This window comes from Pseudoalteromonas sp. JB197 (genome assembly GCF_002332205.1).
Lineage (GTDB): Bacteria > Pseudomonadota > Gammaproteobacteria > Enterobacterales > Alteromonadaceae > Pseudoalteromonas > Pseudoalteromonas nigrifaciens.
Genome location: NZ_NRGZ01000001.1, coordinates 692,060 through 749,730, shown reverse-complemented (window position 1 = coordinate 749,730; position 57,671 = coordinate 692,060). Strand labels below are relative to the sequence as shown.

Here is a 57,671-nt window from a genome sequence, read left to right as displayed (position 1 = left end):
AACTCAGCGGCAACCGACGCTTCGGCTTGGCTAATTGTGCCACTGCTATCTACATCAAGTGTTTCAAAGTCGGTGCCTGCAAATACTGCAGATGAAGACGCTAATGCCATTAAAACCAGTGTTGATTGTAACTTTTTCATAATTTAATCCTTCAAGTCTATGTAATATAAATGTATTAACTTTCCCGTGAACACTTGAATTTCCTTATTATTCTTTATCAAAGGCTCCCTTGCCTATTTAGGTTGTCTTTGGCAACTCAGAATATTAATTGTGTTGTAGGGCTTGAGGCTTATGCCTTAGAAAATTCTTCTTTAGATAACTCACCATTTTGGTCAGTATCAAGCTCAGTAAATTTACTCATAAGCTCTGCATCTACCGACGCTTCTGCTTGGCTAATTGCACCATTACCATCTACATCGAGTGTGTCAAAATCTGTTGCTGCAAAAGCCGCTGATGAAGAAGCTAAAGCCATTAGTACCAGTGTTGATTTAAATGTTTTCATAATGTAATTCCTTCATTGGGTTATGATTTAAGCTGTTTAACTTTAATCTTGTTTTGCTCAATACAGCTTAGGTATTACAACTTCGGTGCCATGTTTTTAAATCACAATAAAAACAGTTACTTATACTTATTTAAGCCGTTTGAGGGTGTTTTATAATGATTTTTTGTTGCTTTTTAGCAACAGCTGTTTGATGTTAAATAATTAAAGCATAAAAATCATAAGGTTAACTTTAATAAAAAAGACACAACACAGCGCAAATAAGCCACTACTGGCTGCTTTAAGTTGATTTTGTAATAAACCCACCATGAACAATTTACTTTTTATAAATTATTAAATAAAAAACAAACAATAAGGCATTGAAATTTAATAGCTTTTTATAATTGATTTTATTAATTCAGCATTTATGAAGTGTTTTAAAGTAAATGATACTTTTTGTCGCCATTTGGCGAATGCAGTGCACATTAGGATGTGATTAACAGTGAATTGAAACAAAAAACCGCTACATAATCTTAATGCAGCGGCTTTATTATTTTTACGAGAAGTGGAATTAGTTGTTATTTCCAGCCTTGTAACCAATTTTGTGCGTTTTTTAAATCTCGCCAACTAATTGGGTATTGGCTTTTTGAAATTATTGCCTCAGTAACGCACGCAATCACGTTGCTATCCTCATCGTACTCAACCTCTATAATAATAAAGTGTTTTTCTTTATTGATTGCAGGTACTGCAGTCCACTTACTATTAAGTAGCTTTTTAGGGTTTAGTTTATTCATAAAATTGCAAAGTCCAACCAAGCTGTAAATATGATAAGCCAATACGCGCTAACAATACGTTTAGCTCAACTATTACTGCACTATTAGCTTACCTTTATACATTTGCATTTGGCAGTGAAAGTCGTACTCACCTACTTTAAGCTCGGGTATTTTTAAGGTATTAGCATCGCCCATTACGAGGGTTTTACTTATATCAAGCTGTGGAAATATGACTGTTTCGCTACATGGTGCACTATCTTGGCGATCGAAGTTAAGTGTTAACTCTTTACCTGCAACAACTTTAATTTGCGCCGGTTGGTATACACCGTTATCAACCACTATAACTACCTTATTGTCGTTACTTTGCACTTGCTTTGGCTTAAAAAGCCAAAACCAGTACACAATCGCAATTATGAGTAATGCGCCTAATATATTAATCATCAACATAATTATTACTCCTAAATTAAAGGCTTTGGCTTATGATTTTGCTGGTTTAAAAAAGCGTAATCTATTGGCGTTACTAACAACCGTTAGCGATGATAGTGCCATAGCAGCCCCTGCTACTACTGGGTTAAGCAATAATCCAAAAAATGGATATAACAACCCAGCAGCAATTGGAATACCCGCCACATTATAAATAAAGGCACCAAATAGATTTTGCTTAATATTTAAAATGGTCGCGCTACTTACTGCAATTGCATCTGCAAGGCCGTGTAACGATCCGCGCATTAGGGTTATGTCGCCACTTTCTATGGCTATATCAGTGCCTGTGCCAATCGCAAAGCCAACATCGGCTTGTGCTAGTGCCGGTGCATCGTTAATGCCATCGCCCGTCATACCCACTATTTCGCCCTTTGCTTGGCGTTTTATAACTTCATTTACTTTGTCGTCAGGGAGTACTTCTGCAATAAAGTCCTTTATTCCTACTTTTTTAGCAACTGCTTGCGCTGTTGCTTGGTTATCACCTGTGAGCATGACTAAGTGAATGCCTTTATTTTGCAACCGCTTAATTGCTGCAGCTGAGTCTGCTTTAATAGGATCTGCTACAGCAATAATAGCCTGTAGCTGTTGATTAACTGCAAAATACATTGGGGTTTTTGCTTCACTTGCCAATGTTTGTGCCTGCTCGTACGCATCGTCAATTGCAACATGGTATTTATCCATTAAGGCCTTATTACCAAACAACAGCGTTTGTCCATCAAGTGTCCCTATTACTCCTTTACCGGTAAGTGCATCAAAGTCAGTTACTTTACTCAGCGTTAAGTTTAGCGCTTTAGCATAACTTATTATGGCCTCGGCTAATGGATGCTCTGAACTACTCTCTAGGCTAGCAACGTGCTGCATTACTGTGTTTTCATCGCTGTTATTAAAGGTAATAACATCGGTTACCGTTGGCGATCCTTGGGTAATGGTGCCAGTTTTATCTAAAATCATGGTGGTAATTTTAGAAGTTACTTGTAGTGCCTCACCGTTGCGGATCAGTATTCCCGACTCAGCAGCTTTACCTATGCCCACCATTACCGACATTGGCGTTGCTAAACCAAGCGCACACGGACAAGCAATAATAAGCACTGTAGTGACAGCAACTACCGCATAAGCAATTGCTGGCTCAGGGCCAAAGTTTAACCAGGCAAGCCCAGCAAGTATTGCTATTATCATTACCGTGGGAACAAAAATACCCGAAATAACATCTGCTAAACGACCAATTGACGGCTTTGAGTTTTGTGCCCGCTTTACCATATTAATAATATTGGCGAGTGTTGTTTCGCTGCCTATATGGGTCGCTTTGAATAATAATGTTCCGGTTTTATTAATACTACCAGCGACTACCGTATCGCCTATTTGTTTAGTAACCGGCATAGGTTCACCCGTTAGCATTGATTCGTCAACACTACTACTGCCTTCAAGCACTTCGCCATCTACTGATATTTTTTCGCCCGGGCGCACTCGTACCTGATCACTTTTTACTACGTCGCTAATATCAATATCGCGCTCTTGCCCGTCGCGAATAACACGTGCTGTTTTTGGTTGCAGCCCTATTAAACGCTTTATAGCCTCAGAGGTGCGCCCGCGTGCTTTTACTTCTAATGCTAGGCCTAAGCTTATTAAACCAATGATCATTGCTGAGGCTTCAAAGTACACATGCCTTGCCACCTCTGGTAGTAGGTTAGGGGTAATAACGACTACCATAGAATATAACCAAGCAGTACCGGTTCCCAGCGCTATAAGCGTATCCATATTGGCGGCATGGTTTTTAAATGCTTGCCATGCGCCATTGTAAAATTGCTTACCGGCTACGGCCATCACTGCCAACGTGGCTAAACCCACAATAAACCAAGCTATACGTTGAGTCGTGGTTATTACGTTCATATCGAAAATAAGCCCATAAAGCATTAATGGCGCACCTACGCCTAACGCTAATATCATATTACGCATTAATTTTTTATAATGCGCGTCATCGGCTTTGGCTTTTTCATCGAGCGCATCTTGCTCTGAGTCATTACTCATGGGCTTTGCTTTATAGCCAATGTTTTCTACCGCTGCAATAAGCGCCGCTTCATCCGCTTGCCCTTCCACTTGTACGGTGCGTTGTGCAAAGTTCATTTCTACTCGCTGTGCACCCGATACTGTTTTTAGCGCTTTTTCTATTTTTGCTACGCAGCTGCCACAATTAGCCCCTTCAATAATAAAGTTTTGTGAGCTGCTGTTAATATTATTACTCATTACGCCTCCAGGTTATTTTTTTCAGTGCTAATGGGGTCAACAAATGACTCTATTAAACTACATATATCAGCGCTAGTTGCGCCATCGGGAGAACTTTGCCACTGCTTAACTGCCGCTTGCATTCGTGTGCGCAGCTTAAGTGTTTCTTGAAAAAGAGCTTCGGTTTCGGCTAAGCGTTTAACTATTAGTTTTCGTGTTAATGGGCATGGGCAGTTTCCTTGCTCCGACTCAGTAATAATGTGCTGAATATCTTTAACAGAAAAGCCCAACTGACGAGCATTGATTATAAACTTTAAACGCTGTTGATCAGTTTTTGTATATTCTTGATAACCGTTACTTACACTACGGACTGGTTTGAGCAACTGCATTCGCGTGTAATGGCGAATAGTGTCGGGTGTAACGCTCATTTTATTGGCAAGTTGTTTAACGTACATAGCTCCTCCGTGATAATTCATAGTTTAAAGCTAAATTCATACCTGTAGTGTAAACCTATGTGTCACACATAGGTCAACTTAAATACTTTAAAAACAACAAAGCCGAATAAATTAACTTTATCCGGCTTTATTGTAGTTAAATATATCTAGGGTAGTTACACGCTAAATGCATTTATAAATAATATTAATCTTCAATATTATCAAGCCCTTTGGTGCCATCTTTTGGTTTGAGCTTATGATGAATGGCTGCTTTAATTAACATATACCCACTAATCGGTGCGGTAATTAATAAAAATATAGTAATAAGTACTTCTTTAACACTCACGCCATGTTCGGTATTTGCAAAGTACACCATAGCGGCAGTTAAAATGTTCGCCATACCTAGGGTAGTTGCTTTAGTTGGGCCATGTAAGCGCATAAAAAAATCAGGCAGTTTAACTAAGCCTATTGAGCCAATTAAAATAAACACGCCACCTAGTAATAATAATATTGATACTATCCATTCACTGATCATTGCTATACCTTATTCGATTATATCGCCGCGAAGTAAATACTTACATAATGCTACTGTGCTTATAAAACCAAGCATTGCAATTAATAAAGCCGCTTCAAAGTACAGCCCCGTGCTCATACTTATACTGTATAAAATAATCAGCGCAATCACGTTTATATACATAGTATCGAGCGCTAAAATACGATCGGGAACCGATGGACCAATTACCAAACGCCATAAATTTAATAGTAGCGCTAATCCAATCATGCTAAATACAATTAATAATACGGTTTCTAACATTGAAATATCTCCTTTAAGGGAGTCTCATAACGCTCTTTTATTTGTTTAATAAGTGCTTGCTCGTCTTTAAGATCAAGTACATGAATAAGCAAATAACGCTGTTTTGGTTGCTCACCTTTATTAAGTGATTCTAAAATAGGATATACCTCAGCGCTCACAGTGCCAGGTGTGAGTGACACGCAGCTTGCCAAAATAGTAATCGGCATTTCATGGGTTAAATCTACGGGTACTTTAACAAATGCTGGGCGCATGTTTTTACTTGGCCCAAGTATTAATACAGCCACTTGTAAGTTGGCCACTATTATATCGTACAGTACAATAAAAACTTGTTTAAAGGCTAATCCGGGCCTTAAAATTAATGGCTGAGGATCGCGAAACGATATAGTAAATAACGGAATAACAATCGCAAATATAGCCGCTAATACCAAGTGCCCTGCAGACACACTATTATTTAATAACAGCCATACTATAAATAAAAATACACTACGAAATGGCGTAGGTAACAATCTAAAACGTGCTTTTAGTCGCATTAAACACCTCCTTTAAGCACGGCATTAATACCACCACTTATGTCGTGTAATTGGGTTGCGGCCTTTATGGTGTACTCACTAATAGCACCACCAAAAACAACTAGCATTACTGAGCAAATAAGTAACCCCACAATAGCAATTACTTGCAATGGATGCGCGTTTGGTGCGTCATTAGGCTCACTACCTGTGTACTTGCCTTCCCAAAACAAACTGGTTCCGGCGCGTGCTAGTGCAATAATTAACACTAAACTGGTAATTAAGTAAGCAGGCCAAAACACCAATGCATTTTCACTATTAAGTGTTGTTTTTAAAATCCAAATTTTGCCCACAAAGCCTGAAAATGGCGGCATGCCTATTACAGTTAATGCTGCAATAATAAATAACGTACCTAACAAAAACGGCTGTTTTACCACTCTACCCGCTACCAATCTGTCGCCAACTTTACCGCGTTGAATAGAGATTATATCGGCGAGTAAAAATAATGCCGCACATACCAACGTTGAGTGTACTAAATAATATAACAGCGCAGCCGTAGCGTTTATGTTTTGTAACGACACTAAAGCCACTAAAGTACCCACCGACACCAGTACTAAATTAGCTGTAATTTTACGTAAGTCCTGAGCAGCTAACACCCCAATGGCCCCTACAACTATCGTTGCAATTGCTAAGCCCCACAACCAAGTTTGCGCCATATGTTCAAGTTCGCCAGCTTGCTCACCAAACATAACGGTATAAACGCGTAGCATGGCGTACACACCTACTTTGGTCATAATCGCAAATAGCGCAGCAACAACTGGGGCGGCACTTGAATAGGTATTTGGTAACCATAAGTGCAGTGGCAATAAAGCACTTTTTAAAGCAAATACTACTAATAATAATAATCCACCGGCTTTAGCTAAATAAACATCGTCGCCAGTAAGTAAAGATATTTTTTGCGCCATATCAGCAATATTTAGCGTGCCTAGTACACCGTATAAAATACCTAAACCAATTAAAAACGCACTCGAACCTACTAAGTTTAAAATAACATAGTGCAATGCAGCTTTAGTTTTTTGCTTGCCACCACCGTGCATAAGCAAGGCATAAGAGGCAATAAGCAGCACTTCAAAAAATACAAATACGTTAAATAAATCGCCAGTTAAAAATGCACCATTAACACCTAAAATTAAAAAGTGAATTAGTGGATGAAAAAAACTGCCGTGTTCATCATCGCCTGCACATCCGTACAGCACAACCATTACGCCTAAAAATGAAGTAAGTGTTACCAACAAGCTAGAGAGCATATCTGCAACAAGTACAATACCAAATGGTGCTGACCAGTTACCTATTGCGTATACGTTAATACCTTCGTTGTGTACGGTTATCAGTAATAAAACACTCACTACAAATGTAATAATGGCCATTACGCCTGAAGCCAAACGACGGGCAAATAAGTTTTTACCACACGGTGGTAATAGTAAAATAATAGCTGCTAGCATAGGCAGCAATACAGGAAGCGATGTTAAATGCTGAATCATTTTTTCACCTTGTACTTACTTTTAACAAGGTGACCATCAACATGGTCATTACCTAAATCTGCACGGCCACGTATTGCTAATATAACCACAAAGGCGGTCATTGCAAAACCAATTACAATGGCTGTTAACACTAAAGCTTGCGGCAGTGGATCGGCGTAATCTGCGCCTGTACCTAATACAACAGCTTTATTTGTGGTTAGTCGACCCGATGAAAATAAAAACAAGTTAACTGCGTAAGAAATCATAGTTAGCCCAAGCACAACCGGAAAAGTACGTGCTCTTAGCAGTAAAAACACACCGCAACTAATTAATACACCCACGCACGACGCGTATAATAACTCCATTAAACATCACCTTCTTTTTGCTCTGCACTTGTGGTCATATCACCTAAGCTTGCTAATATCATCAATGTGGCACCCACTACGGTTAAGTACACACCAAGGTCAAATACAATGGCACTTGCTAACTCTGTTTTACCAATAAATGGAATGTCAAAATAGTCAAACCACGTGGTTAAAAATGGCTTATCAAAAAACCAGCTACCCACACCCGTGAACATAGCAATAGCGATACCCGAGGCAATAATTTTTCGGTAATTAACATCAAAGCGCTCACTGATCCAAGTAGAGCCATGTGCCATATACTGCAAAATAAAGGCAATAGAAGTAACAAGCCCGGCAATGAAGCCGCCCCCCGGTAAATTATGACCACGTAAGAAAATATAAGCCGACACTAACAGTGCAAGCGGGAGTAAGCTTTGCGAAATACTGGCTAATAAAATAGGGTGGCGCTCGCGTGCCCATGAACGGCCATCACTGTCGGTTGCCGGCATAAACAATGGAATTCGCGATAAAAGCTTAAAAATCCCTAGTGCTGCAATACCTAATACAGTAATTTCGCCAAGCGTATCAAAGCCCCTAAAATCAACTAAAATAACGTTAACTACATTGGTACCGCCACCACCGGTTTTGGCATTGGCAATAAAAAAGTCAGAAATAGAATCAAGCGGACGAGTAAGCAAAGCGTAACAAATACTGGCTATAACCACGCCCACCGTCGAAGCAATACTTAAATCACGTAATATACGCAAAGAGCTTGATTCTCTTGGGGTGCTTTGCGGTAAGAAAAACAATGCCAACATAAGTAGTATTATTGTTGCCACTTCTACCGTTAATTGCGTTAAGGCTAAGTCTGGTGCCGAAAAGCGGGTAAACACCACAGCTACCATTAATCCCACAATAGATACCATTAACAAAGCGACCATACGCGATCTATGGCTTATCACTGTGGCAATGGCACCTACAATTAACAAGCTAGCACCTATGCCGTTGTGTAAATCAACCGGTGTATTTGGCACACTTCCCGCTAATTTTTGCATTTCGAATAACGGCCAACCAGCAGCTAATAAAATAACGCCCAACATAATAAATACATAACGTTGCAGTGAGCCATTTTCTGTTTTGTTTATTTTATCTTGGCTCCAATCAATAACGCATTGTACTAAATGATCAAACATTTTTTTAGCGTTTAGCGGCGGTAAAGACGCTTGAAATTGAAACAGGTGTTTACGGTTAACATAAATAAATAAGCCGCCAGCAACTGCCATGGCACTCATTAATAACGGTAAATTAAAGCCATGCCAAATGCTCAGCTGATACTCTGGCATTGCTTTGCCCAGTACTGCTAATGAAGCTGCCGATAAAATACCATCAACTACAAAGTGCGGAAACATGCCAACAAGTAAACACAACACCACTAATATTTCGATGGGTACGCGCATATAACGAGGCGGCTCGTGTGGCGTACGCGGTAAATCTATTGGGTCGCCATTAAAAAACACATCGTGGATAAAGCGCGCCGAATAAGCCACGGCAAATGCCCCCGCAATGGTTGCTAAAACCGGGATTAACCACGACATAGAGCCAAGTACTTGCTGATGCAGTGTTTCGGCAAAAAACATTTCTTTTGAAATAAAGCCATTAAGCAAAGGGACACCCGCCATTGCCGCAGCGGCAACCATAGCAAGTGTTGCTGTGTAGGGCATAAAGCGCCACATACCATTGAGTTTACGCATATCGCGCGTACCTGTTTCATGGTCAATAATACCAGTGGCCATAAACAGTGACGCTTTAAAGGTGGCGTGATTAATAATATGAAAAATAGCGGCAACAGTCGCAAGTTCGGTATCTAGGCCTAGCAATAGCGTAATTAAACCTAAATGACTTATCGTTGAATACGCTAATAAACCTTTTAAATCATGCTTAAATAAAGCCACGTATGCGCCAAATAACAAAGTAATTAAACCTGTTAAGGCAACTAATATAAACCACATTTCGGTGCCCGCTAAGGCCGGATAAAAACGCGCTAACAAAAAGATACCCGCTTTAACCATGGTCGCCGAATGTAAATAGGCGCTCACAGGTGTTGGCGCTGCCATGGCATGAGGTAGCCAAAAATGAAACGGAAATTGGGCCGATTTAGTAAATGCACCTAATAACACTAAAACCAGTGCAAGCTCATATAGATCGTGCGATTGAATAATTGCTCTGCTGGCTAAAATTATGTCTAGGTTATAACTGCCAACAATGTCGCCAATTATCAATAACCCACCAAGCAGCGCTAAACCACCGGCTCCGGTAACTGTAAGCGCCATACGTGCGCCCTTGCGCGCCTCTGACTTATGCCACCAATAACTAATTAATAAAAACGAACTTATACTGGTTAATTCCCAAAACACCCATAGCTGAATAACATTATTAGACATAACAATGCCAAGCATTGCTGTCATAAATAACATTAAGTAGCTATATAGCTTTGCCATTGAGTCGTTATTACTTAAATAATAACGAGAATATAAAATAACCAATAAGCCTATGCCCAAAATCATAAATATAAACAGTAAACTTAGACCGTCTAAGCGCAGGGAGAAATCGAGCCCTAAACTTGGGATCCAAGCAGCACTAAAACGAATAGTTTCACCGGCAAGTACCGCAGGCGCATGATATAGAGTTATGCAAAGTGCGATTAATGGTGCAAGCATAGTTAAGCTTGTCGCTTGGTTTCGCGTTAGTTTGCCTGTAAATGCAGAAATAACACTGCCAATTAAGGATAGCAGGGGTATCCAGAGCAAAGTCATAGTAAAGGACCTTTTAAAATCATAAATTTATCAATACGCTATTCGTTATAGTTAATTACCAAAGTGACTTGGGCATTAGCTTTTGTGGTCTGCTTTTTTAACAGCATTAATACGTATAGTTATACTGATAAACGCCGTTTTTGTCTATAGAAAGCGCCTCTAGCTGCATAATTATCAAGCAAATTTATATATAAATTAATGCAACAATATCAACTATGTTCACTTTTCATACGCCTTAGAGTAAAGACTTTAAAATTTAGCGTGGCGTTATTGAACGTTCCATGAAGGAGTTAAAACGAGGAAACACTGTAAAATGGGTATTTATGTGTGCTTGCCACAACGCTCTGTATTGCGCTGAGAGAGCTAACTGCTGATATTGCATGATAGACCAAGCTTCACTGGGCTTATAAGCCACGGCCCCTTGCTGGCAGCTCTGGCTTTTATACCAACCTACTGGTGGGGTAGCTTCGCTATTTGCTAAAAACAAATTAGGTGCCACAAAACCACTTTGTGCACACAGCCAAGCTTGCTTCGTTTTTGGTAGCGCGTATTCATCCTCAAAACCATTAAAGTGCATTAATTCATGTAAAAACACTTGGTAACCTGCTTTTGAATTTAATTGCATAATGCCACTGCGCACATTTGCACTTCCCTGCTTGGGCATCATTACTATAAAGTCAAAATCAGTAGGAAGCTGTTTTTTTAGCCTAGCGGTTTGCCAATCGCACTGCGCCATTTTATTTGCTGCACTACTACAATTAATAGCACCGCCAACATAAATCGGTTGTGATAAACAAAAAACCCCAGCACTGGGCTCAGGGCGCTTATTGTATTGCTTTATAAGTTTAGCGAGCTTATATAACCCGCTACGGTGATCGCTCATCATTAACACGTTAAACAAACATTGTTCATCCGCTTTAACCTCTGAACTCAATGATAAAAAACCAAGGCGCTGCATAAACGCTGTGGGCAGGCTGCTATAAGGCTGAGTTGTTTGCAGTTTAAGATGATTTAATGCATCTCCCTCAGGCAATAACCCCTGCTTTGCCAATAATTTAAGATCGCCCCATTGAGATTGAGCTAATAACTCCATCGCTAATGCTTGGCGTTTTGACTCACTCATAGTATGGGTGTTTTTTTGCCAAAATAACTTTGCAGTATCGGTATGGTTATTTTTTAATAATTTAAGTGAATATCTATATTGCGCGGCAGGTATTTTATTTCGCGCTAATGAAGCGAGCGCAATATCAGGGAGTTGCTGTAAATGCAGAGAAAAATAATCAGGAAATAGCCAATAACTTTGTATTATATTGGCCTTGGCATTTAAAACCTGCCAAAAGCCAATACTGTTAGCATGATTACTCGAGCCACTAATTAATAGGCTACACAGTAATACTACCGCTAGTTTATAACGCTTAGCTTTCGTCAACACCTGTCATCAGCTCAAGTTCTAATCGCGCATATTTATATTCAATAAACTCATGCACGTTGGTAGCCAGTGCCAGCTTAAAATAATCAGCGGCTAAATTAATATTACCTGCTGCTTGATGCGATTTTGCCAAATAAAAGTAAGCCTCGCATAATCGCTGTGCGTATTCTTGCTCTGATTTAACCCCATCACTAATAACAGATAAAAAATCATGTTCGCTAATATCGCCCAGGTAAAGCGCAATTAACTGATACGCCCATTGCGATTCATCAAGTGCTTTAGCATTGGTTTTAAGCACACTAAGTGCTTTAACTTTATCATCCTGTGCTTGCGCTAAAAAAAGCCATAACACACGGTAAGGATCGTTTGGAGAGCGCGCTAAAAACTCATTAAAATCGTTTTGTGCAAGCTCTGCTCTGTCGCCATAGTACAGTGCAATACCACGATTTAAATACGCATATTCATGTTCTTCGTTAAGCTCAAGGGCTGAATCAAAAAGTTCATAGGCTTTTTCATACTGCTGCATTAAGGTATGTTGAATACCTAAAAAATTATACACCTCGGCTAAATCTGGTTTTAATTTAACAGCACGATTAAAGTCAATTCGCGACAACGTGGTCATGCCTAAACTGTCAAATAATACACCCCGATCATAATAAAGTTTTGCTTGTTGCTCAGGGCTTAGATCTACTCTATTTAGTAGCTCTGAATAACGTGCAATTGCAATTTCACTTCTAAAATCAGAGGCGAGAGGCGCAGTAAAAGGCACATTAACAATCGGCATTGACTCAGCTTTTGAAGTGCTTTGGCACGCGCTTAAAGACAAAATAGTAAAAGATGCCAAGGCTAAATGTTTGAGTGTCATTAAAATCCTTAATACCAAGGTAAGTAGCAAATAAATAAGACATGCGATGTCTAGTAAGGTTCATATTAACTGCGTTTAGCTAATAAATTATTTAACGCTTTAAAATAATGATATCCATTCAACTTAAGCGCTTAAAATAATTAACTTTAAATTCAATTGCTATAAGCAGTTAGTTTCATTAAAGCATAAAAAGGGGCTAAACAGCCCCTTTTTATGTTATCCAGTAAATATAACCGGATTAAGTATTAGCAATTATGCGTCAGTTGGCGCATCAGCTGCAGGTGCTGCAGATTCCATTGCTTCTTTAATACTTAGACGTACACGGCCTTGGCGGTCTACTTCTAGTACTTTAACTTTAACTTCTTGACCTTCAGAAAGGTGATCAGTCACGTTATTAACACGCTCAGTACTAATTTGCGAAATATGTACTAGACCATCTTTACCAGGAAGAATATTTACAAACGCACCAAAATCAACAATACGTACAACTTTACCTTCGTAAATAGTACCTACTTCAAGCTCAGCAGTTAATTGCTCAATGCGGCTAATTGCATTTGCTGCGCTTTCGCCGTCAGTTGCTGCAATTTTGATTGTGCCATCATCACCGATTTCAATCGTTGTGCCAGTTTCTTCAGTAAGTTGACGAATTGTTGCGCCACCTTTACCAATAACTTCAGCGATTTTCTTCTGTGGGATCTTCATAGTATAAATACGTGGAGCAAACTGAGAAAGCTCTTCAGACGGTGCAGAAATTGCTTTGTCCATCACTTCTAAGATATGTAAACGTGCAGCTTTTGCTTGTTTAAGCGCAATTTGCATGATTTCTTGAGTGATACCTTCAATCTTAATGTCCATTTGTAGTGCTGTAATACCGCCAGCAGTACCCGCAACTTTAAAGTCCATGTCGCCTAAGTGATCTTCATCACCTAAGATGTCAGAAAGAACAACAAACTTATCGTCTTCTTTAACTAGACCCATTGCGATACCCGCAACAGACGCTTTAATTGGTACACCAGCATTCATAAGTGCAAGTGAAGTACCACACACAGAAGCCATTGAAGATGAACCGTTTGATTCAGTGATTTCAGATACTACACGGATTGAATATGGGAATTCAGTCAATGTTGGCATTACTGCTGTAATACCACGCTTAGCAAGGTTACCATGGCCGATTTCACGACGCTTAGGAGAACCAACAAAACCAGTTTCGCCTACACAAAATGGAGGGAAGTTGTAGTTAAGCATAAAGTGGTTTTTGTGCGTGCCAGTTAAATCGTCGATTAACTGTGAATCACGCTCTGTACCAAGTGTAGCTGTTACAAGTGCTTGAGTTTCGCCACGAGTAAAGATAGCAGAACCGTGAGTACGCGGTAATACGCCAGTCATTACGTCAAGTGCACGAATCATATCTGGTTCACGACCATCGATACGCTTTTCGCCAGCAGCGATACGGCCACGAACGATTTTCTTCTCAAGTGAACCGAAGATTTTACCAATTTCTTGCTTATCTAAAGACTCGCCTTCAGCAAGTTCGCTTGTTAATACAGCAACAACTTCATCTTTAGCTACGCCAAGTGCTTCTTTACGCGCTACTTTATCTGTAATGCGGTAAGCTTCGCCCACTTTATCAGCAGCAATAGACGCTACTTTCTCTTCAAGTGATACGTTTTTAGCTGGTGCAGTCCAATCCCAAGTAGGCTTGCCTGCTTCTGCTTTAAATTCTTTAATTGCTGTAATGATCGCTTGAGCTTGCTCATGACCATAAACAACCGCACCTAGCATAATGTCTTCTGCAAGTACGTCTGCTTCTGACTCAACCATTAATACTGCGTTATCAGTACCAGCAACAACTAAGTCTAGCTTGCTTTCTTCTAGCTCTTTTAGTGTTGGGTTAAGTACGTATTCGCCGTCGATGTAACCAACGCGAGTAGCACCAATTGGACCACTGAACGGAATACCAGAGATAGCAAGTGCAGCTGAAGTACCAATTAACGCAACCATATCAGGTTGAATTTCAGGGTTAACAGAAACAACAGTAGCAATAACTTGTACTTCGTTTACAAAACCACTTGGGAAAAGTGGACGAATTGGACGGTCAATAAGACGTGCAATAAGTGTTTCGCCATCGTTAGGACGACCTTCGCGCTTTAAGAAACCACCAGGGATACGACCAGCAGCGTACATACGCTCTTGGTAGTTAACTGTTAGTGGGAAAAAGTCTTGGCCAGGTTGCGCTTCACGTTTACCAACAACAGTAACAAGTACTGAAGTGTCGCCAATGCTTGCAAGTACAGCGCCGTCTGCTTGACGAGCGATTGCACCAGTTTCTAGTGTCACTGTGTGTTGACCTAGTTGAAATTCTTTAATAATTGCTTGCACTTAAAATATTCCTTAAATGTTTTAAAATGTTTTTAAGTTGTCATCTAAGTACCAATTACAGTACATAATTGTATTTATTTTAAAATCAATTAAGTACTACAATTGGCGATGACGTAAATAAACGTAACTAAACCTTTTTAGCTACGCGCATAGTATATACCAAAGCGCCGTTAGAATGCGAGTCTAGCTATTAGATAAAAGCTAAGCCTTATGAAGGCTAAAAATAACGACCTTTGCTTACCTATTAAATGGAGGTTTTATTTTATAATTTAAGGTGTTTATAAAACGTCGTGCTGAATTTTAGGCACAAAAAAAGGAGCTAAAAAGCTCCTTTTTTGATAATCAAGTGCTTAGCGACGTAGGCCAAGTTCTTTGATTAACGCAGTATAACGCGTGATGTCTTTACCTTTAAGGTAATCAAGCAATTTACGACGTTGGCTAACTTTGCGAAGCAGACCACGACGTGAATGGAAGTCATGCTTGTGATCAGCAAAGTGACCTTGAAGCTTGTTGATATCAAAAGTAAGTAATGCTACTTGTACTTCAGGTGAACCAGTGTCGCCTTCAGCACGTGCGAATTTAGCAATGATATCGATTTTTTCTTGATTGCTTAGTGACATAATAACTCCAAAAATTAAATTTAAAAGGTGCTTTAGCCGATCACTAATTCAGCCAAAACGATTAAGCGGGCGTATTCTACCAATTGTACAAATAACTACAAGTTAATTATCCCATCAATATAAATAAGCTGCTGAAAATATTTAAAGCAACTATTTATTCGGGTTTTACATAATCATCTTGTTGGCTGGCCAAGCCACGTTTAACTTTTAAATGGCCGCTGGCATTACGCTCGCCTGTACCAATAAAAATACCGTCAGCTACAACCTTAATTGCGCCTTCAGGCAAATCTATATCAAGGTCTATTGCTTGGCCGTGACTAAAAATACTGCCCTGCTCTTTACTTATCTCAACAACCGGTAAATCAACTAAAGCTGTATCGAGTGGCAATAACAACGCGTCTAAATAAGTAGAAGGTGCAACTTCTTCGTCTTTAGCTTTTGCTAATAACGCTTCAATTTCATCTAGCGACACCATTTTTTCTGCAGGATATTGACCAACCGCAGTGCGGTGCAGCATAACAACGTGTGCGCCACAACCTAGCTTTTCACCTAAGTCGTCAACAATAGTACGAATGTAGGTGCCTTTAGATACATGCGCCGTCATTTGTATTACGTTATTCACTTCATCAAATTCGTCAAACGTTAAGCTAAACACGTTTATTTTTCTGCATTTACGTGGTACTTCAATACCCTCGCGTGCATACTTATATAAAGGCCTACCTTGATACTTAAGCGCCGAGTACATTGACGGGTACTGATCTGACTCACCAACAAAAGCGGCAATTTCTTTAATCAGTTGTTCACGCGTTACATTTACATCTTTAGTACTAACAATTTCACCATCAGAATCTGATGTCGTTGTTCTCTCGCCTAATTTAGCGCGTACCACATAGGTTTTGTCTGTATCGAGTAAAAACTGTGTAAACTTGGTTGCCTCACCAAAGCAAATAGGCAGCATACCAGTTGCCAATGGATCTAGCGCACCTGTGTGCCCCGCCTTTTGTGCAAAGTACACACCTTTTGTTTGCTGTAGTGCTTTATTTGATGAAATGCCAATTGGTTTGTTTAACAACAAAATACCGTCAACTGGACGGCCTTTACTGCGCTTTGCCATCTGTATTAGTGCCTTCTTCGCTATCTGTATCAATATCTACGTGCTTAGTCTCATCTTCGCTGTTAGTTACGTCATCTTCATGATCAGTGCTGTCTTCAACATCTGTTTCATCTGCAACATGTTTAGCGTTGTCTTCGCGAATAATGGAATCAACTAAGTTAGATATACGCATACCTTCCATTAGTGAGTTATCAACTAAAAACTTTAACTCAGGCATAATACGTGCACGAATACGCTTACCTAGTAACGAGCGGATATAACCGGTCGCTTCGTTAAGTACGTTTGCACTTTGCTTCGCTGCATTATCATCTTGCGTATTAAATACCGTAATGAATATTTTCGCATAAGATAAATCGCGCGATACTTCTACCGCTGACACTGTCACCATACCTAAGCGTGGATCTTTTATTTCGCGTTGTAAAATTACCGCAATTTCTTTTTGAATTTGCTGAGCAACACGATCTGTACGAGAAAATTCTCTCATTGCATTTGTCCTAAAATCATAACCTATTGGAATATAATAATAAGTTAATTAAATAATGGATACACAAATGGGGGCTAAGCCCCCATTTATTAGTCTAGCTAGCTAACAATTAAAGAGTACGTTGTATTTCAACTGTTTCAAATACTTCAATTTGGTCGCCAACACGAACGTCATTGTAGTTCTTAACGCCGATACCACATTCCATGCCGTTACGAACATCAGCAACATCGTCTTTAAAGCGACGAAGTGACTCAAGTTCACCTTCGTAGATAACCACGTTATCACGAAGTACACGAATTGGAGCGCTACGTTTAATAACACCTTCAGTAACCATACAACCAGCAATTGCGCCAATTTTTGGAGACTTAAACACGTCACGAACCTGAGCAAGACCAATAATCTCTTGCTTAAATTCTGGTGCCAACATACCCGACATTGCTTGTTTAACTTCGTCAATCAAGCTGTAGATTACGCTGTAGTAACGCAAGTCTAAGTTTTCAGACTCAATTACTTTACGAGCAGAAGCATCAGCACGAACGTTAAAGCCAACCACAATTGCGTTAGACGCTGCTGCAAGTGTTGCATCAGTTTCGGTAATACCACCAACACCTGAACCTACTATCTTCACTTTCACTTCATCAGTAGAGAGTTTAGTTAGTGAATCAGAGATTGCTTCGATTGAACCTTGAACGTCAGCTTTAAGTACCACGTTAACTTCAGACACATCGCCTTCAGTCATATGACTAAACATGTTTTCAAGCTTAGCTTTTTGTTGACGCGCTAGTTTAACATCACGGAATTTACCTTGACGGTATAAAGCAACTTCACGCGCTTTACGCTCATCTTTAACTACAGTTGCTTCGTCGCCTGCAGCCGGAATACCAGAAAGACCTAAAATTTCTACAGGAATAGAAGGACCCGCAGACTTAATATCTTTACCGTTTTCATCGCGCATTGCACGAATACGACCATACTCAAGACCACATAATACAATGTCACCTTGGTTAAGCGTACCCGATTGAACAAGTATAGATGCAACTGGACCACGGCCTTTATCTAAGCGTGATTCAATAACAACACCTGCAGCCATACCAACAGTAGGAGCAGTAAGCTCTAGTAGTTCAGATTGGTTTAATACCGCTTCTAAAAGCTCATCAATACCTAAACCTGTTTTAGCTGAGATATGAACGTACTGCGTATCGCCGCCCCATTCTTCTGGAATAACGTCAAGCTGAGCTAGCTCGTTCTTAACACGATCTGGGTCTACGCCTTCTTTATCCATTTTGTTTACAGCAATGATTAAAGGAACGCCAGCAGCACGCGCATGCTGTACAGCTTCTTTAGTTTGTGGCATAACACCATCATCTGCTGCAACCACTAGGATTACGATATCAGTCGCTTGAGCACCACGAGCACGCATTGAAGTAAATGCGGCGTGACCCGGAGTATCTAAGAAAGTGATCATGTTGCCATTAACATCAACATGGTATGCACCAATGTGCTGTGTAATACCACCGGCTTCGCCTGAGGCTACTTTAGCTGAACGAATGTAATCAAGTGTAGATGTTTTACCATGGTCAACGTGACCCATAACAGTTACAACTGGTGCACGTGGCTCAGACTTACCATCTTCATGACGATCGTTTAGTACTTTTTGCTCTAATTCGTTTTCTTTAACAATGATAACTTTGTGGCCCATTTCTTCTGCAACAAGTTGTGCAGCTTCTTGGTCAATCACTTGGTTAATAGTAACCATGTCGCCCATTTTCATCATTGTTTTTACAACTTCAGCGCCTTTAACAGCCATGCGTGACGCAAGCTCTGCAACTGTAATTGTTTCGCTAATACGCACTTCATTTTTAACATCAGCAGTTGGTTTTGTAAAACCATGCTGTAGCGATGTAGGTGCTTTTAACTTGCCTTTATTACGGCCTTTAGACGCTGCAAATTTATCTTTTGCTGGCGCTTTTTTCTTTTTCTTCGCACGGCGTGTGCCTTGCTCATCACGAGCATCAGCAACATCTTCTGCTTCACGTGCGTAAGTAGAAGTTGTAAGGTGGTGATCAGATGTTTCTTCACGCTTCTTACGCTCTTCTTCTTCTTTCTTCCAGCGTGCTGAGTTCTCTTCAGCAAGCTTTCTTGCTTCTTCTGCTTGACGTTTCGCTTCTTCTTCAGCTTTCTTCAATGCGGCCTCTTCTGCTTCTTTTTGCAGACGCTCAGCTACGATGCGATCTTTCTCAGACTTAGCACTTTGCTCTGGGGTCATCTGCTGTTGTTTCGCTTTACGCTCTGCATCAGCTTTGCGTTTAGCTTCTTCTTTAGCTTTACGATCAGCGTCTTCTTTCGCTTTACGTTCCGCCTCTTGTTTCGCTTTCAATTCTGCGGCTTCTTGGGCAGCTTTTTGCTGCTCTTCAAGGCGCAGTTTTTCTTCAGCGGCTAGGCGTAGCTCTTCTTGCTCTTGTTCCATTGCGCTTTTCTTCACGTAGGTACGTGTTTTGCGAACTTCAACTTGAACAGACTTTGCTTTGCCCGTAGAGCCAGTCACACTTAATGTGCTTTTGCTCTTACGTTGCAATGTCATACGCGCTGGGCCATCTGAACCTGTGCCGCCATGCTGCTTGCTTAAGTGATCAAGTAACGTCGCTTTTTCAGCTTCGGTTACACTTTCGCCTGCTTGCTTGGTAATACCTGCTTGTGAAAACTGCTGTAGCAATTTATCAACAGTTGTACCTATATCACCGGCTAGTTTTTCAACATTTACTTCTGCCATAGTCTCTAATACCTCCGTTAATAAATTACTCGTCTGCAAACCAACAAATGTTACGTGCAGCCATAATCAGCTCACCTGCTTTTTCAGGTGATAGTTCTGTAATATCCACTAATTCATCAATACCTTGCTCAGCTAAGTCTTCAAGTGTAATTACACCTTTGCTTGCCATAACAAATGCTAAATGACGTTCTAAGCCTTCAAGCGCAAGTAAGTCTTCAGCTGGCTCTGCGCCATCTAAGCTTTCTTCCGTTTTAAGTGCTTTAGTGGTTAATGCGTCTTTTGCACGTGAGCGCAATAGATCAACCGTTTCTTCATCTAAGCCATCAATTTCTAAAAATTCAGATGCCGGTACATACGCAACTTCTTCAAGTGACGAGAAACCTTCGTTAATTAATAATGAAGCAAATTCATCATCAATTTCTAAATTTTCAGTAAATAAGTTAAGTAACTTATCTGACTCAGCTTCGTTTTTGCTACGCATGTCTTCAACAGTCATTACGTTTAGTTCCCAGCCAGTTAATTGGCTAGCTAAACGAACGTTTTGACCATTACGACCAATAGCTTGTGCTAGGTTATCAGCTTCTACAGCGATATCCATTGAGTGCGTATCTTCATCCATTACGATTGAAGCTACTTCTGCAGGTGCCATTGCGTTAATAACAAATTGTGCTGGGTTATCATCGTAAAGTACGATATCAACACGCTCACCGCCAAGTTCTGACGATACAGCTTGAACACGTGCGCCACGCATACCTACACAAGCACCAATTGGGTCAATACGTTTGTCGTTAGACTTAACCGCAATTTTAGCGCGCGAACCTGGATCACGTGCAGCGGCACGTAATTCAATCATTTCTTCGCCGATTTCTGGCACCTCAATGCGGAACAATTCCATTAGCATTTCAGGCTTAGAACGCGTTACAAATAATTGTGCGCCACGTGCTTCTGGCTTAACTTCGTATAGAAGACCACGAATACGATCGCCTGGGCGGAAGTTTTCACGCGGTAGCATGTCGTCACGGTAAATTACCGCTTCAGCATTATTACCTAAATCAAGAACGATCGCGTCACGAGTGGCTTTTTTAACCACACCCGTTACTAACTCACCTTCTTTACTTTTGTATTCTTCTACAACTAAAGCACGCTCAGCTTCACGTACTTTTTGTACGATAACTTGCTTAGCCATTTGGGTTGTAATACGGTCAAATTTAATTGAGTCAATTTGCTCTTCAACGAAGTCACCCATTTGCAAGTCAGGTTCTTCAACTTGCGCTGCTTCTAGGGTAATTTCGCTGTATGGGTTCTCTAAAGACCCATCTTCTAATACTGCAGCAATCTGCCAGCGACGGTAAGTATCGTAGTCACCTGTTTTACGGTCAATTGCTACACGTACGTCGATGTCACCACCGTGCTTTTTCTTTGTTGCTGTTGCTAGAGCGAACTCTAAAGCTTCAAAAATCTTTTCTTTTGGAACCGCTTTCTCATTGGAGACGGCTTCAGCAACCAATAATATCTCTTTTGCCATGGGTTATGCCTCGCTTGCCCTATTCCTTTGCGCTCGAATTAAAACTTTGCAATTATGTTCGCACGCTCAATGTTGCTAAGCATAATTAAATGCTCTGTACCATCACTAGATAGTGTAATCATATCGCTAGTAACTGCTATTAAATCGCCTTTAAAATTACGACGACCGTCTTGTGGAAGTTTAGTACGTAATTGTACTTCCTCTCCTTGCGCCTGCTCGTAGTGATCTTGTTTGAATAATAGACGATCAACACCAGGAGACGATACTTCCAAATCATATTCATTTGTAATTGGGTCTTCGACATCTAAAATCGCACTTATTTGGCGACTCGCATCTGCACAATTATCAACTGAGATCCCAGCCTCATGAGTAATATAAACTCTTAAGGTAGAATGGCGACCCGCTTGTACAAACTCAAGACCATGTAATTCAAAACCTAACATTTCTACCGCTGGCGTTAACATAGCTACTAAATCTTGTTCAAGTTTTGTCACGAAAATCCTCCATACAAACAAAAAAAGGGCTTATAGCCCTAAAATATTGAGTTTAAATTTTGATTTGATCACCATGTCACAAATCAAACAGTGCAGATACAACAACGCCCCGAACCAAGCGGGGCGTCACACCAAAAAGCACAAAACTGTGTGGCCTAGGGCCAAGCTTGGTTGCGAGTCAAAAATCTGACTAAATTAAACTACAGTAGCTTAAACGCAAAACGCGCATTACTTAGAATGCGCGATATAAATTAGTAAGATTAAACCCACTATTATGATTGGTTGCGGGAGCCGGATTTGAACCGACGACCTTCGGGTTATGAGCCCGACGAGCTACCAGACTGCTCCATCCCGCGCCAATAGATACTAAACTTAATAATTTAATATCGCTGTTAGTAATATCTTTCAACATACTAAACAATGGCGGGTATTATAAGTATGTACGCCGTAATTAGCAACCATAATAAGTAATAAGTTTATAAAAAAAGTGACACCAAATAGCGTGTTTATAATTTAACGCGTAATTATTTAATTTTGTTAATTTTTGCACTTATTATCCAAATTTAGGAATTTTTAAATCTATGTTTTTATAAAGTAAGCGATCTTGATGTAATAATTTTGCGTATTAAATTTATTTGGCTTAGGCATGACACACTTTAATACTCTTAGACTCATTTTGGGCGATCAGCTCAACCCTGCTCACTCATGGTATAAAGATAAAAAAACCAATACCTTGTATGTTATTGCAGAGCTAAAACAAGAAACTAGCTATGTTAAGCACCATATTCAAAAAATCTGTGCATTTTGCGCTATGGAAAACTTTGCAACAGCATTAAACCAAGCCGGATTTAATGTACTGCATTTAACATTAAACGAAACCTGTAATGATGAAGGTTTACCCGCATTGCTTACCTGTATAGCAGCGCAACATCAATGCAATACTATTGAGTATCAATACCCAGACGAATATAGATTAAAAACCCAGTTAGCCAACTTTGCAAACACTAGCCCATTAACGGTTAGCGGTGTTGACAGCGAGCATTTTTTACTGCCCTTTGAGGAAATAAAACACCGCTTTGTAAAAGATAAACACATAACGATGGAGCATTTTTATCGCGCAATGCGCAAACAATTTAATATATTAATGGATAGCAACAAACCACACGGTGGAAAGTGGAACTTTGATAGTAATAACAGAAATAAATTTTCAACCGCCGACTTAGCACAAATCCCGCCACCTAAATTATTTAATAACGATGTAAGCGCTATAATTGCGCGTTTAAATAAACATAATGTTAGCTACTTTGGTAAAGCCGCAGAACAACTCCCCTGGCCCACAACCCGAAAACAAGCCATTAGCTGCTTAGATTATTTTTGCTTGTATTTACTGCCTCACTTTGGCCAGTTTCAAGATGCAATGACAGAGCAAAGTAAACATAACAATAGCCTGTACCATAGCCGCTTATCGTTTGCTTTAAATGCAAAGTTAATACACCCACTGTATGTGATAAAGCGTGTAATAGCCCAGTACGAACAACGCCCTAATGATATTTCTATTGCACAAGTAGAGGGGTTTGTTAGGCAAATACTGGGCTGGAGAGAGTACGTACGCGCAATTTACTGGATTAACATGCCAGATTACGCAACTAAAAATCAGCTTAAAGCCAAAAATAAGTTACCGCCGTATTTTTGGCATGCTAAAACTAAAATGAACTGCATGCACCATGCGCTCTGTGAAAGCTTAACTACTGCATACGCCCATCATATTCAGCGTCTTATGGTTATTGGTAATTTTTGTTTATTAACAGCTATAAACCCAGATGAGGTTGATGCTTGGTATTTGGGCGTTTATATAGATGCTATTGAATGGGTAGAAATGCCCAATACTCGGGGTATGAGCCAATTTGCCGATGACGGAATTATTGCAACCAAACCTTATGCGGCAAGCGGTAACTATATTAATAAAATGAGCGACTACTGCAAAAACTGCCACTATAAAGTAAAACAAAAAGTGGGTGATGACGCCTGCCCGTTTAATAGCCTTTACTGGCATTTTATGCACACGCACAGAGCAAAATTAGAAAAAAACCCACGCATTGGCATGGTGTATAAAAACTGGGATAAACAAGAGAATACGTTACAGCAAAGTACATTACAGCAAGCAACTTACTATTTGAACAATCTGGAAAGCCTGTAACTTTTAACTTTTTATCAGAACAGCAAAAAGCCGCTAAAAAGCGGCTTTACGGGGATAATCAAAAACTAAGCTTATTTAAATTACTTGCCTTCTATAAGGCTACCACTGCCTATTTCAATTTTGCGTGGTTTAAGTGCTTCTGGTATTTCGCGTTCAAGGTTAATGCTTAATAAGCCATTTGCTAAATCGGCACCAAGTACTTTTACGTGATCCCCCAGCTGAAATTTACGCTCAAAGTTGCGCTCTGCAATACCTTGATGAATAAATTTACGCTCACTGGCTTGCTCTTTACCCGTTTTAATACCTGCAACAACTAGTGTGTTGTTTTCTGATTCTATGCTCAGCTCGCTTTCGCTAAAACCAGCAACTGCCATAGTAATTCGGTATTTGTCTTTATCGAGCGCTTCGATATTGTAAGGAGGAAAGCTTGGCTGCTTATCTGAACTTGCTGCCGCATCCATTAAAGACGCTAAATGATCGAAACCGATGAATGAACGATAAAGGGGTGATAAATCTACTGTACGCATAATAATATCCTCATATTTAAGCGATATTTCAGTTGTGCTTTTCTAATGAACAAACACAAATGAAGTTTAATTAATAATATAAATTTCAATTACTTCTGTTTAACAAGGACCCATCAGGCGTCCTCTACTTATCTATATATGGACGTTAAAATTGTTTTCAAGCAAATAACAAATAATTTTTTAAATTCGCTCTTTTAAAATACACAACAAGGTCGTTAAACATAAATTACAATGGTAAAAATACCGCCTCAAGCGAGGCGGCTAAAACAGTGGAAAATATTTAAAGTGAATTACTTATCTTCGAGCAAATCATTGCCACCGATTGCTATTTTGCGCGGTTTTAACGCTTCAGGTATTTCACGTTGTAAATCTATGCTGAGTAAACCATGGGCTAAATCAGCAGCGATAACTCTTACATGATCTCCTAACTGAAACTTACGCTCAAAATTGCGATCTGCAATGCCTTGGTGAATAAATTTACGCTCTTTACTATCGTCTTTACTTTGTTTAACCCCGCTAACTTTTAGGGTGTTATTTTCTGACTCGATTGTCAGTTCGCTATTGCTAAAACCAGCAACCGCCATAGTGATTCTATATTTGTCTTTATCGAGCGCTTCGATATTGTAAGGAGGAAAGCTTGGCTGCTTATCTGAACTTGCTGCCGCATCCATTAAAGACGCTAAATGATCGAAACCGATGAATGAACGATAAAGGGGTGATAAATCTACTGTACGCATAATAATATCCTCATATTTAAGCGATATTTCAGTTGTGCTTTTCTAATGAACAAACACAAATGAAGTTTAATTAATAATATAAATTTCAATTACTTCTGTTTAACAAGGACCCATCAGGCGTCCTCTACTTATCTATATATGGACTGCAAAATTGTTTTCAAGATGATTTTTCAAAAAATTATTTATTTTACTTTTAACACCACATTAAGCGCCCAATAACAGTAGCGATTATTTAAAAACGCTGATCCCTAAGGCATATCAATAAAAGCGAACAGCTTAATCGCTTGTTTGCTCTTTAATATTTAACTCAATTGGTTACACTAGTAGCAATTTAATTGAGGAGTTCACTATGTTAACTGTAATTTTTGGTCGTGAAGGCTGCCCATTTTGTGTTCGTGCTAAAGACGTAGCAGAACAACTATCAAATGAATGTGATGATTTTAAATTTCGCTACATCGACATTATTAAAGAAGGCATAAGTAAAGAAGATCTTGAAAAGTCTGCCGGCAAACCTTGCCCAACAGTGCCGCAAATCTTTGTAGACCAAAAACACATTGGTGGTTTTACAGAGTTTGAGGCCTACGCCAAAGAGAATCTTGGACTTTATCAATAAGTTCTGTATCAAATATGTTAACCAGTTAAGTAATCTAGTTACTTGGCTGGTTAAATTTCGACCAACATCAATCACCTATAAATTAGTTGTAATTTCTACAAGCATTTACCGCATTTATCCTTTATAATGCGCGCCTCTTTAAATTCGTTGAGGCGTATTAATGTCAGAACCAGTCACGTTTGAATCTCTAAATCTTTCTCCTGCAATTTTGAAGGCAGTTGAAGAGTTGGGTTACAAGACACCATCTGAAATCCAAGCTCAATGTATACCGTTATTGCTAGAAAGAAAGGACGTACTGGGACTAGCTCAAACGGGTACAGGTAAAACCGCAGCATTTGCACTACCACTATTAAATAATATTGACCCGTCTGTGAAACAGCCACAGATCCTTGTACTCACACCAACCCGTGAGCTTGCGATCCAAGTTGCTGAGGCATTTGAACAATATGCTAAACATGTTCGTGGTATTGAAGTATTGGCACTTTATGGTGGCCAAAGCTACAGTATCCAACTAAGTGCACTTCGTCGTGGCGCGCAAGTTATCGTAGCTACTCCAGGTCGCTTAATCGATCATATTAACCGTGGCACTATCAAGTTTGATGCTCTACAAGCACTTGTACTTGATGAAGCCGATGAAATGTTACGTATGGGCTTTATCGATGATGTAGAAAGCATCATGGAAAAAACACCGCGCGAAAAGCAAACATGTCTTTTCTCTGCGACCATGCCTAAGCAAATTCAAAACATCAGCAGCAAGTATATGAACAATCCTGAACAGGTTCATATCTCTGCGCGTAACTCAACTGTATCATCAGTAGAGCAAGTGTTTTGGAATGCAAGCATTCATAAGAATAAAGCCATTGTTCGCTTTTTAGAAGCTGAGCAATATGAAGGTGCTATTGTTTTCGTACGTACGCGTAACGATACAGTACAACTTGCTGAATTATTAGAGCGCGAAGGTTTCTCTGCCGCTCCACTTAACGGTGACATGAACCAGCAAGCACGTGAACGCACAGTAGAGCGCTTAAAAAGCGGCATGCTAAATGTTGTTATTGCAACAGACGTAGCGGCACGTGGTCTAGATGTTGACCGTTTAAGTTTAGTTATCAACTACGATATTCCACAAGATTCTGAAGCCTACGTTCACCGTATCGGCCGTACAGGTCGTGCTGGTCGTACTGGTAAAGCAATCTTATTCGTAAAACATAACGAACGTTATTTACTTAAAAATATCATTCGTCATACGAATTCAGATATTGCACAAGTTGAATTACCAACAGCTAAAATTGTTGAGGAAAAACGTATCGAAGCGTTACAAGCCAAGTTAACACTTGCTCTTGAAAACAAAGATATTACTTTCTTTAATGAAGTAGCAGCAAACATGGCTCAAAAGCTTGAACTTTCTGCTGAAGACCTTGCTGGTGCGTTACTGTGTTTAGCACAGCAACAATCACCAATTAAGGTTGAAGAAGTTAAGATTCAACCTCGCGAACGTAACGAGCGCAATGATCGTAACCCACGTAGCAATGACCGTGGTGATCGTGGTCGTCGTAACGAACGTGGCGGTGAACGTGGTGGCGAGCGCGCTGAACGTAAACCTCGTGAGCGTAACAGCCGTGATGCAGGTCCTATGGATACATACCGTATCGAAGTAGGTCGTGAACATGGTGTTCAGGTTAAGAACATTGTTGGCGCTATTGCTAACGAAGCTGACATTTCAAGCAAGTTTATTGGTGATATTCGTCTACACGATAATCACAGCACGGTTCAATTACCGAAAAACATGCCTAAAGATGTACTTGATCATTTCCAAAAAGTGTTTATTTGTAAACGTCCTATGGGCTTAACAATCACTGCTGATCAAGGTCCTGCTGAGCCACGTGGCGAACGCTCTGAGCGTCCAGCTGGCGGCGAAAAACGCAGCTTTAATAAAGATGACAGCGCACGCGGTGATAAGCGCAGCGGTCCTCGTAAAGAACGTCGCCCAGTAAGCTTTACAACGCCGAAATAAGCAACGACTCTTTAATAAAAACCTTGCCACGTAAGTGAGCAAGGTTTTTTTTGTGCCTAAAATAAAGCTCTAGGCTCTAGGCTCTAGGCTCTAGGCTCTAGGCTCTAGGCAGAAAATAATATTCCCCTGAGAAAATAAACACGATATTTTATTTCCACCTCACAGCTAAATTCTCGCCTGCACACCCCTTTCTTATCTGCACTGCTCTATTACTTCTCTAAAGCGCAGCGTCTCCTATCCTCTTAGTGAATAACTCACTTAAAAATATTTACGCAAAAAGCAGACAATAAGCTGTAAATGAGGAAGGCAATGCCATAGTAACTTTTATTGGGTTACTTTATTCGGGGTACAGTGTTTGCCCTACGGTTAAATCTGATCTCTTAACACAAAAAAGCCCCACCAATTTCATGATGAGGCTTTTACTATATTACCTATTTGTTTTACGTTAAGGCGCTAGCGCTGGGTAAACGTAGCTGGCATCAAGCCCTAGTGGGATACCCAGTGCCCAGTAACCTAATAAAAAGATACTCCAGCCAATCATAAAGGCGATTGAGTACGGTAGCATAATAGCAATTAAAGTGCCTATGCCGGTGCCTTTCACATACTTTTGACAGTACACCACCACTAATGGGAAATAGGGCATTAACGGTGTAATAATATTAGAGCTTGAGTCACCAACACGATAAGCCGCTTGAGTTAAGTCTGGCGAAATACCAAGTTGCATTAGCATAGGTACAAATATGGGGCCAAGTAATGCCCATTTTGCTGAACTTGAACCTACGAATAAGTTAACAAAGCCGGTTAAAAAGATAATTCCCACCACCGTTACTGCACTTGGCAACTGCATTGCTTTTAATAACTGCGCGCCTTCGATTGCTAGCAATGCACCTAAGTTTGATTTACTAAATGCGGCAATAAATAACGAACAGAAAAATGCCATTACAATATAATATGCCATGCCGCTCATCGCTTTACTCATGGCATCTATCATGTCTTTAGAGGTTTTAAAGGTGCCTACGGTAAAGCCGTAAACCGCGCCGGGTATCCAAAATAATAAAAAGATTAACGGTACGATAGATTGCATTAATGGCGAGCTAAAATTAGTTAACGAGCCATCGCTGCTGCGCATTGCCGAGTTACTATCTGCCGATACATAAGCAAGTAACGCAAGGCCTGCAACCATAACTGAACTGGCAATTATAAATGCACGTTTTTCATCACTGCGGGCATCTTCAAATACGGGTAAATCTTCTTTAGCGCCATCTACCGCGGTTTTTTGTAAACGTGGTTCTATAATTTTATCGGTAATATACCAGCCTAATGCCACTATAAATAAGCTAGATGCTGAAGCAAATGCCCAGTTATTTAACGGGTTAATTGTCATTGCAGGATTAATTATTTGCGCCGCACTTTGGGTAAAACTTTGTAGCAATGGGTCGATACCCGATGGAATAAAGTTAGCCCCAAAACCACCACTCACACCCGCAAATGCAGCAGCAATACCCGCAAGCGGATGGCGCCCTGCAGCATAAAATATAACCCCAGCTAGTGGAATAACTAATACATAACCTGCATCAGTTGCGGTATGGCTTACAATGGCCACTAAAATAATTGAAGGCGTTAATAACTTTTTAGGCGTCACTTTAAGCATTAACTTAAGGCCGGTATTAATAAAGCCCGAATGCTCTGCAACCCCCACACCTAACATAGCCACTAACACTACGCCTAAGGGTGCAAAGCCGGTAAAGGTTTTTACCATAGAGGATAAAAAGGTGGCGAGCGAATCACTTGCTAGCATATTATTGATAATAATGGCTTCGCCGGTACGTGGATCTATTGCATCAAAGCTTACGCCTGAAAACCACCACGACAAAAACCAAATTAGTAACATGGCAAACAAAAATATAATGGCCGGATCAGGAAGCTTATTACCTACCCGTTCAACAAAATTTAAAAATCGTGCAATTAAACCAGTTGGCACTGCACTTTGGTTATTATTCATTCTTTAAAGCTCTCTAAATCATATTTTCAATAACCATATCCTATCTTTACACAACAGTAAATTAACCTGAGGCTAACTCCCTCATATCAATACTTTTAAACAAAAAAAACGCGATAAGCCAGTAGCGTATCGCGTTTAAATTAGTTTTAGCCTAGGTTTACTCAGGCCAATGCTTTTACTTCTTCCCACAAACGAGCAACAAGGGTTTTGTCATCTTCATTAAGTTCACCATTATGATAAGCCTTCACTAAGCTTTGCTCTACGGTTTCGTTAAGTTCATCTGTGCTAATAGTTAGCTTTTCTACTTGCGCATACCCTACTGCTAAGTCAAAGTGACCTCGCAAATAGCCTCCTGCAAATAATTCATCATCGGTGGCTTTAATCACTAAATCATCAAAATAGTGTTGGGCTGCATCAATATAGTTTACTAAACTCATTTATTCTGTCTCCTGGTTTTGCAATGGGTATTAATACCCTACTGCATACATAATGTGGTCGTTAAATCCGCATGTAACTTTAATATAACCGGTTAGTTCATCATCTAAACTGCTATCGCCGGTGTCACAAATAAGTGGGCGGCCATTTAAAGCCTGCAATTTTGTTTTTGTAGCTACTACTATAATGTTATTGGTGCCAATAGCGCGAATAAGCGCGGGGCTAAGCTGTTGATTACCACGACCAAAAATATGTCCTTGGCCGCCAATTAAGGTGATCACTAATTTAGTTTTTTGACCTTGCGTATGCTCAAGTAATTGCGCTGCGGTTAGGTCTTGCGCTATAAGGGCTTGATCTTTAACTAAATCGACACCTAAAAGTGTATTTTCTAGTCCCATTTCTTCCATCACTGCGGCAACGGTTGAGCCACTGCCCATAATGTAAAAAGTGTCTTCATCCATTTCACTCACCACATAGGCGGCAATATCTACAAGCACTAACTCGTCGGTTTCTTTACCACCATTTTTAACCGCTTGCATGTAACGCACTTCGCTTGGTACTTGCATTTCGCCATAACGTTTTGCTTTAACTGTGCCTTGTCTAAATGCCTCTTCGTCAATGTCCATTACATCGGCGTCACCTAAGGTAACTAAATCGCCTTTTACCAGCATTTCGACTACACGCCCTGCTGCTTTTGGCGTGATTGCATATACCCCTGAGTGTATTTTGCAGCCAGCAGGAATACCCAGTACGGGTATTGTGTCCTCAACAGCATGACAAATATTACGCGCTGTGCCGTCGCCTCCAGCAAATAAAACTAAATCTACACCTAGCTCTTTAAGTGCTTTTACAGCCTGCTCTGTGTCGTTGGCTGTGGTTATAGCATTGCTGTTATATATTACTTGCACCTTAAAGCCGAGTGCTTTAGCACAGTGCTCGCCCATATCGCCATTTACTGTATAAATAGTTAATTGGTTTTTATAAGGCAGTAATACTTCAAGTGCGGCTTTTGTACGACTATTAGCTTTAGGCTGAGCGCCAAGTGCTAGCGCTTTGGCTGCAGTTGCTGCGCCATCGCTACCTTTTAACGCTACAGTGCCGCCTAAACCCGCTAGCGGGTTTATAATTAAACCTAACTTAAACTGCATCCGTGAGCTCCTTGGGATGTTGCCAATTAAATTGCTGTGCACTCATTGGCCATGGCGTATTATAAAAATGGCTGAGTGCTTTTAGCAATGCCTCGGTACGGGAGTTAAAACCGTTATTAATAAGTGTTAAAACTCGCTGGTGTACTCGCTGCTGAAAATCAAAACGACACGTTTGCTCGCCATTTAAATTATCTACCGACACATTAAATTCAAAACCTGCGGCGGTACTCAATAGCCACTCAATGGCTTGCGGTTTTATTTCTACATTTTCAAATTCGGCTTGTTTTTGCTTATCGCGGCCGTCGGGGCAATACCAATAGCCGTAATCTTCAAGTAAACGGCGCTTATCTCCCGCCACCAGCCAATGTGCAATTTCGTGCAGGGCACTGGCGTAAAAACCATGAGCAAACACAATTTGGTGATACGGCGTTTTATCACAGCTAGGAATATAAATAGGTTCGTGCTCGCCTTTAACCAGCCGCGTATTATAGCTTTGGTCAAAAGTGGCTGCAAAAATAGAAATTAAATCAGCAATTTTATGCATAAAAGTTTAATTACTTACTCTGAATATAGGGCTTACTGCTCATTATATTAAAAATGTGCGCGCTAAAAACGAGGTGAATTGTACGGGCTTTCGCAGCGAATGTAAAAAATTGGATAGCGGGTTAACACTTCCATGTAACGGCGTTTTATAAAGCCCATGGGGCTTGCTAATAATAGCTATACAAGGTGCTGCCAAATAGCTGGTATTTATACTGTTTGGCGTATTTACTGCTTGAGCAATAACCCTTACCATCACTATAACGACAGAGCTGCTTACTGAAATACTAAAATTATGTTTAAACTAATGAGTATAAAAAAGGTTAAATTTTTATTTATTGCCCTGCTTGGGCTTATGGGTACATCACTGCCTGCTGTTGCAAAAAACATCAGTATTAATGTGTTTGCTATTCCTTCGCAACCAATCATTACTTTAATGGCGCAAACCAGTGATGCATTAAAACAAGCGGGTATGGTTAGCTTTTACGATAAAGGCATGCCGGTACACGCTACTTTATATTTAACTGACTTTGCACCCGGTACAGAGGAGGCAATTAAACTTGCGGTAAAAAACATCATAGCGCAACAACAGCCTTTTCCCATAACCGCTGAAGGCTTTAGCGTAACGCAAAGTAATTGGGCCTTTATTAATTTACAGCCGTCGCGCCAATTACAAAGACTATCTGACGAGGTAACACTTGCCATTGAACCGCTGCGCGAGCGAAATGTTACTGTGCCTACTTGGGTTAAAAACTACCCCAACAAGTTAACTGCATTTAAGCGCTACGGCAGCCCTAATGTTTTTCAAAACTTTCAGCCACATTTAACATTATTAGCTAACGAGAAAAGCCCTCAACTGGCTGTTATAAATAAACAAATACAGGCTAACCCACCTAAAGCACAGGGGCAAATAATAGGTGTAGGTATAGGGATTTCAGATCAGTTTGGTCAACAAAAGCAGGTTATTGCAGAATACTTTTTTAACAAGGGTAAAAGCTAAATTGCTTTATTACTTTTGCTGCGCTAAGTATTTTTTTAGCAGCTGGGTGTTTCGGGTGTTTGCTTTAAAGTAAGCATCAAAAATATCGCCTACTATGGGTAGTAAACCGCCCACAAAGTCGATAAGCATATTAACTAATATACGTAGTTTTATAGTCCAGCTAACACCTAAGCGCTGCGCTTCAATTAATACATAAGCAGATAAAATAAAACCGGCCATATCACCGGCAACGGGCAATAAACCAATAATCGCATCGGCACCAACTTTAAAGTTAGTAAAAGGAATTTTTAAACTGCTGTCGGTAATGAAGCTAAAACGCTCCAGCCTTTTCAATGCAGCTTGTTGCTGAGCCTTTACGTTATTTGTCATTGTCACATTTAGCTCCCTCAAACCTGTTTAATTAACTTTAGTAAAAAAGTTGAACTTGCACTGATAAACAAATACAAAAAACGCGGATCGCCCGCGTTTTTATTATCTACTTAATGTAACTCTAATTATACCGAACCGGGTATCGGCCCATGCTCGTGGTGTACATGTGGGTTTTGTCCACGTTGACGTAGCAAATGATCCATTAAAGTAATGGCCATCATCGCCTCAGCAATTGGCACAGCACGAATACCTACACACGGATCGTGACGACCTTTGGTGATCATCTCAACCGCTTCGTTTTCAGTATTTATACTGTTACCCGGTATGGTAATGCTTGAGGTAGGTTTTAGCGCAATAGAAGCAATAATATCTTGCCCAGTAGAAATACCCGCTAATACGCCGCCCGCATGGTTAGAGGTAAACCCTTGTGGTGTTAGTTCATCGCGGTGCTCTGAGCCTTTTTGCTCAATTACATCAAAGCCGTCGCCAATTTCAACACCTTTAACCGCGTTAATGCTCATTAACGAATGCGCAAGTTCGGCGTCAAGGCGGTCAAATACTGGCTCACCAAGGCCTACAGGTACATTACTTGCCACTACTTTTACTTTTGCGCCTACTGAGTCACCTTGCTTTTTAAGGCCGCGCATATATTCATCAAGCGCTTCTAACTTGCTCACATCAGGAAAAAAGAATAAGTTGTTTTCAACTTCGTTCCAATCAAAAACGTCTGCTTTAATTGGCCCTAACTGACTTAAGCAGGCTTTTATTTCGATACCATGAAATTGTTTTAAATATTTTTTAGCAATAGAGCCCGCAGCAACACGAATTGCCGTTTCGCGCGCTGATGAGCGACCACCACCGCGATAATCGCGCAGGCCGTATTTATGCCAATAGGTGTAATCGCCATGACCTGGGCGAAACACATCTTTAATTTTGCCGTAATCTTTTGAGCGTTGATCGGTGTTTTCAATAAGTAAACCTATGCTAGTACCTGTGGTTTTACCTTCAAATACGCCTGAAAGAATTTTTATCTGATCGTCTTCACGGCGCTGCGTGGTATAACGACTTTGCCCCGGTTTACGACGGTCTAAATCTATTTGTAGGTCGGCCTCGGTGATTTCAAGACCTGCTGGTGTACCATCAACAACGCCGCCTAATGCAACGCCGTGGCTCTCACCAAAAGTAGACACTTTAAATAACTGTCCAATGCTATTACCTGCCATTACTTTTCCTCATTCCTAATGACTACCAATAGCCGAGCTTTACACTCGGCTATTTACTTATATCAATTTATATTCAAATACATATTCTATAAATGATATTGATTTTTATTGTGCAAAATACTCATCAAGTTGCTGTTTGCTAATAACAAACACACCTAAACCACCTTGTTCAAACTCAACCCATTCAAATGGCGCACCCGGATACAATGCATCCATATGTACCATAGAGTTACCTACCTCTACAAACAATAAGCCGTTTGCAGTAAGGTGCTTACTTGCTTCGCTTAATATAGTGCGGGTTACGTCTAGGCCGTCGTGGCCTGAAGCCAAACCAAGTTCTGGTTCATGATGAAACTCACGCGGTAAGTCGGCCATGTCCTCAGCATCAACGTACGGCGGGTTAGCTATGATCAGGTCGTATGTTTGCCCTGGTACACCACTAAACACATCTGACTGAATTGGCAATACTCGTTCACTTAACTGGTAGTCTGTAATATTTATGTCGGCTACTTCTAGAGCTTCATAAGAAATATCAACCGCATCTACCTGCGCATTTTCAAACGCTTGTGCAAGTGCAATCGCGATACAACCAGAACCCGTACATAAATCTAAAATACGCTTAACCGACTCAGGCTCTTCAAGCCAAGGGGTAAAGCGGTTATTAATTAACTCTGCAAATGGCGAACGTGGAATAAGCACGCGCTCGTCTACATAAAATGGCATATTCGCAAACCAAGCAATGTTGGTTAAATACGGCACTGGGGTAAAATCGTTAATACGCTCAGCAATTAAGCCCGCTAAGCTGTTTTTTTCTGTACTCGTTAAACGCGCATGCATTAATTCTTTCGGCGCATCTATTGGTAAGCTTAATGCGGGTAATAATAAATTTACCGCTTCGTCCCACGCATTATCAGTACCGTGACCAAAAAAAATACCAATGCTGGCAAATTGGCTTGTAGTCCAACGTAACCAGTCGTGTAAGGTTGAAAGTTCTGCTACAGCTTCTTCTAGCGTTGCTTCTTCTATTTGTAATTCACTCATGTGTATTGCCTGCCTGCTACTTTCAAAATTATTAATTCAATCGAGGCCACAATCGCCTCCCGATTGCCCTATTGTAACGCCTTTTATCTCGATTTTTACCCTTTTTTTGTTTAGACTGCCGCTATGAAAAAAGATCCTTATTCAAACAGCCCAATTAGCAATGATGACATTGACATGTTTCGTCAAAGTATCACTGGTGCGCGCGTTTTTAAACAAGACACTCACCGCTTTACTAATAAGCCTAAAGTGTCACAAGCAAAGCAGTTTGCCCAGCAAAAAAAGCAACAACAGTCAGAATTCTTCTTTTCGGATGAATATATACCTGATATTGATACCAATGGTACGGTTAATTATGTACAAGATGGCCAAGACCGCTTTTTAGCTAAGCAACTACGCCGTGGTGACTTTGTTCCAGATTTAACCCTAGATTTGCATGGCTTAAATAAAGAGTCTGCAAAAGATGAGCTAGCTGGTTTGATCCACGAATGCAAAAAGAAACATTACTATTGTGCATGCATAATTCATGGCATTGGTGGGCATATACTCAGGCACAAAGTACCGCAGTATTTAGTACAACACCCTGACGTAATTGCAATGCACCAAGCACCGCTTGAATATGGTGGTAAAGGCGCTGTACTTATTTTAATTAATTTACCGCAAAGTGATGAGTTTAGGCGTTAAATAACCACAGCTCTGGTTAAATACTATTTAAGGCGATATTAGTGTCTATTTTTTCAATTATATTTCCGCTGGTATTTATTGTTACTGCTGGTTTTATTAGCACTAAGTCACAATTTTTAGAACAACAACATATAACTGGTATTAGTAAATTTACCTTTTATATTAGTATCCCCGCTTTTTTATTTTTAAATATGGCGCAAGCTAACTTACACAATAGTGTGAGCTTAAATGGCTTTTTAAGTTTTTATATTGCGGTTGTGGGTGTTTTTATAATTGGCGCTTTAATAGACCGATTTTTAATTACTAAGCACAGTGATTATCAACGCCATAGCGTATTTGCTCTTGGTAGTAGCTATTCAAATACCGTACTGGTTGGCTTACCAATAATTATTGCAGCAATTGGCCGTGAAATGATTGGTATAGTATTTATGATTATCACTTTTCATAGTGCATTGTTATTTACTCTCACCTTTTTAGTGAGTGCCAAAAGCGAAAAAAGTGCGTTTTCGTGGCAACAATTTGCCAAAAACATGCTGTTAAACCCTGTGGTACTTAGCATTAGCCTAGGGTTATTGGCTAATGTTTTAGGCCTTACATTGCCACTGGATATTATTAATGGCTTAGATTTACTCTCACAACCCGCTATTGGCTGCGCACTATTTGTGTTGGGAGCTAATTTAGCATTTTATAAAATAAGCCAAAACTGGCAACCCGCGCTAATCGCCACATTATTAAAGCTAGTATTGCTACCCTGCTTAGTATTATTGTTAGGCCGATTTGTGTTTATGCTAGAGGCGCAACTACTCAACGTACTTATATTATTAAGTGCATCGCCTTTAGGTGTTAATGCCTACCTTATTGCTAATCAAATAAAACAACACCAAGCAACGCTTGCCAGCACTGTGGTTATGTCGACCGTTTTAAGTGGTATAAGCTTTACGCTTTGGCTGGCATTTTTATTATAGAGCCTTGATTAGCTAATCAGCTAACGCGTTGCATTACACGTTACCCGGAGCATGAATGCTAAGGTATTCGCTGCGCTGGGTTTGCTCATTATAATTAATTACGGCAACTGCACCGGTATTAAAAATAGGCATATGGCCCACACATAACTGATCAACCAAATAACTTACTATGGGCATGTGCGCCACTACTAGCCAAGTATTACACGCAGGATGCGCCGCTATTAACGTTTCGATGTAATCGGCTGCAATTTGCGGTTTACCTTCAGGTATAATGTCTTTGCAGGTTTCGCTAAATTTAAACGTGTTATTTTTAGCAACCCCTTTTGCTGTTTGTTGAGCTCTAATGTAAGGACTAACTAACAGCGCATCGGGTGCATAGTTTTTTGCCAGCCACAGCCCCATTTTTTCAGCTTCAATATGACCCTTTTGGGTTAACTGTCTCGCTGCATCATCGGCCTGCATTGGCGTTGCTTCGCCGTGGCGCATTATTAAGATTGTTTTCATAATAAATCAACCAATTAAAGAATATAAAACAGTAGCCAATTTGCCCGTTCTTCCGCTATATTAACAAGGTAACACTATTTATTTCTTAAATAGTTCTGTCATGATATTCAGGTAAATCTTATCGCTGTATTTCTCTGTCCTGAAGTTATCATCTGTTGTTAACAAGTAAACATTTAGTTTCAGGAGCATCATTTGAATATCAGTCGCAATGATAACAGAGCCTACCGCGCTCTAACACTGGACAATGGTCTAAAAGTACTCTTAGTGCAAGATAAAGATGCAACAAAAGCCGCTGCGTCTATGGCTGTTAATGCTGGACATTTTGACGACCCTGTTGATAGGCAAGGCTTAGCACACTTTTTAGAGCACATGCTATTTTTAGGCACAGATCAATTTCCTGACTCAGGTAGCTTTAATAATTTTGTATCACAAGCGGGCGGCAATACCAATGCCTGGACCGGAACTGAGCACACTTGCTACTTTTTTGACATTAATAATCAAGAATTTGAACATGCGCTAAAGCAATTTAGCCGGTTTTTTATTGCGCCATTATTAAATGCTGCAGAAACAGAAAAAGAACGTAACGCGATAGAAGCAGAATTTAAATTAAAAATTAAAGACGACGGCCGTCGTATATACCAAGTACATAAAGAAACGGTTAATCCGGCTCACCCTTTTGCTAAATTTTCGGTAGGTAATTTACAAACATTAGCCGACAGAGAGCGCTGCATTAGCGACGAGCTAAGAGACTTTTTTAAGCAGTTTTATCAAGCTCAATACATGACTTTGGTCATATGCGCTAATGAGGAGCTCGACACTCTCCAAGCATGGACAAAACAATACTTTACTGCGGTTTGTGGTAACGCCAAGCAACCAAAACCCGCAATTAGTGCGCCGCTATACCGAGCGCAAGACCTAGGAAAACTGCTGCACATTGAACCTCATAAGCATATGCAAAAGCTTATAGTGAGCTTTGCAATGCCTAATATTGATGACTTTTATCGTCACAAAACAGTGAGCTTTATTGCACACTTACTCGGTTATGAAGGTGCGGGCTCCTTATACTCTATTTTAAAACAGCAAGGCTGGATAAATGCACTTTCTGCCGGGGGTGGCATTAATGGCAGTAATTTTAAAGACTTTAATATTAGTATGGCACTAACGGATGAAGGTATTGAATACTTTGAAGATATTATTGAAATGATCTTTGAGTATATTTGCCTTATTAATAACAATATTGAACAGCTACCGCGCTTATACCAAGATAAAAAGAAGCTATTGCAAATTGCCTTCGATAACCAAGAACAATCGCGCTTAATAGACTGGGTAAGTAACTTAAGCATTAATATGCAACATTACGATCAGCCTAACTACTTACAAGGCGACTATTTAATGGAAGGCTTTAAACACGCCACCCATGAAATGGCCATGCAATGGTTAAAGCCACACAATATGCGCTTGGTACTTATTCACCCCGGGGTTGAGCCTCAACATAAAGCCGCTTGGTATAATACACCTTACAAGGTTGAAAAAATTTCGACTAGTTGGCTCGATGCACTAAGTAACATTAATAAACCACTCAATGAAATGCGCTTACCTGTTGTTAATCCTTATTTAACCAAAGACGTTGAGCTGTTTGATATAATTGAGCCACAAACAAAACCTGAGTTAATAGTCACAGAGCCTGGTTTTGATTTTTGGTTTAAACAAGACAACACCTTTCGCGTTGCCAAAGGTCATTTTTACTTGGCAATGGACTCAGACTTTGCAATAAAAGATGTAAAGCACATGGCACTTACCCGCCTCTTTTCTGATTTATTTATGGATAGCGTTAGCGAGCAATTTTACCCTGCCGAACTTGCAGGACTTAGTTATCACTTAACGTCTCATCAAGGTGGGTTAACACTACATACAGCGGGGCTCTCATCAAGCCAGTTAGAGCTGGTTGATGAACTCATTGATGCTTTATTTAACGTAGAAATTTGCTCTAAACGTTTTGCCGAGTATAAAAAGCAATTAGTAAGGCATTGGCGTAACAGTAATCAAAATAAGCCCGTAGGTGAGCTGTTTAGCATGTTAGGCGCAAAAATAATGCCGTGGAATCCACAGCCAGACGAGTTGGCTGACGCATTAAAAAACACGTGTTTTCAGCAGTTTAATGAATTTAGACAAGACTTTTTTAAAGCCCTGCATGTAGAGTCATTTTTACATGGTAACTGGCAACAAGCTGATGCAATTAGTTTTCAGAAAAAAGTAGCCGCGCACTTAAAAAGCGCCGCTGTAATAGCCGATTTAACACGGCCATTATTTGAAATTAACAAAGTAACGCGCTTTGAGTTAACGCTGCCTTGTAGTGATCACGCTATGCTTATTTACTATCAAGCACAAACCGACTGTGTAAGTGAAAAAGTAAAAATGATGGCGCTAAATCATCTAATCAATCAAGATTATTTTAACGAACTACGCACCACGCAACAGTTAGGCTATTTGGTTGGTGCCGGTTACGCGCCTTTTAACACCCGCGCGGGCATTGTTTTTTATGTGCAATCACCCAAGTTTGAAGCCAAAACAATACTGCAGCGCCATAATAACTTTATTCATGACTATTTGACCAATATCGATAATTTAACCCCACAAGATTGGTTACAACAAAAGCACGGTCTAACCACACATATAGCCGAAGCAGATAAAAACCTGCGACTGCGCTCGCAACGATTATGGTTAGCTATTGGTAATCGCGATCACGAGTTTCATATGCAACAACGCTTGCTTGATGCATTAAATGCATTAACCCTTGCAGATATAAAAGCATACGCGCTAAGCCTTTTTAATGAAAATAGACCTAGATATGAGTTTTTAAGCTCTGCAAAGCCTAATAAAGCGCATAATCAGGCCCTTTACTCGCATTCTCTTTGACAGTGAGTAACGCTTGATTTAGATTGTCGTTTGAAAATTAAATGTTATAAAAACAATAAAAATAATGATCACAATAATAATAAAAATAAGCTTACTATTAGCCCTATTAGTTGCCTCGCATAGCCTATATGCCTTAGAGGCAACTTTTAACTTAAATTTAAATACCGTTGCAATTACGGCAAGCGCAATTATTGTGCTTGTTTTATGCTACATGCTAACGGTTATATATAAACTTAGGCGCTCTCGCTATCAGCTTATGCTTTCTGAACAACGCTTAAAAAGCACTGTAGAAGGCAGTGGCGATACTCTTTGGGATTGGAATATAAAAACCGGTAAAGTACTTCGAATTAACGATAAGTACTTAATGGATTCAATATTATCAACAGAGTTCCCGCCTAATAAAAGCCTTATTCACCCAAGCGACATTTCCCAAGTAGAGTATTTACTTAAAAAACACTTTGCTCAGCAAACTCCTTTTTTTGAAGCGACTTATCGGATTAAAGATCATTTTGGCGGCTGGCTCTGGGTACTCGAACGCGGCAAAATAATAGAAAAAGACACCAACCTTAGTCCCTTACGCATGACAGGCACAGTGCGCGACATTTCACAATTAAAGCTAACCGAAGAGCGCTTAAACCTTTTTGCAAAATGCGTTGAATCGCTAACCGATGCCCTGGCTATTTACGATAAAAACTTTAAGTTAGTCGATATTAACCCCAGCTTTTTAACCTTATTTGGTGGCGTGCGCGAGCAGTACCTTAAAAAAGATTTTAATTTGCCCGGCTACGATAAAAGTTACATTAACACCATTAAAAAAACCGTATACCAGCGAGATAGCCTGCAACAAGAAGTTAAATTACGCAATAGTGCACATGTTTTATTACCCATAGAAATTTCGATTGATGAAATTAGAAATGATCAAAACCAAATAACTAACTATGTCGTTGTATACTCTGATTTAACCGAGCGTAAAAAAGCCGAATCGCAACTGCATAATCTCTCCAATAGAGACCGCACCACCAACCTGCCTAACCGTAATTTGTTTTTTACCGACTTACAAAAATTAGGGCAACTAAACTCGCACCATGCTTTGTTAGTTTTCGACTTAGATAACTTTAAAAAAATAAATGACTCTTTAGGACACCAACTAGGTGACAGCTTATTAGCTAAACTCGCTATGCGGCTAAATAAGCTCACTCGCGAAAATGACGTGTTTTATCGTTTAGGCGGCGATGAGTTTGCACTGGTAATGTCTGATACTAACGACATATATACGATTACCCGCACCGCTAAACAGTTTTTAGCGGCTATTGCTACGCCTTTTAAAATGGCCGGACATGAGCTTGCCATTACCTCAAGCGTTGGCATTGTGTTGTTCCCTGAAGATGGCAATACCCCAGAACTACTATTAAAAAATGCCGACACAGCTATGTACCACGCTAAAAAGAAAGGTAATAGTTATTTGTTTTTTAATGACACCATGAACCGTGAAGCCGTAAAGCGCCTGCAAATAGAAAACCTAATGCGCTTTGGTTTAAAAGAAAATCATTTTGCCGTGTATTACCAACCAAAAATGAATATTCACACCGGTAAACTTGTGGGAATGGAGGCATTAGTACGCTTTATCACGCCTAAAAAAGGCATTATTAGCCCGGGTGTTTTTATCCCAATAGCAGAAGAAACAGGGCAAATAATAGAAATTGGTGAAGTGGTTTTAAATAAAGCCTGTCGCGATGTAAAAGAGTGGCTTGATGCGGGCTTATTTAATGGCAGAGTTGCTGTGAATTTATCGGCAAAGCAATTTAGTTTACCCGACCTAACAACACGTATTGATGTGATTTTACAAAAAAATGCATTGCCCTCTTACTTTTTAGAGCTAGAAATTACCGAAGGCACGGTAATGGACGACCCTAAAGATGCTATCGCAATAATGTGCTCACTCAGCGCCCGAGGTATTCATTTAGCAATGGACGACTTTGGTACCGGCTACTCTTCGCTGGCCTATTTAAAGCAGTTTCCGCTTAATACGCTTAAAGTTGATAAAGCCTTTATCGATGACATGAAAAACGAGCGCGGCCGCAATATGGTCGACTCAATTGTTACTATTGCCCATAACCTTGACCTACATGTGGTTGCAGAGGGCGTAGAGCAAGCGTCGCAAATAGAAATACTCAAACAATTAAACTGTGAAACAGTACAAGGCTACTATTACTCTAAGCCGCTATCAAAAGATGAGTTTACCGAATTTTTAAAACTCCAGCACAGCAAGTCTGTACCTAGTTTAATTAGCCAGATTAAAAAAGTGGCTGTCACTAATTAAAGTTAAAAAACAGAAATAAAAAATTAAGGACGCCATATGCAAGGGTTAATACCTACACTTCGCAGTAACGCACGGCGGTAATGTAAATTAAACAAACACCATGCAACTGGGCCAAGTAAACCCGCTAACAACAACCAACGCTTAACCGGCATGCCCTTTTTAATCGCCTCTAAATACATAATCGCTATAAACACCGCGCTTAATAAAACAAAAATCAAAGCAATACCTAAAATCTGTAAAAATAAGCCGCGTATTTTAACCATAAAATGACTATTTTTAAAGCTATGCACTTACTATTTGAATCCCAGCAATAAAAAAAGCCGAACAAGTCGGCTTTTTAATATAAACAATTAGGCGCTTACTTTTCAGCACGGCCCATAAATTTATGCTCTGCAGTATTGATACGAATGCGATCGCCTATAGAAATATGCTCAGGAACTGAAATATTTAATCCTGTAGACATACGCGCCGGCTTTGAGCGTGCACTCGCCGAAGCACCCTTAATAGATGGGTCGGTTTCTTCCACAACCAGTTCAACACTTGATGGCAAATCTAGGCCAACCGGTGCGCCATCTATTACAATAACGTGCACGCCTTGAGTTTCTTCATTTACGAACAAAATCTCTTCGCTAATAGCCTCTTTACTTAGGTTATATGGCGTGTAATCTTCGTTATCCATAAACACATACTCGTCACCATCAATGTACGAAAGCATAGCTTCACGACGCGTTAAATCAGCAAGTGTTAACATATCGCTGTCTTTAAATGTTTCATCCACTTTGCTGCCCGTTACTACGTCGTATAAACGCATACGGTACAAACTACCACCAGCACGACCTTGTGGAACTGAGCGTACTATATCTTTTACAACTAAAACGCGGCCATTAAAATCAATGGCTGTCCCTTTTTTAACTTCACTCGCCTTTGGCATGAATATATTCCTATTATTTTTGACTCTGAGAAACATACCACGAACTAGATTTTGTTCAACTAAAACTGCTTCAAAACCCCGCTATACTGGATTAACTCATAAAATTATGATTTTTACAAAAATACATATAATCAAACATTAAAAAAACTGTTATGGTAGTTTCATCGAGTATGACTTCAAGGAATGGATCATGGACCAACAAACTGTACATGAGTATTTAGTTAACAAACCACTAGTTAAAGTAACCCAACCTTTTTCTAAAGAAGTTGATGTTTACAAGGTAAACCATAAAATGTTTGCCACCCTTGCACTGGGTAATGATGAAAATAACGACGCCAATGGCGAGCCTATTTGGTGGTTAAATTTAAAATGTGACCCCGACGAAGCGCTAGCATTAAGAGATATGTTTACTGCAGTGATCCCTGGCTATCATATGAATAAACGCCTATGGAATACCATAATACTAGATGGCACAATCCCGCAAAATGAGATTAAGCGAATGATTGATAATTCATTTGATTTAGTGGTAGATAACATGCCTGAAAAAGATAAAAAAATTATCGCCGCCCATCTTTAAGTATCCCATTTTATTTTAAATACGCTTGAAGTACTTCAAGCGTATTTATTACCAATATTTAGCCCCCCCTAAAGCTAAATTCAAACTTCCTGTTATATACCTCGATGCCAAAACACTTTTCAACACACAGCGTTTACCTTTAAATATCAGCAAGTACAAAAACCCACTTTCAAGCAGTAGACAATACTCTCTAAGGGTATGGTTTATTACTTATTCGAGTGATATTTAGTGAGTTTAATAATTTGAGTGGTTAGTAAACTTTTTAATAGGCTTTCGCTTAAATAATTTAGCCATAAAAAAACCGCATATAAAATGCGGTTTTTATTAGTAAATGCTAATTTACTTATTCTTTAGCACTTGGCGCTGCAGCATCGTCAGTGGCTTGCTCTGCAGGCTCTGACTCACCTGTTGGCTCTGTGCTTGGCTGAGCGGCATAAAACTTAGCACCTGACTCTGTCATTGCTACAAGGGTGTCGCAAGGGGTGAAAATTGCATTGCTACTGCCTAATGTAGACATATCTGAGCTTATCTTACTTGCGCCTAGTTTATCCATATAGCTAAATGGTCCGCCGAAGAACGGTGGAAAACCAATACCAAAAATAGCACCAATATCACCATCACGCGGGCTGGCAATAATGCCTTCGTCTAAACAACGAACCGCTTCATTTAGCATTTGTGCGATACAACGTTTGGCAATTTCGCTTTTATTTAAACGTGGAGCTGGGGTAACGTTTAGTAGTTCGTAAACTGACTCATCAACCTTTTTGCCTTTTTTATCGTACTCATAAAAGCCACGACCAGTTTTACGACCAAGGCGTTTTGACTCTATCATACGAGTAAATGCATCGGGTGCTTTAAAACGCTCGCCTAGCTCTTTTTCTAAAATTGGCGCAATTTTAGAACCAATATCAATACCCACTTCATCAAGTAATGCCAGTGGACCTACCGGAAAACCAAACTCAACTAAGGCTGCATCAATTTTTTCAATTGGCTCGCCTGCTAGCATTAAGTTAGCCGCTTCGTTTAAGTAAGGCGCTAAAATACGGTTTACATAAAAGCCGGCGGTATCTTTTACTACAATAGGTGTTTTACCTTGCTTGCGCGCAAAATTTACCACACGAGTAATGGTCTCTTTTGAGGTGCCTGCGTGTGGAATAATTTCTACCAGTGGCATTTTTTCTACTGGTGAAAAATAATGTAAACCAATCACGTTTTCAGGGCGCTGAGCTTGAGCTGCAATTTGCGAAATAGGTAATGACGAGGTATTACTTGCAAAAATAGTATTTTCTTGGCATTCACGCTCTATATCAGCAACCATGCCTTGTTTAAGCTCAAGATCTTCAAATACCGCTTCAATTACTAAATCTATATTTTTAAAACCGCTGTAATCGGTAGCGCCTGTAATACGGCTCATTGTTAGCTGCATTTCGGCTTTAGACATAATGCGGCGCTTTAAGCGCTTATCTAAAATTTTATAGGTGTAGCTCATTGCATTACTAATGCCCTGCTCTGCTACATCTTTAATACGTACCGGTACTTTAGCTTTAACGGCACTTACGTGCGCAATACCTGCGCCCATTAGTCCGCCACCTAACACTGCGGTTTTGTTAATTGCTGGTGCGTCGTCGTTACGCCAGTCTTTTTTCATTTCTGTGGTTGCAAAAAATACACTACGCAGCGCTTTTGATTCATCGCTCATTACCAGCGTTGCAAAGCTTTCAGCTTCGGTTTTATACGCTTTTAGCTTATCGAGCTCTACGCTTGCACGTACTGCTTTAATAATTAAAAGTGGCGCAGGGTAATGTCCACCCGTTTGTTTAATGACGTTTTCTTTTGCTTTTTTAAAGATAAAGTTACGGCCAAACGGATTTGATTCTAGCAACTTGCTCACGGTGTCGAGTTTTGGCTCTTTAGCTGGTGCTTTGCCTTTAGCGGCAAATTCTTTCGCTACTTTTAATAGCACGCTATGTGGTACGCAATCATCTAATACACCGGCTTTTTTAGCTTGCTTTGCACGAATTTGCTTACCAGTTAGCATCCATTCTAAGCCTTTTTGAATGCCAATTATTTTAGTTAAACGCTGAGTACCGCCACCGCCAGGTAATAAACCTAACTGCACTTCTGGCAAACCAATTATGGTAATACTACTGTCGGTGCCTACGCGATAATCACAGGCTAATGCAAACTCTAATCCACCACCTAAAGCAGCGCCATGAATAGCACTAACCGTAGTGAAAGGTAGGTTTTCCATGTCAAAAAATGCATGGTGACATAACTCGCTAATAGCTAAAGCATCTTCACGCTTTTGCACACTATCAAGCATTTTAACGTCAGCGCCAGCAATAAAGTTATCACTTTTACCACTAATAAATACCATGCCTTTTACAGACTGCTGTTTAGCTTCGGCTAGTAAGGCTTTTAAATCATCGGCAAAACTACTGCGCAGGGTATTCATTTTTTCGCCCTGCACATCTATAGTTACTACGGCGATTTTATTTTCATCAACCGTTAAATTAAATACTGAATCTGACATTACGCACTCTCCAATACAAAAGCTGCACCTAAACCACCTGCAGCACAGGCTGTTGTTAATGCTAAACCGCCACCACGACGCTTAAGCTCGTATAAGCTTTGCGTAATTAAGCGAGCACCGGTTGCTGCAAATGGATGTCCATAAGCAAGCGATCCACCTAATACGTTAAACTTATCCATGTTAATTTCGCCAATCGCTTTGCTGCGACCTAAGTGCTCTTGCGCAAACTTATCTGAGGCAAACATTTTCATGTTAGCGAGTGTTTGCGATGCAAACGCTTCGTGCATTTCTATTAAGTCTAGGTCGGCAAGGGTAATACCCGCTCTATCTAGTGCGATAGGCGTGGCATGAGCTGGACCCATAAGCATATCTTTTTCAACACCAATGGCTGAAAACGCAAAACTGCGTACATAACCAAGGATTTCGTAACCCAGTGCTTTTGCTTTGCTTTCGCTCATCATTAATACCGCAGCTGCACCGTCGGTTAATGGGGTGGCGTTTGCTGCAGTTACTGTACCGTGATGGCGGTCAAATACTGGCTTAAGCTTAGCGTAGCCTTCAACCGTTGAGTTTTTACGAATGTTGTTATCTTCTTCAATAAAGCTTTTATATGGCGGTAAGTGCGCCGTCATTACTTCATCTTTTAATTTTCCATCTGCCCATGCTTGGGTTGCTAATGAATGCGAGCGATGCGCTAATGCATCTTGATCTTCACGGCTAATGTTATGTGTTTTAGCCATTTGCTCAGCAGTTTGCCCCATTGAAAGGCCTGTTGAGTACTCTGCAACCGCAGGAGGCACTGGCAATAAGTCTTTTAAACGCAATTTTGAAAATATTTTTAAGCGCTGACCTAAGGTACGCGCTTTATTTAAATCAACTAAACTGCCTGCTAATTTTTTGCTCACGCCAATGGGTAGTACCGATGAAGAATCGGCGCCACCAGCAATACCTACAGTAACAGAGCCGGCCATAATAGACTCAGCAACGTTGGCAATAGCCTGAAAACTAGTCGCACAGGCACGTGATACTGAATACGCATCAACCGATACCGGCATGCCAGTACCTAATACAATTTCGCGTGCTATATTTGGTGCTTCTGGCATTTGTACTACCTGACCAAATACAAGTTGATCAATTTCTGACTTGTTGAAATTTAATCGCTCAAGCATTTCGTTAACCACAAGTTTACCCATATCAAGTGCAGGTACATGGTGGAACGCTGTTGCTTGCTTGGCAAAAGGTGTACGTAGGCCGCTAACTATGGCTATACGATCGCCTTTTGGTGTTTTAAGTATGTTTTGCTCAGACATTAATTATGCTCCCGCTGACAGGTCTGACCTGTTTGTTTTACTCGATTCTAAACAACCCGTGTACTAAAGCCAATAGATAAACTGAAATTTATCGATTAGTAGGCAAATAAAATTCTCTAAGACCTACTATATAAGTACTACAATAGGCTTTTTTAGACGCATTTACAAAGTTTTGTGATAGGCTAAAAGTCGTTAATAAATAACGAACTATTTTTAAAAATACAGTCTAACTCTTGAGTTATCCAATTTTAAACCTTATAACTAGGTCAGTATTTCGTACCCAAATAACTTTGGTATTATTCCAGCTGACGAGGACAGTCTATTTATTATGGCAGCTAACGCATTTTCACAATTAAAAACGTACTTAGATACACAAATTATTGGCCAGCCAGAGCTTACTCAAGCGCTACTTATTACCATTTTAGCTGACGGCCACTTATTAGTAGAAGGCCCTCCTGGCCTTGCAAAAACGCGCGCCGTAAACGCCTTAGCTAAAGGCATTGAAGGCTCGTTTCAGCGGGTGCAATTTACGCCCGACTTGCTCCCTGCCGATATTACTGGTACTGATATTTATCGTCAGCAAACCAGTGAGTTTGTATTTGAAAAAGGCCCACTGTTTCATAATCTTATTTTAGCTGATGAAATAAACCGTGCCCCAGCTAAAGTACAATCAGCTTTATTAGAAGCCATGGCAGAGCGCCAAGTAACTGTGGGTAAAAATACTTATCCGCTAAGTGAGCTATTTTTAGTAATGGCCACACAAAACCCGCTGGAGCAAGAAGGCACTTACCCGCTTCCTGAAGCGCAGCTTGACCGCTTTTTACTGCATTTGAGTATAGGTTACCCCGGCGCAGAGCACGAATTAGACATACTGCGTTTAACCCGAGGCGAAGCATTAAACGAGCAACCAGCAGTAATGCAAAAAATTAGTCAAAGCGATTTATTTGCCGCTCGTAAAGCTATTTTAGGCCTTTATTTAGCACCACCACTTGAGCAGTATTTAGTGCAGCTTATTATAGCTACCCGTGAAGGCGCTAAGTTAGATGCACAACTAGGTAGCTGGATTGAGTTTGGTGCCAGCCCACGTGCCACTATTGCCCTTGATAAATGTGCCCGTGCGCATGCTTGGTTGCAAGGCCGCGACTTTGTAGCGCCCGACGATATTCAGGCAGTAGTACATAATGTATTGCGCCACCGTATTATTTTAAGTTACGAAGCCCAAGCCGATGGCATTACTAAAGATCAGGTAATTAGCCGTATTGTTGAACTTGTAGCCGTACCGTAACTTATGCAAACACCATTAGATCCCCAAGCATGGCTTGCACAAAGCCATAGCCACGGTGTAAATTTAGCGCTTAAAGAGCTGATGTATTACAAAGCCAAAGCGCAATTGCTGGAGCTGGCTCCTAAAGTAAAAATTAAAAACACCTTAACCGGGCAATACCTTGCGCCGCATAAAGGCCGTGGTATGGAGTTTGCCGAAGTACGCCACTATCAACAAGGCGACGATATTCGCTCTATTGATTGGCGTGTAACTGCGCGCACTGGCGAAACACACACTAAGCTTTTTCAAGAAGAGAAAGAGCGCCCAGTGTTTATTTTTACTGATTTTTCAAACTCGATGCTATTTGGCTCGCAGTTGTTATTAAAATCGGTACAAGCCGCGCACATTAGCGCATTAGTTGCTTGGTCGGCCTGCCAACGTGGTGACCGTATTGGTGGCATTGTATTTAATCAGCACTCTCATTTAGAGCTCAAGCCCAGCGCCCGTGAAAAAGCGGTATTAAAGCTGTGTCATAATTTGTGTGATAGCCACCAGCAAGCCCTTAACGCAATTGACGAGCAAGCCACTAACAACTTTAGCGATAACTTAAAGCGCCTTAACCATTTGGCTAAACCCGGTAGTTTAGTGTATTTAATTTCTGACTTTAATGCCCTAGACGACGCCAGCTTTAAACAGCTCGAAATACTAAGCCGTCACTGCGAGCTAATTGGTTGCCACATAAGCGATCCATTTGAACATCAGTTACCGGCATTTAAACAAGCCGTTACAGTAAGCGCCAATGGCCAAGACTTTGCCCTACCACTTATGGATAGCAGTTTTAGAGCGCGCTTTGCTAAAAATGCCGAACAGGCATTTAGCACACGCTTTAATCGCTTAACTAAATCGGGTCTTAATTTAATATCATTCAATGCAGCCACACCGCTTGAGCTGCAATTAGTGAGAAAATAACCATGCAAACGTCTCCACTTGATGGCCTACACGACATAATAGCGCCAAGCCAAGTAAATTGGTGGCCACTTGCCCCTGCTTGGTGGGTTATTATTGCCGTTTTGTTATTGCTGCTAAGCGCCGCAATTTATATGGCTTATAAGCGTTATAAATTTAAACAACCAAAACGCTTCGCGGTTAATTTAAGCCAACAGCACACTGATCCTCAGCAATTACATATTATTTTAAAACGCTTAGTCATTGCCTATTACGATAAACGCCTTGCTACGCAATCTACCAAGCAGTGGTGTAATACGCTTAATACACTAACCGGATTAAGTTTTAGTGAACAAGAAATTCTCAGTGTTTATAATCTTGAGCAAAACAATAGCGCGCTAGAAAATAAGTTTCGCCAAGCAATTAAGCAATTTAAGTTAAAGGAAGTGGTTAATGTTTGAATTTAGCTGGCCATGGCTGTTTATATTACTCCCCCTGCCTTTATTACTATTATTACTAAAACCGGCTGTAAACAATGCACACACTCGACTGCGGATCCCAAGCTTTGCCAAACATAACTTAACCAGCCAAAGCGTTGAAGCTCATGCACGGCGCTTAACTCCGTTCGAGTGGGTTATATGGCTATTACTGGTAATAGCTGCGGCAAACCCTACTTGGTTAGATGATCCTATTTCAATGCCAAACGAAGGCCGCGATATAATGCTGGCGGTTGATTTATCAGGCTCTATGACCGAGCAAGACATGGCTTACAATGGCCAATATGTTGACCGCTTAACTATGGTTAAAGCGGTATTAACTGATTTTATAGAGCAGCGCCAAGGCGACAGGCTCGGCCTTATTTTATTTGGCGACACCGCCTTTTTACAAACCCCCCTTACGCGTGATGTAAAAACCGTAAGTAAAATGCTTTCTGAGGCACAAATTGGTTTAGTTGGCCGCGCCACTGCCATTGGCGATGCTTTAGGGTTGTCGGTAAAACGTTTTGCAAACAAAGATAAAAGCAATCGTATTGTGGTGCTGCTAACCGACGGGCAAAACACTGCGGGTAATTTAAAACCCGAAGAAGCCCTACTGCTTGCCCGCGATGCTGGTATAAAAGTGTATACCATTGGCGTTGGCTCAGATAATCCTCGTGGGTTTAGTTTATTTAATATGGGCGGTATGAGCGGCGACACTATAGATGAAGGGTTATTAAAACGCATAGCCGAGCAAACTGGCGGCTTGTACTTTAGAGCTAAAGATGTAGCCGGTTTACAGCAAATTTATGCCGAACTAGACAAATTAGAGCCCATTAGTGTAGATGAGCAAACCTTTCGCCCGCAAAGCTCATTATTTTACTTGCCGTTATTAATCGCTATTTTATTAATTAGCTTAAAAGTAATGTTAACAACCCTGCGCGCAATAAAGGAGCCTAACTAATGGATTTTGAATTTATTCGCCCTGCTATTTTGTGGTTACTCATACCCGCAGTTGGGTTATTTTTTGTTGCCTTAATTAAGGGCAAAAAAGCCAGCAATGAGCAGCTAATTGCACCGCATTTAGCACAGTTTATTATGAGCGACGCAAGCACTAAAACTAACCAGCCACTTTGGTTACTAGCGCTATTTTGCAGCTTAGGGATTATATTTAGTGCCGGCCCCAGCTTTGAAGAAAAACAAGTACCTGTGTTTCAAAGCAAAAATGCTCGCGTTATTGTTATGGACATGTCGTACTCTATGTACAGCACAGATATTTTACCAAATAGATTAATGCAGGCGCGTTTTAAAGCCCTCGATATGATTGATTTATTTAAAGAAGGTGACACAGCGCTCGTTGCCTATGCTGGCAGTGCTTATACCATTTCACCGCTAACCAACGACGCCACTACACTTGAAAACCTAATACCTAGCTTAAGCCCAGAAATAATGCCCGACAAAGGCTCTAATGTTTTAGCTGGCCTTGATATAGCAAAAGAGCTATTAGGACAAGCCGGTTACCTAGACGGCGATATTATTTTAATAACCGACGGCATTGATCAGCAAGAGCAAAGTGAGGTGAGCACCTTTACTAAAAACACCCAATACCGATTAAATATTTACGGTGTAGGCACCGCCCAAGGTGCGCCAATTAAACTACCCGAAGGCGGATTTTTAAAAGACCACTACGGGCAAATTGTAGTGCCGACTATTAATACCAGCCAGCTAAAAAGTTTAGCTACAAACAGCGGCGGTAAATTTGCTAGTTATCAGCCAAGTAGCGCCGACATTGCTGTTTTTGCACCTAGCGCTAATGGTGAGTTGTTAAAAGATGAAAAACAAAACCATGCGCTTTGGCGTATAGACGCCGGTATTTATGGCTTGTTACTGCTACTACCTTTAAGCCTTTATTTATTTAGACGTGCGGCTTTGCTGAGTGTGTTTTTAGTGTTTAGCTTTTTACCACAGCAAAATGCGTATGCCGTAGAGCTGCCCACAGTTTTAAAAAACACCGATCAGCGAGCGCTTGATGCTTATAACAATAAAGATTATGAGCAAGCAATAACAGCCCAATCGAGCCAATTAAAAGGCGCGGCGCTTTATCAGCAAGGGAACTTTGAGGCCGCGGTTAATCAATTTAGTGATGATAAATCGGCAACCGGTTTTTATAACTTTGGTAACGCACTTGCTAAAGCGGGCAAGCTAGAGGAAGCAATTAATGCTTATCAACAAGCTCAAGCATTACACCCTAACTTTACACAAGCCGCAGACAACCAAGCACTGGTTGAGCAATTACTGAATCAGCAGCAAGAGCAACAAAACCAAGGCGGTGACGAATCACAAGACGGGCAAAAAAGTGATGAGCAAAACCAACAGCAAAATTCTGATGAAGCCAAGCAAGATCAGCAACAAAATGATGAGCAAGGCGAAGCGCAAAGCGACAGTGAAAAAAACAGTGACGATAAATCGGATAAAGACTCTGAGCAAGCACAAGAGCAAGCTGATCAACAAAATAAACCTGACATGCAAGCTGAGCCGCAAAACGAGCAAAGTGAAAATCAACCAGCCGAACAGCCAAATGATAACGCTGAGCAACAAAGTGAGCCACAGGCTGCAAACGAACCTGTGCCCGACGAGCAACAACAAACTGCCGAGCAACAAGCGCAAGCAGTACAAGCCAGTGAGCTGACTAACGAAGAAAAAGAACAAGCACAGCAGCTTAATCAGTTACTGCGAAAAGTGCCCGACGATCCCGCTATTTTATTACGGAACAAAATGCAATTAGAAGCCCAAAAAAGACAATATCAACGTCGCCCCACAGGAGTAGAAAAGTCATGGTAATGCGATTATTTTGCTGTTTATTGCTATTAAGTGCGATGCCATTGATGGCTGCCACCAAACTCGAAGCCAGTGTAAATAAAAACCCGGTGTTAGCGGGTGAGTTTTTTATTCTTAATATTACAGTAGACGACACAATTAAAGATGAACAACCCGATACCTCAATGCTGTTAAAAAGCTTTGTGGTTGGCCCTACTAGCTTAAGTACTCGCACCAATATTATAAATGGCAGTATGAACAAGCAAACTACCTGGTCGGTTAAACTAATGACCCGCCGTGAAGGTGAATACACTATACCGTCGTTTACTGTTGCAGGGCTTAGCTCGCAGCCTATTACTTTAAAAGTAGCCAAGCGCGCAGCTGATGCCGATAAAAATAACGATATATTTTTAAAAACATCGCTCTCAAGTAAATCTTTGTTTGTACAAGAAGCCGGTGTTTATACGCTTAAACTTTATTTAGCCAAAGAGCTACTCGACGGCAGTTTAGGCACGCCTAGCATGGAAAATGCACAACTTAGCCAACTAGGTAAACAAACGGAAGATTATGAACTCGTTGACGGTAAACGTTACTTAGTAATTACCCGAGAGTATTTAATTCAGCCGCAAAAAAGTGGTGACTACACTATTGCCGGCCCAGCTTTTCAAGGCCGTGTGCAACAAAATTACCGCCAGTTAGAAGTATCGGCACTTGGCAATGATCAGCAAATAGAAATAAAGCCTATTCCAAGTAATTACAATGGCGCTTGGCTGCCTAGTGAGTTAGTAAGTTTAGATGAGCAATGGCAACCAGAGGATAATACTGTTGAGGTAGGCACTCCTATCACACGCACAATTACCTTAACGGCACTTGGTGTAACCAAAGAACAACTCCCCGAAATATCAATGCCCGATATTACAGGGATCCGTAGCTACCCAGATCAAAAAGAAAATAACAATGCGGTGCGTAATGGCCGTGTAGTATCGCAGCAAATTGCCTCTTATGCTTTGTTACCACAAACACCCGGCACTTATACGCTGCCCGAAATAAAACTGCCTTGGTACAACACTAAAATAAATCGTATTAGCTTTGCCACTTTACCAGAGCGCACTATTACTGTGATCCCTAGTAGCAATGCTGCTAATCCTGTGGTTATAAATGATTCGCAAAATACCAATAACCAAGCAGCAGGACAAAATAGTATAGATGCAACTAATCCGCTGCAAGTACAAAGCTCAACACCATTATGGTTAATAATTGTTGCTGCACTGGGCTATTTATTATGGATTGTGACTGCAATTTTTTATTGGTTAAGCCGTTCTACTCATAATGCGCATGTAGCAACTACAACTGACAAAACACACGCGCTGCCTAGTTTGAAAAACTTATTACATGCAGCAAATAAAAACGATGCAAAAATGTTTTATAGCGCATTAAATATATATGCAAAAACAGTAACTAAGCAAAATATGGGCGCTATTGATACTTTATGCCGTGCTATTAATGATGCAGAACTAACTAATAACGTGATGCAGTTACAAACACAATTATACAGTAATAAAAAAACAACCAGCGATCTTACAGCTATAGTTAAATTACTTAAAAAGTATCAGGCTCAAACATTAAAGTCGCAACAAGCTGTATTAAAAGACCTTTACCATTAAATTTTAATGCGTATAGGCCTTTTATTACATTAAATAATATTTAACTAAAAAAAGAACTTATGTTTGGAAATAAAAAATCGAATAATCAGGTCTTAATTGATATGGCACAAAAGCAAAAGCGCTACGAAGCCTTGGTTCATGTTTACCATAAAGAGCTTTACCGCTTTGCCTATTGGTTATGCCGTGATCCACATGTTGCCGATGACTTAGTACAAGAGACTTTTTTGCGTGCCTGGCGCTCGCTCGACTCTTTACTAGATCAAAAAGCAGCAAAGTCGTGGTTACTTACGATTTTACGTCGCGAAAACGCGCGACGATTTGAGCGCAAACAATTTGATTATAGCGATATAGAAGATGAATTATTGGTTGATGAAAGCAGCCACTCTTTAGACGATGAAATGGAGCAAACTGTTATTCAACGCCAAATTGCACTCTTGCCTGATGAATACAAAGAGCCGTTATTACTGCAAGTAGTAATGGGCTGCTCAGGCGAAGAAATTGCAAATATACTCGATTTAAATAAAAACACGGTAATGACACGTCTATACCGTGCTAGAAACCAACTTAAAGAGGCTTTAAGCCGTGATGATGAGCAACTTAAAGGGGCATCAAAATAATGGATGAGCTTGAGTTTCGTCGCCGCACTATTGCGCAGCCAAACGATATTGACAATGAGCTTACCGAGTTTGCTAAAGACAACTCAGAGCGACAACGGTTTATTAACGACATGAAAGATTTCGATAAATATTTACAAAGTGCAGCTAATGACGTTCCGGTACCTGAAAACCTAGCCGAGCGAATTCTTTTAAACACCTCTTTAAAAGAAAAAGCACAGCAACAAGCGCAAATACCGGCTAATAAAAACGTTATTGCATCGCGATCGCGCTTTAAGTTTGACCGAGTACATTTAGCCCTAGCCGCTTCGTTTGTTGTTACTATAAGTGCATTCTTTTTTAGTTCTGAGCAAAATACCTATGGCGCAGGTGAGCATGCTTTAGCCCACGTTTATCACGAAATAAATTCTCTCGATAAAACACAAGCAATTAGCCTGCAAAGCGTGAATGAAAAGCTCGCCTTACTTGGCGGACAATTAAGTGAGCTACCCGGTAAAATTACTTACGCTATGTTTTGTGACTTTAAAGGGGAGAAAGGCATACATTTAGTGTTTGAATCTGACTTTGGCCCTATGACGGTATTTATTGTGCCGACTAAAAATAAAGTGTTTGAAATGGGCTCTGATGACTTTCATGATGACAGATTTGAAGGCCATATTAATAGAGGCCAACAAGCCGATACCGTATTAATTGCCAGCTTAGGTGCGCCGGTGAATATGTATAATGAACGTGTTTCTGGCGCTATTCGCTGGCTGTAACCTTGTAGCTTCTCGCACCGCTTAGACCAGCTAAGTGGTGCGCTTAATATTTAATAATTTCACTCCTGCCCCTTAAATATTACCAACCAGCCAACTGATTTTTAAAGTAAATAATATTTCTATAGGTATAATCGACACTTTATTTTATTTAAGGATTTTCATGAAGAATTTTGTCGTTATTTTATCTTTGTTGGCCTTGCTAATGACTGCAAGCTTTGATGCACAAGCACGTAAAAAGTTTGGTAGTAGCAAACGTGGTAAAACTCCAGCTACGCAACAAACCGCACAAAAGCAACAAACAGATACCAAGGCAGTTGCGCCTGCGGCAAAGCCAGCATCTAATAAAAAAGGCATTATGGCGGGTGTATTTGGTGGACTGCTTGCTGGTGGCTTAATTGCTGCTATGTTAGGTGGTGATTTTGAAGGGTTTCAGTTGCTAGAGATGATTTTACTTGCGGGTGCAGCCTTTATAATATTTAAACTTGTTC

Annotated in this window: 52 protein-coding genes, 1 tRNA gene and 1 pseudogene (2 of these 54 running past the window's edge); 18 read left to right on the top strand and 36 right to left on the bottom strand. The window is 40.4% G+C overall.

From position 1 onward, the window contains the following. The 22 genes and pseudogenes from CIK86_RS03500 to CIK86_RS03395 all read right to left on the bottom strand — a co-directional run. A protein-coding gene (locus tag CIK86_RS03500) for a calmodulin (protein ID WP_011327704.1) crosses the window boundary here: on the bottom strand, positions 1–140 show its 5' portion. It extends 73 nt beyond the left edge of the window; only the first 140 of its 213 coding nucleotides appear in the window; it begins with the start codon at positions 138–140; its stop codon lies off the left edge, out of view. 149 nt (positions 141–289) lie between these two features. Continuing rightward, positions 290–502 carry an EF-hand domain-containing protein gene (locus tag CIK86_RS03495; RefSeq protein WP_011327703.1) on the bottom strand — a complete coding sequence of 71 codons (213 nt, stop codon included), beginning with the start codon at positions 500–502 and terminating at the stop codon, positions 290–292. Between the two features lie 554 nt (positions 503–1,056). Continuing rightward, positions 1,057–1,272 carry a TIGR02450 family Trp-rich protein gene (locus CIK86_RS03490; protein WP_011327702.1) on the bottom strand — a complete coding sequence of 72 codons (216 nt, stop codon included), beginning with the start codon at positions 1,270–1,272 and terminating at the stop codon, positions 1,057–1,059. A 72-nt stretch (positions 1,273–1,344) separates the two neighbouring features. Beyond that, a complete protein-coding gene (locus CIK86_RS03485; protein ID WP_086998343.1) occupies positions 1,345–1,698 on the bottom strand; it encodes a cupredoxin domain-containing protein in 354 nt (117 codons plus the stop codon). 30 nt (positions 1,699–1,728) lie between these two features. Next, a complete protein-coding gene (locus tag CIK86_RS03480) occupies positions 1,729–3,975 on the bottom strand; it encodes a heavy metal translocating P-type ATPase (RefSeq protein WP_086998339.1) in 2,247 nt (748 codons plus the stop codon). Beyond that, positions 3,975–4,409: a MerR family transcriptional regulator gene (locus CIK86_RS03475; RefSeq protein WP_086998381.1), complete on the bottom strand. Its 435-nt coding sequence runs from the start codon at positions 4,407–4,409 to the stop codon at positions 3,975–3,977. Before CIK86_RS03475 ends, CIK86_RS03480 begins: the two co-directional genes overlap by 1 nt. A gap of 184 nt (positions 4,410–4,593) precedes the next feature. Further along, on the bottom strand, positions 4,594–4,923 hold the full coding sequence (locus tag CIK86_RS03470; RefSeq protein WP_011327698.1) for a Na+/H+ antiporter subunit G: 330 nt from the start codon (positions 4,921–4,923) through the stop codon (positions 4,594–4,596). A gap of 9 nt (positions 4,924–4,932) precedes the next feature. After that, positions 4,933–5,202, bottom strand: coding sequence for a K+/H+ antiporter subunit F (locus CIK86_RS03465; protein ID WP_011327697.1), 270 nt, complete (start codon positions 5,200–5,202; stop codon positions 4,933–4,935). Further along, the gene (locus CIK86_RS03460; protein WP_086998335.1) at positions 5,196–5,732 is read right to left on the bottom strand and encodes a Na+/H+ antiporter subunit E; all 537 of its coding nucleotides are present in this window, start codon (positions 5,730–5,732) and stop codon (positions 5,196–5,198) included. Before CIK86_RS03460 ends, CIK86_RS03465 begins: the two co-directional genes overlap by 7 nt. Then, a complete protein-coding gene (locus CIK86_RS03455; protein WP_011327695.1) occupies positions 5,732–7,249 on the bottom strand; it encodes a monovalent cation/H+ antiporter subunit D in 1,518 nt (505 codons plus the stop codon). Before CIK86_RS03455 ends, CIK86_RS03460 begins: the two co-directional genes overlap by 1 nt. Beyond that, positions 7,246–7,593, bottom strand: coding sequence for a Na+/H+ antiporter subunit C (locus CIK86_RS03450; protein WP_011327694.1), 348 nt, complete (start codon positions 7,591–7,593; stop codon positions 7,246–7,248). Before CIK86_RS03450 ends, CIK86_RS03455 begins: the two co-directional genes overlap by 4 nt. Then, positions 7,593–10,385: a monovalent cation/H+ antiporter subunit A gene (locus CIK86_RS03445; RefSeq protein ID WP_011327693.1), complete on the bottom strand. Its 2,793-nt coding sequence runs from the start codon at positions 10,383–10,385 to the stop codon at positions 7,593–7,595. Before CIK86_RS03445 ends, CIK86_RS03450 begins: the two co-directional genes overlap by 1 nt. 256 nt (positions 10,386–10,641) lie before the next feature. Beyond that, positions 10,642–11,817, bottom strand: coding sequence for a hypothetical protein (locus tag CIK86_RS03440; RefSeq protein WP_086998332.1), 1,176 nt, complete (start codon positions 11,815–11,817; stop codon positions 10,642–10,644). Next, on the bottom strand, positions 11,801–12,679 hold the full coding sequence (nlpI, locus tag CIK86_RS03435; protein ID WP_011327691.1) for a lipoprotein NlpI: 879 nt from the start codon (positions 12,677–12,679) through the stop codon (positions 11,801–11,803). The genes CIK86_RS03440 and nlpI overlap by 17 nt, the downstream gene beginning before the upstream one ends. Positions 12,680–12,931: 252 nt before the next feature. After that, complete coding sequence (gene pnp, locus CIK86_RS03430) at positions 12,932–15,058, bottom strand: polyribonucleotide nucleotidyltransferase (protein ID WP_086998328.1); 2,127 nt, start codon at positions 15,056–15,058, stop codon at positions 12,932–12,934. Between the two features lie 350 nt (positions 15,059–15,408). Further along, a complete protein-coding gene (gene rpsO / locus CIK86_RS03425; protein ID WP_011327689.1) occupies positions 15,409–15,678 on the bottom strand; it encodes a 30S ribosomal protein S15 in 270 nt (89 codons plus the stop codon). Between the two features lie 154 nt (positions 15,679–15,832). After that, positions 15,833–16,792 (bottom strand): tRNA pseudouridine(55) synthase TruB, encoded by a 960-nt coding sequence (gene truB, locus CIK86_RS03420; protein WP_011327688.1) that lies wholly within the window; start codon positions 16,790–16,792, stop codon positions 15,833–15,835. Between the two features lie 91 nt (positions 16,793–16,883). Further along, positions 16,884–17,276: pseudogene (gene rbfA, locus CIK86_RS03415) on the bottom strand (30S ribosome-binding factor RbfA); the annotation flags it as partial. 109 nt (positions 17,277–17,385) lie between these two features. Continuing rightward, on the bottom strand, positions 17,386–20,046 hold the full coding sequence (gene infB, locus CIK86_RS03410) for a translation initiation factor IF-2 (RefSeq protein WP_086998325.1): 2,661 nt from the start codon (positions 20,044–20,046) through the stop codon (positions 17,386–17,388). Positions 20,047–20,071: 25 nt separating this feature from the next. Continuing rightward, the gene (gene nusA, locus CIK86_RS03405; RefSeq protein ID WP_011327685.1) at positions 20,072–21,571 is read right to left on the bottom strand and encodes a transcription termination factor NusA; all 1,500 of its coding nucleotides are present in this window, start codon (positions 21,569–21,571) and stop codon (positions 20,072–20,074) included. A gap of 38 nt (positions 21,572–21,609) precedes the next feature. Further along, positions 21,610–22,065 carry a ribosome maturation factor RimP gene (gene rimP, locus CIK86_RS03400; RefSeq protein ID WP_041454374.1) on the bottom strand — a complete coding sequence of 152 codons (456 nt, stop codon included), beginning with the start codon at positions 22,063–22,065 and terminating at the stop codon, positions 21,610–21,612. Positions 22,066–22,344: 279 nt separating this feature from the next. Then, positions 22,345–22,421 (bottom strand) — tRNA-Met (locus CIK86_RS03395). Positions 22,422–22,711: 290 nt separating this feature from the next. Between CIK86_RS03395 and CIK86_RS03390 the strand changes: the two genes are divergently transcribed. Next, on the top strand, positions 22,712–24,262 hold the full coding sequence (locus CIK86_RS03390; protein WP_086998322.1) for a cryptochrome/photolyase family protein: 1,551 nt from the start codon (positions 22,712–22,714) through the stop codon (positions 24,260–24,262). Between the two features lie 80 nt (positions 24,263–24,342). Here the strand turns inward: CIK86_RS03390 and CIK86_RS03385 are convergent, their stop codons facing one another. Together CIK86_RS03385 and CIK86_RS03380 are read right to left on the bottom strand one after the other, a co-directional pair. Next, positions 24,343–24,789, bottom strand: a complete 447-nt coding sequence (locus CIK86_RS03385; protein ID WP_011327682.1) for an Hsp20 family protein — start codon at positions 24,787–24,789, stop codon at positions 24,343–24,345. A gap of 290 nt (positions 24,790–25,079) precedes the next feature. Next, on the bottom strand, positions 25,080–25,526 hold the full coding sequence (locus CIK86_RS03380) for an Hsp20 family protein (protein WP_011327681.1): 447 nt from the start codon (positions 25,524–25,526) through the stop codon (positions 25,080–25,082). Between the two features lie 349 nt (positions 25,527–25,875). Between CIK86_RS03380 and CIK86_RS03375 the strand changes: the two genes are divergently transcribed. Together CIK86_RS03375 and CIK86_RS03370 are read left to right on the top strand one after the other, a co-directional pair. Next, entirely contained in the window at positions 25,876–26,139 is a 264-nt protein-coding gene (locus CIK86_RS03375; RefSeq protein ID WP_086998319.1) for a GrxA family glutaredoxin, read from the top strand. Positions 26,140–26,299: 160 nt separating this feature from the next. After that, positions 26,300–28,150, top strand: coding sequence for a DEAD/DEAH box helicase (locus CIK86_RS03370; RefSeq protein ID WP_011327679.1), 1,851 nt, complete (start codon positions 26,300–26,302; stop codon positions 28,148–28,150). A 445-nt stretch (positions 28,151–28,595) separates the two neighbouring features. Here the strand turns inward: CIK86_RS03370 and CIK86_RS03365 are convergent, their stop codons facing one another. The 4 genes from CIK86_RS03365 to CIK86_RS03350 form a co-directional block, all read right to left on the bottom strand. Further along, positions 28,596–30,152 (bottom strand): AbgT family transporter, encoded by a 1,557-nt coding sequence (locus tag CIK86_RS03365; protein ID WP_011327678.1) that lies wholly within the window; start codon positions 30,150–30,152, stop codon positions 28,596–28,598. A 161-nt stretch (positions 30,153–30,313) separates the two neighbouring features. Beyond that, positions 30,314–30,589 (bottom strand): YfcL family protein, encoded by a 276-nt coding sequence (locus CIK86_RS03360; protein WP_011327677.1) that lies wholly within the window; start codon positions 30,587–30,589, stop codon positions 30,314–30,316. Positions 30,590–30,619: 30 nt separating this feature from the next. Next, the gene (locus tag CIK86_RS03355; RefSeq protein WP_086998316.1) at positions 30,620–31,735 is read right to left on the bottom strand and encodes an ATP-NAD kinase family protein; all 1,116 of its coding nucleotides are present in this window, start codon (positions 31,733–31,735) and stop codon (positions 30,620–30,622) included. Continuing rightward, positions 31,725–32,279, bottom strand: coding sequence for an elongation factor P hydroxylase (locus CIK86_RS03350; protein ID WP_086998313.1), 555 nt, complete (start codon positions 32,277–32,279; stop codon positions 31,725–31,727). Before CIK86_RS03350 ends, CIK86_RS03355 begins: the two co-directional genes overlap by 11 nt. Before the next feature lie 303 nt (positions 32,280–32,582). Here CIK86_RS03350 and CIK86_RS03340 point away from each other — a divergent pair, with 303 nt between their 5' ends. Then, entirely contained in the window at positions 32,583–33,275 is a 693-nt protein-coding gene (locus CIK86_RS03340) for a 2'-5' RNA ligase family protein (protein ID WP_254910761.1), read from the top strand. A 9-nt stretch (positions 33,276–33,284) separates the two neighbouring features. Here the strand turns inward: CIK86_RS03340 and CIK86_RS03335 are convergent, their stop codons facing one another. From CIK86_RS03335 to prmB, 3 genes are all read right to left on the bottom strand, one after another. Further along, positions 33,285–33,644: a DUF4112 domain-containing protein gene (locus CIK86_RS03335; RefSeq protein WP_041454373.1), complete on the bottom strand. Its 360-nt coding sequence runs from the start codon at positions 33,642–33,644 to the stop codon at positions 33,285–33,287. A gap of 125 nt (positions 33,645–33,769) precedes the next feature. Then, the gene (aroC, locus tag CIK86_RS03330) at positions 33,770–34,867 is read right to left on the bottom strand and encodes a chorismate synthase (RefSeq protein WP_086998304.1); all 1,098 of its coding nucleotides are present in this window, start codon (positions 34,865–34,867) and stop codon (positions 33,770–33,772) included. 105 nt (positions 34,868–34,972) lie between these two features. After that, complete coding sequence (gene prmB, locus CIK86_RS03325) at positions 34,973–35,908, bottom strand: 50S ribosomal protein L3 N(5)-glutamine methyltransferase (RefSeq protein ID WP_086998301.1); 936 nt, start codon at positions 35,906–35,908, stop codon at positions 34,973–34,975. Positions 35,909–36,031: 123 nt separating this feature from the next. Here prmB and smrB point away from each other — a divergent pair, with 123 nt between their 5' ends. Both smrB and CIK86_RS03315 read left to right on the top strand, forming a co-directional pair. Further along, positions 36,032–36,589, top strand: coding sequence for an endonuclease SmrB (gene smrB / locus CIK86_RS03320; RefSeq protein WP_041454372.1), 558 nt, complete (start codon positions 36,032–36,034; stop codon positions 36,587–36,589). A 41-nt stretch (positions 36,590–36,630) separates the two neighbouring features. Next, on the top strand, positions 36,631–37,554 hold the full coding sequence (locus CIK86_RS03315) for an AEC family transporter (RefSeq protein WP_086998297.1): 924 nt from the start codon (positions 36,631–36,633) through the stop codon (positions 37,552–37,554). 33 nt (positions 37,555–37,587) lie between these two features. Here CIK86_RS03315 and sixA read toward each other — a convergent pair whose 3' ends face one another. Further along, positions 37,588–38,058: a phosphohistidine phosphatase SixA gene (gene sixA, locus CIK86_RS03310; protein ID WP_086998294.1), complete on the bottom strand. Its 471-nt coding sequence runs from the start codon at positions 38,056–38,058 to the stop codon at positions 37,588–37,590. A gap of 192 nt (positions 38,059–38,250) precedes the next feature. Here sixA and CIK86_RS03305 point away from each other — a divergent pair, with 192 nt between their 5' ends. Together CIK86_RS03305 and CIK86_RS03300 are read left to right on the top strand one after the other, a co-directional pair. After that, positions 38,251–40,974 (top strand): insulinase family protein, encoded by a 2,724-nt coding sequence (locus tag CIK86_RS03305; RefSeq protein ID WP_086998291.1) that lies wholly within the window; start codon positions 38,251–38,253, stop codon positions 40,972–40,974. Between the two features lie 64 nt (positions 40,975–41,038). Then, complete coding sequence (locus tag CIK86_RS03300) at positions 41,039–43,294, top strand: bifunctional diguanylate cyclase/phosphodiesterase (RefSeq protein ID WP_086998288.1); 2,256 nt, start codon at positions 41,039–41,041, stop codon at positions 43,292–43,294. 23 nt (positions 43,295–43,317) lie between these two features. Here CIK86_RS03300 and CIK86_RS03295 read toward each other — a convergent pair whose 3' ends face one another. After that, positions 43,318–43,512, bottom strand: a complete 195-nt coding sequence (locus tag CIK86_RS03295) for a hypothetical protein (RefSeq protein WP_011327659.1) — start codon at positions 43,510–43,512, stop codon at positions 43,318–43,320. A 140-nt stretch (positions 43,513–43,652) separates the two neighbouring features. Beyond that, positions 43,653–44,225 (bottom strand): elongation factor P-like protein YeiP, encoded by a 573-nt coding sequence (yeiP, locus tag CIK86_RS03290; RefSeq protein WP_086998282.1) that lies wholly within the window; start codon positions 44,223–44,225, stop codon positions 43,653–43,655. Positions 44,226–44,415: 190 nt separating this feature from the next. On the opposite strand from yeiP, the gene CIK86_RS03285 reads away from it, so the two are divergent. Continuing rightward, positions 44,416–44,802, top strand: coding sequence for an MmcQ/YjbR family DNA-binding protein (locus CIK86_RS03285; protein ID WP_086998279.1), 387 nt, complete (start codon positions 44,416–44,418; stop codon positions 44,800–44,802). Positions 44,803–45,145: 343 nt separating this feature from the next. Here the strand turns inward: CIK86_RS03285 and fadJ are convergent, their stop codons facing one another. Then, positions 45,146–47,335: a fatty acid oxidation complex subunit alpha FadJ gene (gene fadJ, locus CIK86_RS03280; RefSeq protein ID WP_086998276.1), complete on the bottom strand. Its 2,190-nt coding sequence runs from the start codon at positions 47,333–47,335 to the stop codon at positions 45,146–45,148. Further along, positions 47,335–48,645 (bottom strand): acetyl-CoA C-acyltransferase FadI, encoded by a 1,311-nt coding sequence (gene fadI / locus CIK86_RS03275; RefSeq protein ID WP_086998273.1) that lies wholly within the window; start codon positions 48,643–48,645, stop codon positions 47,335–47,337. Before fadI ends, fadJ begins: the two co-directional genes overlap by 1 nt. Positions 48,646–48,973: 328 nt before the next feature. Here fadI and CIK86_RS03270 point away from each other — a divergent pair, with 328 nt between their 5' ends. From CIK86_RS03270 to CIK86_RS03230, 9 genes are all read left to right on the top strand, one after another. After that, positions 48,974–49,930, top strand: a complete 957-nt coding sequence (locus tag CIK86_RS03270) for a MoxR family ATPase (protein WP_011327654.1) — start codon at positions 48,974–48,976, stop codon at positions 49,928–49,930. A 3-nt stretch (positions 49,931–49,933) separates the two neighbouring features. Beyond that, positions 49,934–50,878, top strand: a complete 945-nt coding sequence (locus CIK86_RS03265) for a DUF58 domain-containing protein (RefSeq protein WP_086998270.1) — start codon at positions 49,934–49,936, stop codon at positions 50,876–50,878. Between the two features lie 2 nt (positions 50,879–50,880). Continuing rightward, a complete protein-coding gene (locus CIK86_RS03260) occupies positions 50,881–51,315 on the top strand; it encodes a DUF4381 domain-containing protein (protein ID WP_011327652.1) in 435 nt (144 codons plus the stop codon). Then, positions 51,308–52,294 carry a VWA domain-containing protein gene (locus CIK86_RS03255; protein WP_011327651.1) on the top strand — a complete coding sequence of 329 codons (987 nt, stop codon included), beginning with the start codon at positions 51,308–51,310 and terminating at the stop codon, positions 52,292–52,294. The genes CIK86_RS03260 and CIK86_RS03255 overlap by 8 nt, the downstream gene beginning before the upstream one ends. Then, positions 52,294–54,171, top strand: a complete 1,878-nt coding sequence (locus CIK86_RS03250) for a VWA domain-containing protein (protein ID WP_086998267.1) — start codon at positions 52,294–52,296, stop codon at positions 54,169–54,171. The genes CIK86_RS03255 and CIK86_RS03250 overlap by 1 nt, the downstream gene beginning before the upstream one ends. Continuing rightward, entirely contained in the window at positions 54,165–55,811 is a 1,647-nt protein-coding gene (locus CIK86_RS03245; protein ID WP_086998264.1) for a BatD family protein, read from the top strand. Before CIK86_RS03250 ends, CIK86_RS03245 begins: the two co-directional genes overlap by 7 nt. 59 nt (positions 55,812–55,870) lie before the next feature. Further along, positions 55,871–56,428 (top strand): sigma-70 family RNA polymerase sigma factor, encoded by a 558-nt coding sequence (locus CIK86_RS03240; RefSeq protein WP_086998261.1) that lies wholly within the window; start codon positions 55,871–55,873, stop codon positions 56,426–56,428. Next, positions 56,428–57,183, top strand: a complete 756-nt coding sequence (locus tag CIK86_RS03235) for a DUF3379 domain-containing protein (protein WP_011327647.1) — start codon at positions 56,428–56,430, stop codon at positions 57,181–57,183. The genes CIK86_RS03240 and CIK86_RS03235 overlap by 1 nt, the downstream gene beginning before the upstream one ends. Positions 57,184–57,343: 160 nt before the next feature. Next, positions 57,344–57,671, top strand: the beginning of a protein-coding gene (locus CIK86_RS03230) for a Tim44-like domain-containing protein (protein ID WP_086998258.1). The gene runs 521 nt beyond the window's last position; only the first 328 of its 849 coding nucleotides appear in the window; it begins with the start codon at positions 57,344–57,346; its stop codon lies off the right edge, out of view.

What these genes read in the sequence shown, in the direction of transcription:
- CIK86_RS03495 (WP_011327703.1), bottom strand. Translation starts at nt 502, where the DNA reads ATGAAAACATTTAAATCAACACTGGTACTAATGGCTTTAGCTTCTTCA.
- CIK86_RS03490 (WP_011327702.1), bottom strand. Translation starts at nt 1,272, where the DNA reads ATGAATAAACTAAACCCTAAAAAGCTACTTAATAGTAAGTGGACTGCA.
- CIK86_RS03485 (WP_086998343.1), bottom strand. Translation starts at nt 1,698, where the DNA reads ATGTTGATGATTAATATATTAGGCGCATTACTCATAATTGCGATTGTG.
- CIK86_RS03480 (WP_086998339.1), bottom strand. Translation starts at nt 3,975, where the DNA reads ATGAGTAATAATATTAACAGCAGCTCACAAAACTTTATTATTGAAGGG.
- CIK86_RS03475 (WP_086998381.1), bottom strand. Translation starts at nt 4,409, where the DNA reads ATGTACGTTAAACAACTTGCCAATAAAATGAGCGTTACACCCGACACT.
- CIK86_RS03470 (WP_011327698.1), bottom strand. Translation starts at nt 4,923, where the DNA reads ATGATCAGTGAATGGATAGTATCAATATTATTATTACTAGGTGGCGTG.
- CIK86_RS03465 (WP_011327697.1), bottom strand. Translation starts at nt 5,202, where the DNA reads ATGTTAGAAACCGTATTATTAATTGTATTTAGCATGATTGGATTAGCG.
- CIK86_RS03460 (WP_086998335.1), bottom strand. Translation starts at nt 5,732, where the DNA reads ATGCGACTAAAAGCACGTTTTAGATTGTTACCTACGCCATTTCGTAGT.
- CIK86_RS03455 (WP_011327695.1), bottom strand. Translation starts at nt 7,249, where the DNA reads ATGATTCAGCATTTAACATCGCTTCCTGTATTGCTGCCTATGCTAGCA.
- CIK86_RS03450 (WP_011327694.1), bottom strand. Translation starts at nt 7,593, where the DNA reads ATGGAGTTATTATACGCGTCGTGCGTGGGTGTATTAATTAGTTGCGGT.
- CIK86_RS03445 (WP_011327693.1), bottom strand. Translation starts at nt 10,385, where the DNA reads ATGACTTTGCTCTGGATACCCCTGCTATCCTTAATTGGCAGTGTTATT.
- nlpI (WP_011327691.1), bottom strand. Translation starts at nt 12,679, where the DNA reads ATGACACTCAAACATTTAGCCTTGGCATCTTTTACTATTTTGTCTTTA.
- rpsO (WP_011327689.1), bottom strand. Translation starts at nt 15,678, where the DNA reads ATGTCACTAAGCAATCAAGAAAAAATCGATATCATTGCTAAATTCGCA.
- truB (WP_011327688.1), bottom strand. Translation starts at nt 16,792, where the DNA reads ATGGCAAAGCGCAGTAAAGGCCGTCCAGTTGACGGTATTTTGTTGTTA.
- infB (WP_086998325.1), bottom strand. Translation starts at nt 20,046, where the DNA reads ATGGCAGAAGTAAATGTTGAAAAACTAGCCGGTGATATAGGTACAACT.
- nusA (WP_011327685.1), bottom strand. Translation starts at nt 21,571, where the DNA reads ATGGCAAAAGAGATATTATTGGTTGCTGAAGCCGTCTCCAATGAGAAA.
- CIK86_RS03390 (WP_086998322.1), top strand. Translation starts at nt 22,712, where the DNA reads ATGACACACTTTAATACTCTTAGACTCATTTTGGGCGATCAGCTCAAC.
- CIK86_RS03385 (WP_011327682.1), bottom strand. Translation starts at nt 24,789, where the DNA reads ATGCGTACAGTAGATTTATCACCCCTTTATCGTTCATTCATCGGTTTC.
- CIK86_RS03380 (WP_011327681.1), bottom strand. Translation starts at nt 25,526, where the DNA reads ATGCGTACAGTAGATTTATCACCCCTTTATCGTTCATTCATCGGTTTC.
- CIK86_RS03375 (WP_086998319.1), top strand. Translation starts at nt 25,876, where the DNA reads ATGTTAACTGTAATTTTTGGTCGTGAAGGCTGCCCATTTTGTGTTCGT.
- CIK86_RS03370 (WP_011327679.1), top strand. Translation starts at nt 26,300, where the DNA reads ATGTCAGAACCAGTCACGTTTGAATCTCTAAATCTTTCTCCTGCAATT.
- CIK86_RS03365 (WP_011327678.1), bottom strand. Translation starts at nt 30,152, where the DNA reads ATGAATAATAACCAAAGTGCAGTGCCAACTGGTTTAATTGCACGATTT.
- CIK86_RS03360 (WP_011327677.1), bottom strand. Translation starts at nt 30,589, where the DNA reads ATGAGTTTAGTAAACTATATTGATGCAGCCCAACACTATTTTGATGAT.
- CIK86_RS03355 (WP_086998316.1), bottom strand. Translation starts at nt 31,735, where the DNA reads ATGCAGTTTAAGTTAGGTTTAATTATAAACCCGCTAGCGGGTTTAGGC.
- CIK86_RS03350 (WP_086998313.1), bottom strand. Translation starts at nt 32,279, where the DNA reads ATGCATAAAATTGCTGATTTAATTTCTATTTTTGCAGCCACTTTTGAC.
- CIK86_RS03340 (WP_254910761.1), top strand. Translation starts at nt 32,583, where the DNA reads ATGAGTATAAAAAAGGTTAAATTTTTATTTATTGCCCTGCTTGGGCTT.
- CIK86_RS03335 (WP_041454373.1), bottom strand. Translation starts at nt 33,644, where the DNA reads ATGACAAATAACGTAAAGGCTCAGCAACAAGCTGCATTGAAAAGGCTG.
- aroC (WP_086998304.1), bottom strand. Translation starts at nt 34,867, where the DNA reads ATGGCAGGTAATAGCATTGGACAGTTATTTAAAGTGTCTACTTTTGGT.
- prmB (WP_086998301.1), bottom strand. Translation starts at nt 35,908, where the DNA reads ATGAGTGAATTACAAATAGAAGAAGCAACGCTAGAAGAAGCTGTAGCA.
- smrB (WP_041454372.1), top strand. Translation starts at nt 36,032, where the DNA reads ATGAAAAAAGATCCTTATTCAAACAGCCCAATTAGCAATGATGACATT.
- sixA (WP_086998294.1), bottom strand. Translation starts at nt 38,058, where the DNA reads ATGAAAACAATCTTAATAATGCGCCACGGCGAAGCAACGCCAATGCAG.
- CIK86_RS03300 (WP_086998288.1), top strand. Translation starts at nt 41,039, where the DNA reads ATGATCACAATAATAATAAAAATAAGCTTACTATTAGCCCTATTAGTT.
- yeiP (WP_086998282.1), bottom strand. Translation starts at nt 44,225, where the DNA reads ATGCCAAAGGCGAGTGAAGTTAAAAAAGGGACAGCCATTGATTTTAAT.
- CIK86_RS03285 (WP_086998279.1), top strand. Translation starts at nt 44,416, where the DNA reads ATGGACCAACAAACTGTACATGAGTATTTAGTTAACAAACCACTAGTT.
- fadJ (WP_086998276.1), bottom strand. Translation starts at nt 47,335, where the DNA reads ATGTCAGATTCAGTATTTAATTTAACGGTTGATGAAAATAAAATCGCC.
- fadI (WP_086998273.1), bottom strand. Translation starts at nt 48,645, where the DNA reads ATGTCTGAGCAAAACATACTTAAAACACCAAAAGGCGATCGTATAGCC.
- CIK86_RS03270 (WP_011327654.1), top strand. Translation starts at nt 48,974, where the DNA reads ATGGCAGCTAACGCATTTTCACAATTAAAAACGTACTTAGATACACAA.
- CIK86_RS03265 (WP_086998270.1), top strand. Translation starts at nt 49,934, where the DNA reads ATGCAAACACCATTAGATCCCCAAGCATGGCTTGCACAAAGCCATAGC.
- CIK86_RS03260 (WP_011327652.1), top strand. Translation starts at nt 50,881, where the DNA reads ATGCAAACGTCTCCACTTGATGGCCTACACGACATAATAGCGCCAAGC.
- CIK86_RS03255 (WP_011327651.1), top strand. Translation starts at nt 51,308, where the DNA reads ATGTTTGAATTTAGCTGGCCATGGCTGTTTATATTACTCCCCCTGCCT.
- CIK86_RS03250 (WP_086998267.1), top strand. Translation starts at nt 52,294, where the DNA reads ATGGATTTTGAATTTATTCGCCCTGCTATTTTGTGGTTACTCATACCC.
- CIK86_RS03245 (WP_086998264.1), top strand. Translation starts at nt 54,165, where the DNA reads ATGGTAATGCGATTATTTTGCTGTTTATTGCTATTAAGTGCGATGCCA.
- CIK86_RS03240 (WP_086998261.1), top strand. Translation starts at nt 55,871, where the DNA reads ATGTTTGGAAATAAAAAATCGAATAATCAGGTCTTAATTGATATGGCA.
- CIK86_RS03235 (WP_011327647.1), top strand. Translation starts at nt 56,428, where the DNA reads ATGGATGAGCTTGAGTTTCGTCGCCGCACTATTGCGCAGCCAAACGAT.